The 50,907-nt window shown below is 68.5% G+C and carries 31 protein-coding genes; 16 read left to right on the top strand and 15 right to left on the bottom strand.

The window, feature by feature from the left end; genetic code table 11:
• Positions 1-197 precede the first annotated feature (197 nt).
• From AB0M65_RS17630 to AB0M65_RS17620, 3 genes are read right to left on the bottom strand one after another with little or no spacing between them, the layout of a single operon-like run.
• The gene (locus AB0M65_RS17630; RefSeq protein ID WP_364028399.1) at positions 198-1,079 is read right to left on the bottom strand and encodes a hypothetical protein; all 882 of its coding nucleotides are present in this window, start codon (positions 1,077-1,079) and stop codon (positions 198-200) included.
• Between the two features lie 21 nt (positions 1,080-1,100).
• Positions 1,101-1,700 (bottom strand): GTP cyclohydrolase II, encoded by a 600-nt coding sequence (locus AB0M65_RS17625; protein ID WP_364028397.1) that lies wholly within the window; start codon positions 1,698-1,700, stop codon positions 1,101-1,103.
• Positions 1,693-3,183 (bottom strand): PfkB family carbohydrate kinase, encoded by a 1,491-nt coding sequence (locus tag AB0M65_RS17620; protein WP_364028395.1) that lies wholly within the window; start codon positions 3,181-3,183, stop codon positions 1,693-1,695. The genes AB0M65_RS17625 and AB0M65_RS17620 overlap by 8 nt, the downstream gene beginning before the upstream one ends.
• Positions 3,184-3,475: 292 nt before the next feature.
• On the opposite strand from AB0M65_RS17620, the gene AB0M65_RS17615 reads away from it, so the two are divergent.
• The 3 genes from AB0M65_RS17615 to AB0M65_RS17605 all read left to right on the top strand — a co-directional run bounded on the left by AB0M65_RS17615 (position 3,476) and on the right by AB0M65_RS17605 (position 6,610).
• The gene (locus AB0M65_RS17615; RefSeq protein ID WP_364028393.1) at positions 3,476-4,639 is read left to right on the top strand and encodes an OmpA family protein; all 1,164 of its coding nucleotides are present in this window, start codon (positions 3,476-3,478) and stop codon (positions 4,637-4,639) included.
• Positions 4,640-4,655: 16 nt separating this feature from the next.
• Positions 4,656-5,525 (top strand): hypothetical protein, encoded by an 870-nt coding sequence (locus tag AB0M65_RS17610; protein WP_364028391.1) that lies wholly within the window; start codon positions 4,656-4,658, stop codon positions 5,523-5,525.
• A gap of 134 nt (positions 5,526-5,659) precedes the next feature.
• Complete coding sequence (locus AB0M65_RS17605; protein ID WP_364028389.1) at positions 5,660-6,610, top strand: hypothetical protein; 951 nt, start codon at positions 5,660-5,662, stop codon at positions 6,608-6,610.
• Here the strand turns inward: AB0M65_RS17605 and AB0M65_RS17600 are convergent.
• The 4 genes from AB0M65_RS17600 to AB0M65_RS17585 form a co-directional block, all read right to left on the bottom strand.
• Positions 6,600-7,232 (bottom strand): TetR/AcrR family transcriptional regulator, encoded by a 633-nt coding sequence (locus AB0M65_RS17600; protein WP_364028387.1) that lies wholly within the window; start codon positions 7,230-7,232, stop codon positions 6,600-6,602. The two genes, AB0M65_RS17605 and AB0M65_RS17600, sit on opposite strands and share 11 nt — an antisense overlap.
• 224 nt (positions 7,233-7,456) lie before the next feature.
• Positions 7,457-8,500 (bottom strand): polyprenyl synthetase family protein, encoded by a 1,044-nt coding sequence (locus tag AB0M65_RS17595; RefSeq protein ID WP_364028385.1) that lies wholly within the window; start codon positions 8,498-8,500, stop codon positions 7,457-7,459.
• Between the two features lie 166 nt (positions 8,501-8,666).
• A complete protein-coding gene (locus tag AB0M65_RS17590) occupies positions 8,667-9,110 on the bottom strand; it encodes a single-stranded DNA-binding protein (RefSeq protein ID WP_364028383.1) in 444 nt (147 codons plus the stop codon).
• 156 nt (positions 9,111-9,266) lie between these two features.
• On the bottom strand, positions 9,267-10,694 hold the full coding sequence (locus AB0M65_RS17585; protein ID WP_364028381.1) for a PLP-dependent aminotransferase family protein: 1,428 nt from the start codon (positions 10,692-10,694) through the stop codon (positions 9,267-9,269).
• A gap of 80 nt (positions 10,695-10,774) precedes the next feature.
• On the opposite strand from AB0M65_RS17585, the gene AB0M65_RS17580 reads away from it, so the two are divergent.
• Positions 10,775-12,028, top strand: a complete 1,254-nt coding sequence (locus AB0M65_RS17580) for an MFS transporter (RefSeq protein ID WP_364028379.1) — start codon at positions 10,775-10,777, stop codon at positions 12,026-12,028.
• On the opposite strand, the gene AB0M65_RS17575 is transcribed toward AB0M65_RS17580, so the two are convergent.
• Together AB0M65_RS17575 and AB0M65_RS17570 are read right to left on the bottom strand one after the other, a co-directional pair.
• A complete protein-coding gene (locus tag AB0M65_RS17575; protein ID WP_364028377.1) occupies positions 11,953-12,366 on the bottom strand; it encodes a hypothetical protein in 414 nt (137 codons plus the stop codon). The two genes, AB0M65_RS17580 and AB0M65_RS17575, sit on opposite strands and share 76 nt — an antisense overlap.
• A 42-nt stretch (positions 12,367-12,408) precedes the next feature.
• Positions 12,409-12,801: an NUDIX hydrolase gene (locus AB0M65_RS17570; protein WP_364028375.1), complete on the bottom strand. Its 393-nt coding sequence runs from the start codon at positions 12,799-12,801 to the stop codon at positions 12,409-12,411.
• Positions 12,802-12,879: 78 nt separating this feature from the next.
• Between AB0M65_RS17570 and AB0M65_RS17565 the strand changes: the two genes are divergently transcribed.
• Positions 12,880-14,037 carry an epoxide hydrolase family protein gene (locus tag AB0M65_RS17565; RefSeq protein ID WP_364028373.1) on the top strand — a complete coding sequence of 386 codons (1,158 nt, stop codon included), beginning with the start codon at positions 12,880-12,882 and terminating at the stop codon, positions 14,035-14,037.
• Here the strand turns inward: AB0M65_RS17565 and AB0M65_RS17560 are convergent.
• On the bottom strand, positions 14,030-15,076 hold the full coding sequence (locus AB0M65_RS17560; protein WP_364028371.1) for a winged helix DNA-binding domain-containing protein: 1,047 nt from the start codon (positions 15,074-15,076) through the stop codon (positions 14,030-14,032). The genes AB0M65_RS17565 and AB0M65_RS17560 overlap by 8 nt on opposite strands.
• A gap of 34 nt (positions 15,077-15,110) precedes the next feature.
• Here AB0M65_RS17560 and AB0M65_RS17555 point away from each other — a divergent pair, with 34 nt between their 5' ends.
• Complete coding sequence (locus tag AB0M65_RS17555; RefSeq protein ID WP_364028369.1) at positions 15,111-15,545, top strand: DUF6153 family protein; 435 nt, start codon at positions 15,111-15,113, stop codon at positions 15,543-15,545.
• A gap of 50 nt (positions 15,546-15,595) precedes the next feature.
• Positions 15,596-16,183 carry a DUF305 domain-containing protein gene (locus AB0M65_RS17550; RefSeq protein ID WP_364028367.1) on the top strand — a complete coding sequence of 196 codons (588 nt, stop codon included), beginning with the start codon at positions 15,596-15,598 and terminating at the stop codon, positions 16,181-16,183.
• A 132-nt stretch (positions 16,184-16,315) separates the two neighbouring features.
• On the opposite strand, the gene AB0M65_RS17545 is transcribed toward AB0M65_RS17550, so the two are convergent.
• Positions 16,316-16,927 (bottom strand): TetR family transcriptional regulator, encoded by a 612-nt coding sequence (locus AB0M65_RS17545; RefSeq protein ID WP_364028365.1) that lies wholly within the window; start codon positions 16,925-16,927, stop codon positions 16,316-16,318.
• A 105-nt stretch (positions 16,928-17,032) separates the two neighbouring features.
• Between AB0M65_RS17545 and AB0M65_RS17540 the strand changes: the two genes are divergently transcribed.
• Together AB0M65_RS17540 and AB0M65_RS17535 are read left to right on the top strand one after the other, a co-directional pair.
• The gene (locus tag AB0M65_RS17540; RefSeq protein WP_364028363.1) at positions 17,033-18,166 is read left to right on the top strand and encodes an NAD(P)/FAD-dependent oxidoreductase; all 1,134 of its coding nucleotides are present in this window, start codon (positions 17,033-17,035) and stop codon (positions 18,164-18,166) included.
• Positions 18,163-18,783 carry a DUF3159 domain-containing protein gene (locus AB0M65_RS17535; RefSeq protein ID WP_364028361.1) on the top strand — a complete coding sequence of 207 codons (621 nt, stop codon included), beginning with the start codon at positions 18,163-18,165 and terminating at the stop codon, positions 18,781-18,783. The genes AB0M65_RS17540 and AB0M65_RS17535 overlap by 4 nt, the downstream gene beginning before the upstream one ends.
• Positions 18,784-19,174: 391 nt before the next feature.
• Here AB0M65_RS17535 and AB0M65_RS17530 read toward each other — a convergent pair whose 3' ends face one another.
• On the bottom strand, positions 19,175-19,552 hold the full coding sequence (locus AB0M65_RS17530; protein ID WP_364028359.1) for a VOC family protein: 378 nt from the start codon (positions 19,550-19,552) through the stop codon (positions 19,175-19,177).
• A 171-nt stretch (positions 19,553-19,723) separates the two neighbouring features.
• On the opposite strand from AB0M65_RS17530, the gene AB0M65_RS17525 reads away from it, so the two are divergent.
• Positions 19,724-20,065 (top strand): MarR family winged helix-turn-helix transcriptional regulator, encoded by a 342-nt coding sequence (locus AB0M65_RS17525; RefSeq protein ID WP_364028357.1) that lies wholly within the window; start codon positions 19,724-19,726, stop codon positions 20,063-20,065.
• A 247-nt stretch (positions 20,066-20,312) separates the two neighbouring features.
• On the top strand, positions 20,313-20,633 hold the full coding sequence (locus AB0M65_RS17520; protein ID WP_364028355.1) for a hypothetical protein: 321 nt from the start codon (positions 20,313-20,315) through the stop codon (positions 20,631-20,633).
• A gap of 97 nt (positions 20,634-20,730) precedes the next feature.
• On the opposite strand, the gene AB0M65_RS17515 is transcribed toward AB0M65_RS17520, so the two are convergent.
• The 3 genes from AB0M65_RS17515 to AB0M65_RS17505 are packed head-to-tail and all read right to left on the bottom strand — an operon-like array spanning position 20,731 to position 25,941.
• Positions 20,731-24,492 carry an SDR family NAD(P)-dependent oxidoreductase gene (locus tag AB0M65_RS17515; protein ID WP_364028353.1) on the bottom strand — a complete coding sequence of 1,254 codons (3,762 nt, stop codon included), beginning with the start codon at positions 24,490-24,492 and terminating at the stop codon, positions 20,731-20,733.
• Positions 24,489-25,274, bottom strand: coding sequence for an alpha/beta fold hydrolase (locus tag AB0M65_RS17510; protein WP_364028351.1), 786 nt, complete (start codon positions 25,272-25,274; stop codon positions 24,489-24,491). The genes AB0M65_RS17515 and AB0M65_RS17510 overlap by 4 nt, the downstream gene beginning before the upstream one ends.
• 22 nt (positions 25,275-25,296) lie before the next feature.
• On the bottom strand, positions 25,297-25,941 hold the full coding sequence (locus tag AB0M65_RS17505) for an FMN-binding negative transcriptional regulator (protein ID WP_364028349.1): 645 nt from the start codon (positions 25,939-25,941) through the stop codon (positions 25,297-25,299).
• A 300-nt stretch (positions 25,942-26,241) separates the two neighbouring features.
• Here AB0M65_RS17505 and AB0M65_RS17500 point away from each other — a divergent pair, with 300 nt between their 5' ends.
• The 5 genes from AB0M65_RS17500 to AB0M65_RS17480 all read left to right on the top strand — a co-directional run bounded on the left by AB0M65_RS17500 (position 26,242) and on the right by AB0M65_RS17480 (position 50,739).
• Positions 26,242-31,962 carry an amino acid adenylation domain-containing protein gene (locus AB0M65_RS17500; RefSeq protein WP_364028347.1) on the top strand — a complete coding sequence of 1,907 codons (5,721 nt, stop codon included), beginning with the start codon at positions 26,242-26,244 and terminating at the stop codon, positions 31,960-31,962.
• A gap of 8 nt (positions 31,963-31,970) precedes the next feature.
• Positions 31,971-48,161 (top strand): amino acid adenylation domain-containing protein, encoded by a 16,191-nt coding sequence (locus AB0M65_RS17495; protein WP_364028345.1) that lies wholly within the window; start codon positions 31,971-31,973, stop codon positions 48,159-48,161.
• Positions 48,162-48,187: 26 nt separating this feature from the next.
• A complete protein-coding gene (locus AB0M65_RS17490) occupies positions 48,188-49,495 on the top strand; it encodes a SidA/IucD/PvdA family monooxygenase (RefSeq protein WP_364028342.1) in 1,308 nt (435 codons plus the stop codon).
• Between the two features lie 29 nt (positions 49,496-49,524).
• A complete protein-coding gene (locus AB0M65_RS17485) occupies positions 49,525-49,740 on the top strand; it encodes an MbtH family protein (RefSeq protein WP_364028340.1) in 216 nt (71 codons plus the stop codon).
• Between the two features lie 237 nt (positions 49,741-49,977).
• On the top strand, positions 49,978-50,739 hold the full coding sequence (locus tag AB0M65_RS17480) for an LmbU family transcriptional regulator (protein ID WP_364028338.1): 762 nt from the start codon (positions 49,978-49,980) through the stop codon (positions 50,737-50,739).
• Positions 50,740-50,907 lie beyond the last annotated feature (168 nt).

The raw sequence follows: 50,907 nt of genomic DNA, 5'->3' as shown, positions 1-50,907 counted from the left end.
CCCTTTGAGACGATCAACGTCTCAAAGGGGGCCTTCAAGACACCGCGACTACCCTCGGGTCACGTGGGGCGTGAGTGCCCTTCGCGACACCCCCGCGAGCGAGTCGGTCCAGGGAGTCGTGAGTAGCAATGAGGGATAACCAGTCAAGCCCCCTGGTTGGAATGGCCCAGCCTCCTATCACGGAATCGACCATCTAGCTAGTACTTTTCGAGGGCCTCGTCGATCCGCTCCGCTTCCGCGCGCAGGTCGTCCAGGGTGGTCTGGGCGGCGGTGGTCTCACCGTTCGCCGTCTCTTCCTCGAGTTCGGCGTCGGCGAGCCGCTGCCGGAGGTCGTTCGCCTTCTCCGTGGCCTTTTCGGACCGGCGTCCGGCGCGGGACAGGTCGATTTCCGCCTGCTTGACGTCTTTCGCGAGTTCGGCAGCCTCGTGCCGAAGCCGGTTGAACTCCGCGAGCCGCTTTTGTTCGCGTTCGGCTTCTTCACGGGTTTTGGCGCTTCGTGCCTTGTCGGCCTTCGTGGCGGCATCGGCGGCGGCCTTCTGCTTTGCCCTCCGCCGATCGTCCAAACGCGACACGGTGGCCGGTTTTTGCCGCTCCGGAGCGGGTTCCCGTTTCGGCCTCGGCGTGAACCCGCTCGTCAGCCACTGGTCGCTCGCGTTGTCCGCGCCGGCACTGAGCCGTCCGGCCAAGGCGAGCGCCGCCACCTCGGGGTCGGCCACGACGGCTTCCAGGGTCGCTTCGACTTCGCGGGCGACCGACTCGCTCATCGAACGTTCGCCCTGGAGGACCTGGTTCACCAGTTCCTGCCGCCGACGGGTGAGTTTCCGCAGTTCCGCCCCGGCCAGCGCCGAATGCGCCTTCCGCAGGTCCTCACCGAGCCGCGCCAGTTCCGCCAGTTCGGGGGAACCCGCCCGGCGGTTGAGGATCGTGGCCGCGAGCGTGGGTTTCCGGAGTGAGCGGACGCGTTCGGCCAACGCCGCGTCACCCGCCGCCTTGGCCTCTTTCGCCCGCTGATTGCGCACCGTGACGAACTCGGCCGGATCGCCGGCGTAGAGCTCGTCCGCGACCTCGTCGAAGTCCATCGTCCTCCGGGAACCGGTGGCTCAGCTGTCGGTCAGGCTCGGGATCAGGTGGCCGTGCTGGCGCTTGGCCTCGAGATACGCGCGAGCCGACTCACTCACCGGCACGAGCGACGGCTCGCGTTCGACGATGATCCCACGAGATTCCAGTGCCTTCATCTTTTCCGGGTTGTTGGTCAGCAACCGCACACGGGCAAGGCCGAGACTCTCCAGCAGATCGGCGGCGGCGGCGTAGTCGCGGGAGTCGTCGGGCAGATGCAGGGCGCGGTAACTGGCGAAGGTGTCCGCCTGGTGCAGCTGGCTGTAGACGTACCCGCGTGCCTTCGCGAGCAGTCCGGCGCCGCGCCCCTCCTGGTCGAGGTAGATGATCACGCCGGTGCCGGCGGCGGAGATCAGCTGCTTCGCCTGCTGGACCTGGTCGTGACAGTCGCAGTCGACCGAGCCGAGGATCTCGGAGTAGACACAGCGCGAATGGATCCGGACGAGACAGTCGTCCTCCGGTTCGCCGTAGATCGCGGCCACCGGGGGATTTCCGGTGATCAACGCGTCGTCGAGGACCCGGACCCGGAAGCCGGTCCCGCCGGTGCGGCTGAGTGAGTGCTCGACGAAGAGCTGTTCAGTCATGGGCTTCGTGCTCCGGAGACACCTTGAGGACCCGGTCCACCTGCTGCGCCATCGGCATCGAATCCGCGACCCCGCCGAACGACTGCGCCGCGGTCATGGCCGCGGTCGCCCATTCGAGGTCGGACTGGTCGATCTTGCGGTCCTTCAGCAGCAGGCGGTGGATCAGGGCGGCACTGAAGGCCTCCCGCGCGCCGGGCGTATCCCGCAAGGCGGTCGGGAAGCGGGCGATATCCGCCCGCAGATGCTCCGAGCGCACCATGCAGCCGAATTCCTCGGTGATGCAGACGCCGTGCACGCCGAGCATGAGCAGGCTCGACGCCAGCGCCTCCGTGGTGATCTCGTCGCTGGCCCCCGAGAGCAGTTCCCGGAGCTCCCACTGGGTACCGACCAGGTAGTCGATGTCGGCGAAATGCTCGTACAGGAACTGAGGGCTGGCGATCGGCGGTGATGGCCGGACCACGATCAGCGGCTTCTTCTCGAGGCTGCTCACCACGCGCAGTACCTCACGGGTGGCCGCCATGGGCTGCTCGAACGTGATCACGACGGCGTCCGACGCTTCGAGCACGCTTCGCAGCGAGTGGGTGTGAAAGTCGGCCGGGTCGAGCCGGATCTCGCCTTCGTTCATCCACGGCAGCAGGACCGCGCCACCGTTGCGGGTCATGAACACCCCGACCACCGGGGTCTTGGCGTTCGGCACCACCTTCACCAGGTTCAGCCGCATGCCTTCGGCCGCCATGTAGTCCAGCAGCATCTGCCCTGGCTGGTCGTCGCCGACCGCGCTGATCATGTGCACGTCCATCCCCAGGCGGGCGTTCGCCACCGCGTGGTTGAGGCCTTTTCCGCCGGGATGCGTCTCGTAGGAGATGAGCGGCGTCGACGATCCAGGAGACGGGATGTGGTCCACGACGTAGATGTGGTCGACGACGGCGGACCCGACCACGCTCACGGTCGCCGCGCGTGGCGTGACGCCCTTCGTCACGCCGGGCTCGGGGAGGGCCACGTCGAGAACGGAACTGCTGACACAGAGTTCGGCCAGTTTGGAGAGGGCGCCACTCTCCAAGGTGGACCGGAGCGCCCGCACGGTCAGATGCCGTTCGGGGAGGTCCGCACCGAGTAACCGGTGGATCGGTTCCCAGAGTTCCACGAGCCGCTCGCGGCGTTCGCCGACGTCGGCCGCGTACAGGGTCTCGATCTCGGGGGCGTCGGGGAATCGTTCGGCGAGCAGGCCGAGGGAGAGCGCCATGTCGACGATCACGAGTTCCTCGGTCGGCAGCTGGCCCGCGATCCGCCGCACCGCGTCCAGCGCGGCCTCGGGTTCGGATTTGTCCGTGGTGTTCACGATCTGCCGGACCACTGGGAGGTCGAGGATCGGCCTCACTCCGACTTCCGTGGAACGCAACCTTTCGGCGCTCAGCCCGGTCCGCGTCCGCAGCCTCACCAGAGCACTGCGGACACCGTCCACGCCGGGTACCGGACCACTCATCGGAATAGTTTACTCCGTTCGCATCGGCAGTTGCCATCGCGTTGGGTCTTTCGTGCGGCTATTGCCGCACGTTACTCCTGGTAATTCTTCGCGGGGAGCATACCGCCGCCCCCTCGGGGTTCGGTCTCGGCTCCCTACGGGCGTCATTCACTCAAACGCACCAGTGTGAGTCGAGAAGTGGCTGGGTAGATCTCAAGTTCATATCCGTCAACTGCCTGTCAATAATGGCAATTGACGCTAGGCGTCGGCAACTGCCACACTGGGGTTTGCCTTCAAAGCCGGGGAGGTCACCGTGAAGCGTTCGCGAGCCGCACTACCGATCTTCGTACTGGCCACCGCGCTGGTCAGCGCCTGTGGAGCCCGCGCCGGAGCGGACGGCGGCGACGGGGAGCGGATCGTCATCCTCGCCTCCGCCAGTGCGAACGAACCGCGTCCTTCGCTTCCTTCGGGGATCGAGAGCCGGCTCGCGGAGGCGGCGCGCAGTACGAACGCCACCGATGGCAAGAACGGCAAGGGCAGCCTCGCGATCGTGGCGACGGCCGACGGTGACACCACTCAGACCCTCCCGCTGACCCCGCGCCGGGCCAACGGCGCCGTCGAGCACGGGTTGCAACGCGAAAACCTCGTCGACGCCAATGTCCGGCGGGTCTCGGAAGCCGTCGGCGGGCTGGCCGCCACGCGGCCGGGCGTCGACCTGCTGGCCGGTATCGACAACGCGGTCCGCGGCGTCGGACCCGGGACACTCGTCGTGCTCAGCAGCGGGCTTTCGACCGACGGCGGGTTCGACTTGAGGCGGACGGGCTGGCAGCTCGAACCGGCCGCGCCGGCGGCGGAACTGAAGGCACGAGGACTGCTGCCCAAACTGGGCGGCTGGCGGTTCGTGATGGCCGGGATCGGCGCCACCGCGGGGCCGCAGGCACCGCTTTCCCTGCCTGTCAGGGAACGGCTCGTCGCGTACTGGCGGGAGATCTGCCACGCGGCGGGTGCCGCCGAATGCCTCTTCGACGAGGCAAGGCTCGACTCCCGGCCGCCGAACGGGACCGTCCCCACACCCGACGTCCCGGTGCCCGGGATCGTCTCGGTCCGCGGGCCGGACGGGACGACGAAGACGACGTTGTCCAATGACGTCCTCGGCTTCGCCGGGGATTCCGCCGCGCTTTCCCCCGCCGCACAAGGGGTTCTGGCGGAACTGGCGTCGAGGATCGCCGCGAAGCCTTCAGCGGGGGTCGTCGTCCGCGGGTTCACGGCGGATCCGCCGGGTTCGACCGGACAGCGCAGGGCGGAGCTGTCGGCCGCACGGGCGAACGCGGTGGCGGGCGCACTGCGAGCGGCCGGGGCGGGCGTTCGGATCGATGCGAGTGGAGGGGGGACCGCGCCGGGTATGACGGCGATGTCCGGTGGTGTCTTCGACGAAGGCGTCGCCGTGAAGATGCGCCGGGTCGACATCACGTACTGAGCGAGGGAGGACAGTCATGGACGGGTTGGACCGGATCACCCCACGCCTGCCACTGCGGCGGGCGGCGGCGGAGGACCATCAAGACGACTATCAGCGGGCGGCCGCCGGAACCATGGGCAGGCTCGGCGCGCGGATCGCGGAGCTGAAGCTCGCCGCGGACCGCGTCCTGCGCACCCCGGTGATCGGGCCTCGCGGGCAGTTCATGACCGTGTACGAGGCCAAGCACCGCGCGGAGATGCTGACCGAGCAGATCGATTTCGACGAACTGCGCGGCAGCCTGCGGCACTATCGCGTGTCGAGGTCGGCGAAGGTGCTCACCCTGCTCGGACTGGTGGTGGTCGACTTCCCGGTGATGCTCTGGCTGGCGAGTTCGATGTTCAACGTCGACTGGGCGAATCCGCTCGGCCTGCAACTGGTGATCAGCGTCGTGATCTCGGTACTGGCCACCGGCGGCGCCGCGGCGGCCCTCTACCACCTCGGACACGACCAGCGGGAGAACAAGGACGACCGGCGGCGGCTCACCTGGCGCACGCTTTCGCGTGGTTCTAAGCTGAGCATGCTGGCCGCGGTGGTGCTGGTCGGCCTGATCGCGGCGGTGATGTTCGTCCGGGTCTACACCGAGGGCGAGCTGAGCGGTCTGACCAGTCTCGCTTTCCTGCTGGCCGTCCTGGTCGCGTTCGTGATGCTCGTTTCGGCAGCGCTGGTGTTCTGGACGGCCTTCCGCGACGGCTCGCTCGAACAGGACGACCTGCGTTGCTACAGCTCCCTGATCCTGCGTTACGAATCGTTGCGCCGGGAGTACGAGGTCCGCATCGGAGAGCTGACTTCGCAACTGCAACGACTCGAAGGCGAGTATCCGGGATTCCGTGCCACAGTGGACACCTAGGTGTAGCGGCCGGCGGGGCCGCCGTAGCGCATAGGCCGCTCGGCGGCACCCCGGATCGGCACTTTGGAGGTGGCGCACCTTCCTCCCGGGAACGACGATGAGCGGCAGAGGAATCGCCTAACCCCGGAGGGCCGATGTCCGTCACCGAACGCGTTCCCCTTACCCCGCAAGCGACTTTCCTCGGTTCCGGACCGTATCCGGAGCATCGGTGGCGGGTCGTCTTCTGGTCCGTCCTCGCCGGTTTCGCGCTGACGGTGATCTGGTCCGCGCCCTTTGTGGACAGTGTGATCGGCGACAGCGTCGCCAACACCCTCCTGGGACACAACGCCAAGGAGACCCCGATCGGCGGTGTCCTGGCCGGAACGTTCTTCGCGTTCGTCTCGGGACTCGCCGGGACATTCACCGCGTGCAACATCGCCGCGTTCGGCGCCGTCGCCCCGCTGGTCGGTGGCGAAACCGCCGGACGGCCGAAGTTCGCCGGCACCTTGAAGCCGCTGGGCTGGATCGCGGCGGGCATGCTGACCGTTTCCGTGGTGTACGGCGTGATCGTCGCACTCGTCGGCACCCGGATGCCGCAGTTCTCGACGGCGACCTCACCGGGCGGGCTCACGCCGCGGAGCATCCAGTCGATGATCGTCTTCGGTGTGATCGGGATCGTGTTCATCGTGCTGGGCTTGGCTTCCGTCGGCATCATCCGCAATCCGATCGCCGGTCTCACCCGCCGGTTCCCGCCGACGCCGCTCGTCCTGATGGGCGCGCTCATCGGCGGATTCCTGATCGGCCGCCCGTTCCCGTTGTTCCGGATGATGTTCCGCAGCGCGGCCGAAAGCCACAACGTCTTCTACGGCGCGGCCGCGTTCGCGTTGCAGTCCGTCGGCAACATCTTGGTGATGGCGCTGCTGTTCCTCATCCTCACGAACGGGACGGGCGGGCGGCTGCAACGGTGGATGCTCGCCAAACCCACCAGGATCGCCGTCGTGACCGGCGCCGCGCTGCTGATCGCGGGTACGTTCACGCTGCTGTACTGGGATCTGCGGGTGCTGGGCCGGACGGGGATGATCTGGTACCCGACCATCAAGTGGTGAAGATCCGCGTCAAAACTCGTTCGGCCGAATCCTGAAGATGTCTCGCCGCGCCGTCCCGGCCGGCGAGATACTTCAGCAGCCCTTGCTGGAACAGGCCGTCGAAGAGCGCGTAGACCGTCGAGGGGTCCAGGTCCAGCGGCTTGCCGAGCAATTCCGCGTACCGGGCCACGATCCGCCAGATCATCAGCTCCAGCGTCTCGTCGATGGCGAGGACGTCCGCCCGGAACACCTTCTCGAACAGGCTCTGATTACGCAAGTCGTACCAGAGCCGGTGCAGCCGCGCGTCTTCGCGCAACGTCGTCGCCATCGCCGCGCCGAACGCCCGTTTCAGGCCGTCGGCCGTCTCCGCGCTCTCGACTATCCGGTCGTACCGGGTGACGCATTCGGTCTTGTACTGCTTGACGCAGTACGTGATCAGCTCGGCCTTGTTCCGGAAGTAGTAGTGCAGGACCCCGTGGGAGAACTCGGAGTTCTGCGCGATGTCCCGCAGGCTCGTGCGGGCGTAGCCCAGTTCGGACAACGTGACCAGTGCCGACATCGCCAGTTGCGCGCGCCGTTGATCGAATCTGTCCACCTGGCGGGGAACGACCCTCTCCCCGCCGCGGTCCGTCACCTCGGTCACCGGCCTCGTTTCTCATCGCCAGGTGCCCGCCGCGGGCACGCCGTCGGATTCTAGCCCCGGAAAGGGTTTTCGAGTGCCGGACAGAATCTATTCGTGGTCTTGGGCGTCCCCTCCGGCCGCGGAGGAGTGACTGCCGTGCGGGACTGTGTGGTGCGGGACTGTGTGGGGCGACCCCATCTGTCGCCTTGCGTTGCCCTTCGACCCTGGCAGCGAACGCCGCGGGGTTATTCGCCGCGGTTCACCACGTACGCCGAAAGGCCGACCAAAAGCGCCCTTGCCGGACACTCGGGCAGGCTGAGCGCGAGATCCCGGGCCTTGGCCGCGTAGCCGTGTGCTTCGGCGAGGGCCCGGTCGACACCGGGGGAGACACGCAGGAGTTCGAGTGCCTCGTGCCGGAGAGCTGGATCGGAAACCGGTCCGTGGCCGACGATCTCACGCAGCCGCACGGCGCCGGGACCTTCGTCGTCGAGCGCGTGGAGCATCGGCAGGGTCACGATTCCCTCGCGGAGATCGGTGCCCGCGGATTTTCCCAGATCCGTGGTGGTGGCGGAGATGTCGAGGACGTCGTCGGAGATCTGGAACGCCACACCGAGAAGTTCCCCGTACTGGCCCAACGTTTCGATGATCCGCTCATCCGCGCCCGACACCCGCGCGCCGAGCCTGCCTGCCATGGCGATCAGCGACGCGGATTTGTCGGCCATCACCTGGAGGTGGTGTTCGTAGGGTGCGTGCCTCCCGCAGTCCTCGAACGGCCCGGTCGTTTCCAGGAACTGACCGCGGACGAGCCTGCCGAACGTTTTCGCCTGCAGGCTCAACGCGTAATCGCCGAGTCCGGCGCCGACCACGGCCGCGCGGGCGAGGACGTAGTCGCCGATCAGGACGGCTCTTTTGTTGCCCCAGAGGGAGTTTCCACTCGCCACCCCGTGCCGCATCGGAGCCTCGTCCATGACGTCGTCGTGGTAGAGCGTCGCGACGTGGACGAGTTCGACGAGGACCGCGGCTGAATTCGCCTTGTCCGGCACCGTTCCGTCCGGGTCGGTGCCGAACGCCGCGCCGGTCAAGGCCATCAGGGGCCGGAGCCGTTTTCCGCCCGCACGTACGAGATGGGTGGCCGCTTCGGTGAGGTCCGGATAGCCGGGACTGCGCAACACCTCCTGGAGTTCGTCTTCGACCCGGGCGAGCCCGGCGCGGAGTCCGGCGGCGAACGCCGCGTGCCGCTTGTCGGCCGGGTCCAACCCGAGTTCCGTGACAATCGTGGTCGTGTTCACGACCTCCAGCATCCGAGCAGGCGGCCGTGGTCCGCATGGCGCCGGAGGGGGAGATCGGTCCCTCGCGGGAGGGAACTTCCGGTCGAAACAGGTCGGGGCTGAAGGGACTTTCGCCGCATCGCATGCGGGGAAAGCACCCTTCAGCTCCCGCCGATCGGAACCGGGTTCAGAAGGGCGGCTCCGGACTCCCGGCGGGCACCGGCGTTCGCTCCCACGCGCCGTCCGACGGGGTGCCGCTCGAACTGCGGCCCGCCTTGTTCACCTTCGCCGTCGCGTAGCGCAGTGACGGGCCGATCTCGTCGACGTCGAGTTCGACCACCGTGCGTTTTTCGCCTTCCTTCGTTTCGTACGATCGCTGCTTCAGCCTGCCCTGCACGATCACCCTGGTACCCCGGGTGAGTGATTCGGCCAGGTTCTCCGCGGCCTGTCTCCACAGTGTGCAGCGCAGGAACAGCGGGTCGCCGTCGCGCCATTCCCCGCTCGCCCTGTCCAGGACGCGTGGCGTCGACGCGACCGTGAAGTTCGCGACCGCCGCCCCGGACGGCGTGAACTTCAGTTCCGGGTCGGTCGTCAGGTTGCCGATCACCGTGAGCACTGTTTCCCCGGCCATGGGACTTCCTCCTCGCTTCCGCGCGCGGGCCCCGGCCGGGGCCCGCTGTCGCCTGGGAAACAGGAGACCACCGGGGTACGACAATTTCGGGCGCACGGCGGCATCCGGGTGTCATGAAAGGGTCTTTCAAGACGAAAAGTGTCTTGAAAGACCCTTTCATGACACCCGGGCGGCCGAAAAGCACGCGCCGAGCCGCGCGAGCCCCTCGTCGATCCGGTCGGCGCCGACCATCCCGTAACCGATCACCAGCCCGCCACGCGTTCCGCCGTACTTGGAAAGGCTTTCGACGGCCACGCCCGCACGTGCCGCCTCGGCGACGACACCGTCCACAGTGACCGTCGCTTGTGGAGCGACCGTCGCGCACAGGTGCAGCCCGGCACTCGAAGGGATGATTTCCAGTACGTCCCGCAGTTCGTCGTGCACGAAGGCCAGGATCCGGTCCCGCCGCACCGCGTACTCACGGGTGGCCTTGCGGACGTGCCGGGCGAGCAGGCCTTCGTCGATGAAGCTCGCCAACGCCGATTGGGTGACGAGGTCGCCGTGCCAGTCCATCAGCTGCTTCGCCTGCCTCAACGCCGGGCGCAGCGAAGCGGGTGCGACAAGGAAACCAAGCCGCAGCAAAGGAAGCAGGGTCTTCGAGAAGGAACCGACGTAGAGCACCCTGCCGTTGCGGTCGAGGCTCTGAAGTGGTTCGAGCGGCCGGTCGGAGAACCGGTACTCGCTGTCGTAGTCGTCCTCGACGATCACCGCGTCGTTCCGCTCCGCCCACGCCAGCAACGCCGTCCTTCTGGCGAGTGACATCGGCGTGCCGAGCGGGAACTGGTGCGATGGCGTCGTATAGACCAGACGAGTGCCTTTCGCGAGTGCGGTGACGTCCAGGCCTTCAGCGTCGACGGGCACCTTCGCGACCCGTGCGCCCAGCGACGCGAAAAGCCGTCCGGCCGGGGGATAACCGGGATCCTCGACGGCGACGCGGGTACCCGGTTCGATCAGGACGCGGCCGATCAGGTCGAGTGCCTGTTGCGCCCCTTGGGTGACCAGGACGTCCTCACCGTTCGCCCGCACCGACCGGGCCGCGCCGATATGCCGGGCGATCGCCACCCGGAGTCCTTCGAGCCCGGCCGGATCGGCGTAACCCGACGGCGGCAGCAACGACGGCCGCAGTGCCTGGCTGACCAGACGGCGCCACGTCCGCAGCGGGAACAGGCCCGGGTCCGGGACGCCGACGCGGAAGTCAAAGGCGGGTTCCTGCCGGTCGGCACCGAGCGGGGCGGGAAGCGAACGCCAGCGTTCGGCAGGCCGCAGTCCGGCACCCGCGGGAGCGGCACGGCCCGTCCGCGCCATGGGATCGGCGCTGACGAACGTGCCGCGTCCGACCTGACCGCTGAGGAAGCCTTCCGCGGTCAGCCGTTCGTAGGCGACCGCGACGGTGTTGCGCGAGACGCCGAGCTCACCGGCCAGTTCCCTGGTCGGCGGCAGACGCTCGTCGGAACGCAGGCGTCCGTCGAGGATGCCGTCGCGGAGTTGGCGGTAGATCCGCGCGGCCAGGTCGGTATGCCCGTCGAGGCTGATGTGGAACGGCACGACCCGAGCGTACATTGGCCCAATCAAACTGCCGGAAATTGGAACTGGGATGTGGCCAATCCGGCGCCTAACTTGAGTCCATGGAGTCCACGAAGAGACTGGCCTTGGCGCAGCTGATCAGCTCCGTCGGCGACGGCGCCTACTACGTCAGCTCGGCCCTCTACTTCACGCTGATCGTCGGGCTTTCGCCCGCGCAGGTCGGTCTCGGCCTCACCGTGGGCTGGGCGGTCGGTTCGGTGGCCGGGATCGCGCTGGGACATCTGGCCGACCGCCGCGGGCCGAAGGGAACGGCCGTCCTGCTGGGACTCGGGACGGCAGCGTCGGTCACGGCCTTCCTCTTCATCGGCTCCGCCGTCGCGTTCATGATCGCGGCCTGCGTCTACGCCTGCTTCCAATGCGGTCTCGGCGCGGCGAGGCAGGCACTGCTCGCCGGTCTGGTCGACCCGGCCGAGCGCACGACGTTCCGCGCCCGGTTGCAGGCGATGTCCAACGCGGGGATCGCGATCGGCGCGGCGCTCGGCGGGATCGCGCTGGCACTCGGGACGCGAGAGGCCTTCTTGACCGTCTTCGTCATTGACGCGCTCACGTTCGTCGTCGCGGCTCTCGTGCTGCGTAAGGTTCCTTCGGTGGCTCCGGTGCCTGTCCGGACCGGCGAGCCCTCCGTGGCCGTCCTCCGCGACCGGCCATACGCGCTGCTGGCGTTGCTCAACATGATCATGTTGCTCTACATGCCGCTGTTCAGCCTGGTGCTGCCGCTGTGGATCTCGACAAGGACGGCCGCCCCGAGCTGGCTGGTCTCGGCGATGCTGGTGCTCAACACGGCGAGTGTCGTGGTCTTCCAGGTGCGGGTGGCGCGCGGCGTCACCGGTTTGCGCAGCGCCTCCCGCTACGCCCGGTACGCCGGGCTGCTGCTCTTCGTCTCCTGCTTGATCTTCTCGTTCTCCGCCATGAGCAGTTCCGCTTGGGCGGCCGCGCTGGTCCTGCTCGCGGGGGCCGCGTTGCAGGTGCTGGGGGAGATGGCGCAGGCGGCGGGCTCCTGGGAGATCGGCTTCGGCCTCGCGCCCGACGGGAAACAGGGGCAGTACCAAGGGCTTTTCGGAGCCGGGACGGCGATCGCCCGGATGCTCGGCCCGGTGCTCCTGACCAGCCTGATCCTGGTGGGCGGCCCGGTGGGCTGGGTGGTGCTGGGTGGGTTGTTCCTGCTGGCAGGCACGCTCATCGCGCCCGCCGTCCGCTGGGCGGAACGGACAAGGGCGACTCAGGCCGCGGGTTTGATCCTGAGCACGGCGGCGCCGTCGCCGACGCCCAGCAGGGTGACCGACAGATTGTTGTAGGTGAGGCCGCTCCCGGCCCACAGTTTGGCTTGGAAATCCTTGCCGGTGCCCGACGCTTCGCATTTGCCGGAACAAGTTCCGCCCTGCCTGGTGCCGATGCCCGTGGCGACCAGCGCGACCGTGTCGGCGTCGACGGACCGCACGGTCACGGACTCGACCCTCGTCTGAGCGGGGAGCGTGATCTTGCCGCCCGCTTTCGCGCTGACCTCGCAGATGCCGTCGGAACAGGCGGCGAGATCGGCGCCGTCCGCGGCCTTCGGGGGCTCGGCTGGCGACTCTGAACCGCATCCCGCGACGAAGGCGAGGGCGGCGAGGGGGATGAGCAGGCGTCGGAGCATGCGGCAGAGGGTAGGGAGGTCCACTCGGGACTGGTCCCGGCCTCAGTCTTCGAGTGCGTCCCGAAAGTGCTCGGCGAGGTCGAGTCCGGCGCTTTCTTCCTTGGTGTACCAGGCAAAAGCGTCGTGCTCGTCCGGGTCGAGCACGACGTCGCCCGGCTCCTCTTCGGCGAGCGCGAACACCGTGGCGTGGATCCGCATCGGCCTGCCCTCGACGTCGTCCCAGCTGTGGGCGCCCCGTTCGCCGGTGACCCGCACGGCCAGGCCGGTCTCCTCGGCGAACTCGCGGACCACGGTCTCCGCGGTGGCCTCACCTGGCTCGACGGTGCCACCCGGCAGTTCCCAATGGCCACCGAGGAAGGAGCCGGGCCGCCGCCGGATGAACAGGATCTTCCCGCCGCGGATGAGCCTGCCGTACGCCAAGTACTTGTCCGTCACCAGCGCATCTTCCCGTATCCGGGGAACAGTTCCGATTGAGGACCGAACCTGTCCGCGATGGCTCATAACGTAAGCGTCATGGAAAACACCGAGATCCGCCCCTTCCGTCTCGACATCCCGCAGGAGCAGCTCGACGAACTGCACGCGAAGCTCGACAGCACGCGCTGGCCCGCTCCGCTCCCGGGGGACTGCTGGGACACCGGGGTGCCGGTGGCCTGGCTGCGCGGACTCGCCGAATACTGGCGTGACGGCTACGACTGGCGTGCCGTCGAGCGCGAGATCAACCGATTTCCGCAGTTCACCACGGAAATCGACGGGCAGAACATCCACTTCCTGCACGTCCGCTCACCCGAAGAGGGCGCGACGCCGTTGATCCTCACGCACGGCTGGCCGGGATCGGTGGTGGAATTCCTCGGCGTCATCGGACCGCTCACCGATCCGGGGGCATACGGCGGAGACCCTTCCGACGCGTTCCACGTCGTCATCCCCTCGCTGCCCGGCTTCGGTTTCTCGGGCCCGATCACGGAAGCAGGCTGGACCACCCACCGGACCGGCCGGGCATGGGCGGAACTCATGCGGCGGCTCGGCTACGAACGCTACGGCGTGCAGGGCGGCGACATCGGCGCCGCGGTGTCGCCGGAGGTGGGCAGGGCCGCGCCGGACAAGGTGATCGGCGTGCATGTCAACGGCGGCCTGACGCCGATGCCCCCGATGGAGTTATCGGAGGAGGAACTGGCTTCGCTGACCGATCTCGAACGCGACCGCATCCGGCGGATCGCGGCGTTCATGCGGGAAGAGTTCGGCTACATCTCGATCCAGTCGACGCGGCCGCAGACACTCGGCTACGGGCTGGTGGACTCCCCGGTCGCGCAGCTGGCCTGGATCATGGACAAATTCCGCGAGTGGACACATCCGCGTCCGACGTTGCCGGACGAAATCATCGACCGCGACACGTTGCTCACCAACGTCATGTTCACCTGGCTCACGGGTACGGCGGCGACGTCCGCGTACGTCGGATACGCCGAGGGCGAGGCGTGGGGTGTCGTGGAGAAGAACTCGGGGGTGCCGACGGCGGCGCTGATCTTCGCCCACGACGTCGGCATCCGGCGGTACTCGGAACCGGCGCATACGATCGTCCGCTGGACCGACGTCGACCGTGGCGGGCATTTCGCCGCGCTGGAGGAACCCGAGATCCTGGTCGCGGACGTGCGGGAGTTCTTCCGGTCCCTCAAGTGACAAGTGTGGCCGCTTCCCCACCGAAGCGGCCGTAATCGTCCACTTCGGACTCAAGACCGGCGATGGCGGACCGCGAAAGCGTGGCGAAGGGTTCGATGACGACCTTCGTCTGCTTCGCTGTCCGCTTGGTGTGCCAGATTCCGGCGATCCGGCCGTCCACCAGCACGGTGGGTGCGATCATCCCGCCGCCTGAGTTGACGCGTTTCGCATGCGAGGGGTCGAGGAGCAGATCGCGGTCCCGGTAGCCCAGCAAGTAGGTGTCGAAAGCGCCGAGCAGCCGCGGGGGACAGGCCGGAGCGGTCAGGTCGGTTTCCGCGAGGGCGAAGCCGGTGCCCGCCGCCGCGAGATCCAGTACGTCGAAAGCCTTGCGGCAGGTGCCGAGCGGAAGTCCGGACCAGGCGGCGAAGTCGTCGGCCGTCGCGACGCCGTACGCCGTCAGGTACCGGCGGGCCAGTTCCGTCACCGGCTCGTCCGGGTGGTTCTCCTCGGTGATCCACTCGTCGAGAAGAACGTACGTCGGTTCCGCGCCCTCGTCCGGGCCGCGGCAGATCAGCCCACTGTTGGCCGCGTACGCCAGCAGGTGTGCCGGGGCCTGCGACCTCGGGTCGAGCGTTACCCCGTTATCCGCCAAGCCTTCCAGGATCTCCTGCCGGGTGAGCGTCTTACCGGGCAAGAGATCCTGGAGCTGTCTCGACGCGCGTTCGCAGAGTTCGTCGGTGAGGCCGAGCTGACGGCGGCGGCCCTGGCCCGCCTGGACGTTGCGTGGCCCGAACAGCCGGTTCAGCCAGCGGAGATCGGCGGCCGGGACCAGGTGGAGTGTCTTGCGCATCAGCCAGGTGCGCGCCACCGCCCGTGACGTGTCGACGTCCGCCGCGGTGAGGCTTCGGCAGCGAGCCCGGAACGCGAGCCTGGCCGCGGGGCTCGACTGCGCCTGGATCGCGGCGACCGACCGGGCGACGGCGAGTACGTCCGTGGCCGGGGTGCTGAGCAGTTGCGCGCGGGTGCGGACGGCGCGGATGTCGTGTTCGGACAGCGTCACCCGCCCACGATCTCACGTCGGCTACGGTGGAGGCGTGACCCAGTCCGCGTACCCGGCCGCCCTCCGGTGGCTGCTGCTGTGCGTGGTGGCGCTGGGTCTGGTCGGGATGCACCACGTCACCGCCGAAGCAAGCCACGGCGCTGTGCACAAAACGGCCGGGCACGAAACAGCCAAGCACGAAACGGCCACGCACGACATGGCCGCGGTCGCGATGGCGGATCCGTGCTGTACGGACACTCCCGCGCACGACGACGGCAGTGAGCACAATGAGCACAATGGACTGCACCTGTGTCTCGCGGTGCTGGCGGCGGCCGTGCTCCTCTTCGTCGCGTGGCTGCTCGTCCGACGTGGACGGACCATGGCGACGTGGAAGTCGCCGCCGGGCAACGGTTCGGCTTGGGGGCGTGATCCGCCGCGCTGGAGACCGGTTCCGGAGCGGTTGTCCTTCCTTTGCGTGTCGCGGGTGTGACAGGCGGGCACTTCCCCCGCCATACCCGAAATCGATCCGAGGAAGAAACCATGACCAGCAGGAAACTGGTCGGGGCGGCTCTCGCCGCCCTGGCCTCCTTCGCCGTGCTCGCCGGCTGTGCGAGCTCCGACAAGCCGTCCAGCGGGCACGACATGTCCACGATGAACATGCCGTCTCCCCAGCAGGCGGGCCACAACCAGGCCGACGTCACGTTCGCGCAGGGGATGATCCCGCATCACCAGCAGGCCCTCGAAATGGCGAAACTCGTCGAAGGCCGGACGAAGAACGCGAAGGTCATCGACCTCGCGGGCCGGATCCAGCAGGCGCAAGACCCGGAAATCCAGCAGCTGAACGGATTGCTGAAGGGATGGGGTGTCGCGACGTCGGGTGAACATTCCGAACACGGCTCGATGTCCGGGATGATGACCGAGGACGATCTCGCGAACCTCGGCCGGGCCAAGGACGCCGCCTTCGACCGGCAGTGGCTGGAGATGATGGTCAAACATCACGAAGGTGCGCTCACCATGGCCAAGACCGCGCTACAGCAAGGAACCAACGCCGAGGTGAAGGCGCTGGCGCAGAAGGTGGTCGACGGCCAGCAGGCCGAGATCACCGAGATGCGGGCGATCCTCGGCTGATTCCCCGGTCGCGCGGACCAAACTCAGCCGGTCCGCGCGACCACCAGTGCCGAGAGGGGCCCGCCATGGCGGCTCCCTGGACCGGCATCGACGTAGGACACCGGCCCCGCGCCCGAGTACGGCACCTTCGCCTTACGTCTCCTGCACTGCCGGCCCGGTCAGGCAGTGCTGCACGAGCGGACCGAACCGGGTGACCAGTTCGTCGATGGACGACGACGCGATCGGTTCGATCCGGACGATGTACCGCGCTACCGCGAGCCCCAGGATTTGGACGTTGACCATGCCTGCCCGCAGCGCGGCGTCCGGCGTGTCGAGCATCGCCGCGAGCCGGTCGGTGATCTCCCGGTCGATGAACTCGCGCAGCAGCGCCCCGGACCCTTCGTCGGTGGGTGCCGACCGGGTCAGCATCACGAGCGGGGTGCGGTCGGATTTGTCGAGGTTCTCCAGGAGGGTGCGGACGACGCGCTCGCCGATGCCGTCGAGGCCGTCGGTGAAGAGCGACTCGATCGCGGGCGGGACGTTGCCGGACATCTCGATCGCGGCGCCGAAGAGACCCTGCTTGGTGCCGAAGAAGTAGAACACCATCGCCGGGTCGACCCCGGCCGAGGTCGCGATCGCACGCACGGTCGTGCCGCTGTAGCCGTGCAGGCCGAACAGTTCGCGGGCGGTCTGGAGGATCCGCTGCTTGCTCTCCGCGCCGGACCGCCAGCGCCCGGACCTTCGGGGGGTGCCGTGTTCTGTCATGACCGCCGAAGCCTAACAACCGCCTTTCTTCATCGTTCGGTGGAGTTTGCTCCCCACCCGCCGTACAGTGTTCTTCATCGGGTGATGAAGAAAGGTGGCGGTGGGATGAGAGTCATCGTGGTCGGTGCCGGTCTCGGCGGGTTGACGCTCGCGCACGGGTTGCGCCGGGCGGGGATCGATGTCGTCGTGTACGAGCGAGACGGCGCGCTGGGACGTCCACAGGGTGTCAGCCTGCATATGGACGACCGGGGCCTTTCGGCGTTGCGGGCGTGCCTGCCTCCGGCACACGCCGCGATGGCGGAGGCCACGATGGGTGGGCAGCGCGAGCAGACCCTGACGTTGTCCGAAGTGGACGGATCGCTCACCGTCGTGAGTGCTCAGCCGTCCGACGGCATGGCGGGCCGGGCGCGGCAAGGCAGACAGGTCCATCGGCCGTTGCTGCGTGCGGTTTTGCTGACAGGGCTGGAGAACGTGGTCCATTTCGGGGCGGAGGTCACGCGGTTCGAGCAGCGAGCCGACGGCACGGTCCGGGTGTGGTTCGCCGACGGCGCCATGGACACGGCGGACGTGGTGGTCGGCGCGGACGGGATCGGTTCGGTGATCCGGCGCCAGTACCTGCCGCAGGCCCGGGTGGCCGACACCGGAGGGCGCGTGCTCATGGGTGCGACCCCGCTGCGGGCGGTGGCCGGTACCGGGCTGCCGGAACTGATCGGCGACAGCCCCGCGAGTGCGGCGGTACGCGGCACGATGATGGCGCTGGGTTTGTTGCGGTTCACCGAACCTCCCGCGGCCGCGCGACAGCGGTGGCTGCCTTCCTTGCGGCACAGCGCGGTCGCCGAGGTCGAGGACTACGTGATGTGGGCCCTGCCGGTCACACGGGAGCGGCTCGGTTCTGCCGCGGTGTGGCGCCGGGCCAAGGAGCTGGCCGCGGACCTGCCCTCGGCGCTGAGGATGGTCGTGGCCGAGGCGTGGCCGGACGTCACGGTCGCGCTGCGGATCGGGATGATCCCGCCGGTCCCCGCCTGGCAGGCCCGCCCGGTGACGGTCATCGGTGACGCCATCCACCTGGCGCCGGGTTTCGGCGGCAATCTGGCGATGCGGGACGCGCATCGCCTGAGTGAGGCCTTGGTCGCGGCGGATCGCGGCGGGCTCGGCCTGCTCGACGCGATCGGCGCCTACGAGGACGAGCTGCGCCGGAACAGCTTCACCACGCCTGTCGCGGTGAAGGCGGGCTCATGAGCTTCAACCTGCTGACCCGGAAGTCCCTGTCGTTGTTCGCCGCCGTGGGCGGCTGGCGCACGGTCGTCGAAGGCGTCGCCTCCCGGGTGCTGTTCCTGGTCGCCTACCTGGTGACCGGCCAGGTGCTGACGTCCGCGCTGGTGGCGGTCGGTGGTGTGGTGGTGTTCGCGGTGGTGCGGGTGTTCACCGACCGGAAGTACTGGCAGGCGGCGATCGGGCTGGCCATCGTCGGGGTGTCGGCGTTGCTGGCCGGGAGTAGCGGGCACGCGGTCGACTTCTACCTTCCCGCCGTGCTCATGCAGGCGGGCGGGGGAGTGGTGTTCCTGGTGTCCATGCTGGTGCGGTGGCCGGTGATCGGGCTGGTGGTCGAGGCTGCCCGCGGCGAACGGTTCGGCTGGCGGCGGGATCCGGTACGGCGACGCCGTTATCAACTGTGCACCGCGATCTTCGTGGCGAAATCCGCTGTCGCCACGGCGGTGCTGGTACCGCTGTATCTGGCCGAGCAGGTGACCGCCCTCGGCATCGCCGCCACGCTCATCGGCGGCGCGCCCGCGGCCGGCGCCTGCATCTACCTGTGCTGGCGGATGCTTCGCGATGCTCCCCAAGTCGACCCTTAGCCAGCGCGCTCTTCACCCGCGACCACGGTCAACCGTATCCGCGCCGCACCCGGTCGTCGCCGAGCACCGCCCGGCGCCTTGTGGCGAGATGGTGCCCTGGGCGGCGCGGCACTCGCACTCGCGTGCTCGACGCCGGGACTCGCGTGCTTGGAGCCGTAACTCGCGTGCTTGGAGGCGTAACTCGCGTGCTTGAAGGGGTAACTCGCGTGCTTGGAGGGGTAACTCGCGTGCTCAGAGCCCGCACACCGAGTTCGGCCTCCAAGCACGCGAGTTACGTCCCTGAGCACGCGAGTTACGTGCTCAAGCACGCGAGTTACGTGCTCAAGCACGCGAGTTACGGGTTTGAGCACGTGAGTTACGCCGTTGTGGTGACCCTCGCGTGGGGAGGAGGTCAGGACGGCGGCACGGCGGTGAAGAACTCGTAGCTGTGGCCGTTCGGGTCGCCGACGTAGACGCCGCGCCCGCCACCCAGATGGTTGATCGACCGGTCCCAGCCGCCTTCGGGGCCGGATCCGTATGACACGTGGGGCCACTGCGCCAGTCGCGCGGTCAGGTCGTCGAAGGTGGTGTCGTCCACAAGGAACCCGAAGTGAGCGGGAACGACGGCGTGACGCTGGTCGAAGTCGAGCGTCAAGTCGTCGTTGACCTGCACCGGGGTGAACGGCCCGGTGCGCTCACCGACCCGCAGGTCGAGTAGTTCGGCGAAGAACAACGCCGCCGCGTCCTGGTCGGCGGCGCGGACGATCGTGTGGTTGAGGACCACGGCCATGGGGATACCTCCTGAGAAAGCGTGCGATACGCACGTAATATAGATGCGATCCGCACGTTTGGCTAGGCTCGTGGCATGGATGACGGTGGGCCCGCGCTGTTCCGGCTCGTTCGGTTCTGGTCACGACGATGGACCCGTGGGGTCGCCGTGGAGGCAGGGCATGAGGCATCGATGACTCAGCACGTCCTCGTCGTCGACGCCGTCGACGCGCTCCGGCGTGACGGAGCCGAGGTGACGGTCGGTCAAGTGGCCCAGCAGCTTGGTCTCGACCGCTCCGGGGCCAGCCGGATGGTCACCGCGGCGACCGAGGAGGGCTACCTCGAGCGGCGACAGGCCGGCTCGGACGCACGGCGCAGTGTGGTGGCTTTGACGACGGCCGGACTGGACCTGCTCCACCACTCACACCAGTGGCAGCGAGCGAAATTCGTCGAACTCACCGCCGGCTGGAACTCCGCTGACCGGACCAGGTTCGCCGGATACCTCGAACGTCTCGCAAGCGAAATCGGAGCATGACGTCTGGCCGCTTCTCGGCATGACAGTGAGTTTTGGGCATCCCGCCACGCGGGGCGTTGTCACCGCCTAGGATCGCCCCTGGCGTAACCCGGACGTCCCGGCTTCCGGCGGAAAGTTGTGGAAGGCAGGCATGTCACCCCTTACGTTCACGAGCATCGAGGCCATCCCGCGAGTGTTGCTGCTCGTGGTAGGCCTGCTTGGCTTGATCTTTTCGATCAGAGGACGCTCCAAGGGAGTCTCCGGCCTGATGGTGGGCGCGTACGTCGTCATGCTCGTCACGACGGCGGCGGGCATCGTCTGGCAGTTCGTGGCGTTGAACGTGCCGGAGTGGAGTGCGTCCGGAGACCTCGGCATCGACGAAGTCCGATGGATCTTCATGGGAGTCGCCATCCCGCTCGACGCCGCCGCGGTGCTCTCCTGGCTCTTGGTCGCGATCGCGGTCGTCAAGGGTGGCCGTCCGCCTCGGCAATCCGGCCTCGCACCACAGCCGGGCAATTACCCGATGGTCGCACAGCCCGGTTACCCGCAGCCCGACCCGCCCGCTCAGCAGCAGCCGCCGAGTTATTGAGGGTCCACACGGCTTTCGGCTTCGGGAGTTACCGGGACCGGGTGGATTTTGGAGCTGACCGGATGGCGGGAGCGGCTCACCGCCACCCGGTCAGGGCTCAGCTGTCCGAGATCGCCGCGGCCAGCCCGGCGACGGTCGGGTTCTGGTACAGCTCGTGTGTTGTCAGCCGTACTTCCAGTTCGTCGCCGACCATGGCCAGCAGCCGCGTCGCGCGCAGGGAGTTGCCGCCCAGTTCGAAGAACGAGTCGTCCCGGCCGATGGACGGCCGGTTGAGCACGTCGGACCAGATGACCGCGATCCGCCGTTCCAGCTCCGTGGCCGGTGGCTCGGATTCCTTGCGGCTCGGCCGTTTCGGCGCGGCGTCCAGCAGGAGCTGGGCCGTGTCGACGGCGCCGTTGACGTCCGTGGGAATCCGCGGCACGGCCAGGAACCGGACCGGCACGGGAATCGAACCGAGCAGTGGTTCCAGTGCTTTGTGGACACTCGCGGCGTCCGTGTCCTCCGTCGTGTAGGCCACGAGGATCTCGTGTGCACGCAGGTCGCCGGAGTCCACTTCGGACAGGATCAGCGGGTTCGCCAGGTCGAGGCCGATGATGACGTAGTGGTGCGGAACCGCGGTCGCGGTCAGGAAGGAACGCAGCCCCTCCGCCGGGCCGATCGAGCGGAACCCGCGGTGTTTCGCGGGGCCGGCGGGCTGGCTCCGGTTCATGCCGACACCGGTCCACATGCTCCACGCGAGACAGCGCACGTCACGGCCTCGATCGTGCCGCCAGTGGTCCGCGAAGCCGACCAGGAACGTGTTCGCCGCCGAGTACGCGCCGAACGAGTGCCCGCCGAATTCGCCGTTCACCGAGCCGAACAGCACCAGCGACGCCTCCGGCCGGTCTTCCAGCACCCTGGCGATCGCCAGCGTGCCCGAGACTTTGGCGCTGTACAGCTCTTCGAACACCGCCGCGGTCTCGCGGGTCAGGGTGTGCTCTTCGAGGTTCTGCCATTGCCCGGTCGGGTCCGCGCCCGCCAGGTGCAGGACGCCGTCCAGCCGTCGGCCCCACTGGGCCTCGGCGGCTTCGGTCGCTTCGCGCAGGGCCTGCTCGTCGGTGATGTCGAGCCGCGCGTAGGTGACGCCGCCGAACAGCGAGAGGTCCTCCAGCCGCTCGGCTTTCTCACCCGAGGCCGCGGAACGGCCGACCAGCAGCAGCCGGACGCCATAGGTGGCGGTCAGGTATCCGGCGAGGTCGTAGGCGATCCCGCCCAGCCCGCCGGTGACCAGGTACAGCCCGCCGGGGACGACCGGGGCCCCGCCGCCGTCCGCCTCGGACTCGGGTACCGGCCGCAGCCGTGCCCGCAGCCGTTCGCCGTTCCGGGCCGCGACGACGCCGGTGGTGACCCGATCGGCCAGCTCCGTGCGGAGCGCGGCCGACCAGCCGGATTTGCCACCGGGCAGATCGACCTGCCGGATCACCGGCAGCGGAGCCTCGGTCACCGCCGTGCGGATCAGGCCGGGCAGGGCACAGGTGCCGAGGTCGACCTGGTCGCCGGTCCGCGCGTGCACCGCACCCGACGTGAGCACCAGCAGCCGTGGTTTACCGAAGTCCACCAACGTCTTCAGCAACGCCGTCAGCTGCTCGGTCACCGTCGCGAGCCGGGCCGCGGGCTCGTCGGGGGAGCCGTCGAGCGGCCAGGCGAAGACGACGGTCGAGATCGCGCCGTGGTGGGCGACCGCCTGTTCCACCACCTTCCGGAAGTCGCCGCAGGAGGCGCGGAACCGGTCCGGCGCTTCCTCCGCGAACTCGTCGCCTTTGCGTACCGCGACCACCGGGCCTTCGAGCCCCAGTTGCAGCAGCTGCCGGTCTTCGGCGAAGACCAGCTGGACGCCGGGTTCAGCCGACGTGCTCACGGACGGCAGGGGAGACCACTGGCGGCTGAAGAACCAGGTGTCGTCTTCGGCGACCTCGTCCGAGATCCGGTCGGCGAACCGGCCTGCCTTGAGCTCGCCGACCAGCTGCCCGCGCTGGATCTTGCCGCTGCCGGTCTTGGGGAATTCGGCGTCGGTCACCGGGACCAGCAGATCCGGTCCGATCCCGATCTCACGCACCAGCGCGGCCCGGACTTCTTGCGCGGTCTTGGCGAGCGCGTCGGCGTCCCAGCTCGACGGCACGTAGAAGATGACCAGCCGATCGGAACCCTCACCGGGCTCACGGATGCCGGCGGCCGCGCTGAAGGTGACCCGTACGCCCTCGGCCTGTTCGACGACGGCCTCGATCTCGTGTGCGATGAAGTTGATGCCGCGCACCACGATCTGGTCCTTCTTGCGGCCGCAGATCACGACCGATCCCTGGTGGACGAACGCGAGATCGCCGGTGCGGAACCAGCCGTCGCCGGTGTAGGAGTCGCGGTTGGCGTCCGGGTTGTTGTGGTAGCCGCTCATCATCGCGCCACCGCGGACCTCCAGCTCACCCATCCGGTCCTGCGGCAGCGTCGTACCGGAGTCGTCGACGATGCGTACCCCGAATCCCGGGATCGGCGGCCCCACCTCGGAAAACGGTACGGCGTCCTGTTCGCTCGCCTCGACGTACCGGATCTCGCCGGTCATCGACGACGGCGCGACGACGACCATCCCGGCCGCGTGGTCGTCGCGTTTCTGGCAGGCGTAGGTGACCGCCGAGCAGGTCTCCGACATACCCCAGGCAGGCCACATCGAGTCGGCGGGCAGGCCGTACGGCTCCAGGAGGTCCAGGAAGCGGTGGCTGGTCGCGGCGACGACCGGCTCGCCGGCGTTCGTGATCGCGCGGACGCGGGACAGATCCCACTCGCGCCCGGCGATCTCGTCCGCGCGTTCGTTGATCATCGCGAAGGCGAAGTTCGGCGCCCACGTGTTGGTGGCCTTGTACTCGTCCAGCCAGTCCAGCCACCGCAACGGGTCGCCGAGGAAGGCGTCGATCCGCGCGTTCACGTGCAGCACCTTGAGGAACACGTCGCGCACGTTGTACATCACGATCGCGACGTGGTCGAGCGGCATCCAGATCAAGGTGACGTCGTCCGGCCCGTAACCGCGTTCCTGCGCGCTCGACCAGGTCCGCGCCGCGACGCTGGCGTTCGTGTGCCGCACGCATTTCGGCACCCCGGTGCTGCCCGAGGTGAGCAGGTTGAACACGGGGGAGCCGGCCGACGTCGGGAACCAGTCCGGGTCGCGCTCGTGCTCGCCCAGCTCTTCGACGGCCAGGATGCGGACGTCCGGCTCGTCCCATAGGTCGCGGACACCGGCGAGGACGGGCGCTGTCGCGCGGTCGGTGAGCAGCACCGGGCGCTTCAGCAGGTTCCACGCGTTGTACAGCCTGCGGTTCACCGCGTTGGGTGCCGCGTACGTCGTCGAGACCGCGACCGGTGTCGGCACGAACCCGCCGAGCACACACGCCCAGAAAGCCGTGATGTAGCAGCGGTTGTCGTCGAACTGGAACAACGCGGCGTCCCCGGGACGCAGTCCGGCCGCACGCAGCCCGGCGAGGACCCGCTCGGCGTCGGCCACGAGTTCCGGGAAGCTCTGCAGGGCCGCTTCGCCTTCACGCGGGACGAAGATCGTGCCCTTCTCCGGCACCTGCTCCGCCGCCTGCCGCAGCGCGTCCTGCAACGTCATCGGCGCGCCCTCGGGGATCCGCGGCTCCGGGCCGTAGACCTCGGACGAGGGTTTGCCGCTCACCGGCGGTGCGACTTCGGCGAGCGGCGCGGCCACCACCGGGGCGGCGGGAGCGGTCCCGCGTGCGCCTTGCCGGACGACGGCGACGGCCTGCCAGACCCCCGGCACGGCCTGGGTGGCGGATTCGAGCCCGGCGACGAGTTCCGGATCGATGGACGTGGTCATGAGACCCTCCCGGTCATGCTCGGCGCCAGCAGCGACTGGCCGAGGAACCCGACGACTTCAGCGGCTGCGTCGAGGAAGTAGAAGTGGCCGCCGGGGTAGTACTCGGCGTGGAACGGCCCGGTGGTGTGCTCGCGCCAGCCCTCGACGGTGGTTCCGGGCGCACGCGGGTCTTCGCGGCCGGACAGCACGGTGATCGGGATGTCGAGTGGTTCGCCGTCGGCGACCGGATGCTGTTCCCACATCTCGAAGTCCGCGCGCAACGTCGGCAGCAATGCGTCCATCACGTCCTCGTCCTCGGCGATCTCCGGGTCCAGCCCGCCCAGTTCCGCGACCTGCTCGCGGAACTCGTCGTCGGTGAGGTCGTGCAGCCGCGGTACCTGGTCGAACAACCGCGGGGCGGGCTGTGCGGAGAAGAACAGGTGGTCCGGCCCGGCGGCGCCGCGGCCACGCAGTACGCGGGTCAGTTCGTAAGCCATCACCGCGCCGCAGGAATGCCCGAAGAAGGCATACGAACCGTCCAGCACCGGGCGCAGCGCCTGTGCGAGTACCCGGACCAGCGGCCCGGTCTCGGTGAACGGGTCCTCCATGATGCGGTTCTGCCGCCCCGGCAACTGCACGGCGACGAGTTCGATCTCCGGCGGCAGCAGATCCGCCCACTCGGCGTACGCACCCGCTCCGGCACCGGCGTGCGGGAAGCAAATGAGGCGATGGCGGGCATCCGGGCGCCGTGCGCGCCAGATGTAGGGGGTTTCGACAACCAGTTCCACGCTGTCGACGGTCATGTGGTCACACCTCACTTGGTTTTCAGGGCAGCTGGGTCATGAGCTTCGCGGTGGCCCGGTGCCGTGCCGAGTCGCGTTCGGCGAAGTTCTGCACGACCCGGTCCCGGACTTCGGGTTTCTGTTCCTGGCTGAGCTTGAACATGCCGTCGGCCTTGGTGATGGCGATCCGGAAGGCGCCGACGGCCGGCGCGATCTGCCGGAAGTAGTTGAGGGACTGCTCCATGTCCCAGCCTGTCCCGAAATCGGCTTCGAACGCCCGGACCGTCGCTTTGACGACTTCGAGCGTCGGCTCCATTCCGGTGACCTTGTGCAGTACCCCGTGCGCGTGTACCGAGGTGAAGTTCCACGTCGGCGCCGCGGGGGTGACCTCATAGACGGCTGGGGAGATGTAGGCATGCGGTCCGGTGAAGATCACCACGACCGGTTGGCCGTCTTCGAGTGATTTCCATTGTGGATTCGCACGGTTCATATGGCCGAGCAGGAGTCCGCCGGTAAGGTCATCCGCCCATTCGCCCTCCATTTCCGGATCGGGGATCACCGGGAGGTGGGTCGCGAACGGCTCACCGTCGCCGGGACCGTTGGACAGCATGAGTGCCAGCGGATTTCCGCGGAGCACGTCGACCATCCACGTCCCGTTCGGTTCTCGATAGTGATGGGGAACGAACATTCGACGCACTTCCTTTCACCATGCGACGCGAAATGCCGGACGTTTCTCTTCATACACTCCGGAAGGGGCCGCACTGAAGGGATGTCCTGTCGACAGGACGGGTGACTGCCACGGGAAACAGCGAGGTCAGGTACATCCTTGACCCGGCGCCGCCACTGGGCCGATGGTGATGGAGGCCGAGCTCTTCCAGCTGGGGGCCGACGCCGCTGAATCAGCGGGCGTGGCGATGTCAAGAAGAATTCCGCATTCCCCGCAGAAGGCATTCGGGGTGGATGTTCAGGCAGAGATGGGGTGTAGGAATTGGCCGGTCCGGTCGTGGGTGGATTGACGCCGTCGGACGTCTCGCTGGTTTCGGTGAGCCAGGACGAAATCGACGCTTGGGAAAGGCACTATCCGGGGCTGGCCGATGTCTGGCCGTTGACGCCGTTGCAGTCGGGACTGCTGTTCCACAGCATGGTCGACGAGTCGGTCTTCGACACCTACAAGCTCCAGTTCGTCGTGCATCTGTCGGGGCAGGTCGACGCGAAACGGCTACACGGGGCCGCACGCGCACTGCTGCGGCGGCACGCGAATCTCCGGACCGCGGTGGTCGCGGACGACGCCGGTGACCATGTCCGTGTCGTCGTCGAGGACGTCGAACCGCCATGGCGGGAGATCGATCTCGGCGCACTGGCCGAGGGCGCCCGCGGGGTGGCGTTCGAACGGTTCCTCGTCGAGGACCGCGGTGAGCGGTTCGATCTGTCGAAGCCGCCGTTGCTGCGGATGACCCTGGTCCTGCTGGGTCCGGACCGCGCCGAATTGGTGGTGACCGCGCACCAGGTGCTCTTCGACGGCCGTTCGGTGCGGCCGCTGATGCGGGAACTGCTCCGCCTCTACACCTCCAACGGTGACACCAAAGGATTACCGCGGGTTTCGGGCTACGAGGACTTCCTCGTCTGGCTGTCCGAACAGGACCGCGAGACGAGCGCGCGTGTCTGGGCCGAGGAACTCGACGGTGTCGAGGAACCGACGCTGCTCGTTTCCGCGACGGCGTCCGAAGTGGACACCGCCGGGATCGGCCGGGTCGAGGCTCCGTTGCCGGTCGGCGAGGCTCGCGAACTTTCTTGGCGCGCGGTGGAACTCGGCGTCGGCGTGAACACGCTCGTCCAGGGCGCCTGGGCGATCCTGCTCGGCAGCCTGACCGGCCGGGAGGACGTGCTCTTCGGCGCGACCGTGCCGGGCCGCCCGGCCGCGCTCACCGGCCCGGACGCGATGATCGGCACCTTCGTCAACACCGTGCCCGTGCGGGTGCGGTTCACCCCGGCCGACACCGTTTTCGAGTTCCTGCACCGATTGCGGGACCGCCAGGCCGAACTGGCCGACCACCAGTACCACGGGCTGACCGACATCCACCACGCCACCGGGCTCAGCGCGTTGTTCGACACCCTGGTGCTGTTCGACTCCGCGCCGGTGGAGCGCATCGGCATCAACGAGACCACGGCCGCGGCGGGAATCGCCGTCACCGGGATCCGCCCGTTCATCGGCAACCACTATCCGCTGACCGTACTGGCCGAGGCCGACGCCCAGGTGCGGCTTTCCCTGCAGTTCCAGCGGAACATGTTCGAACAGGGCGCGATCCGGGGTATCGCGACCCGGCTCGTCCGCCTGGTGCGGCAGATGGTGGCCGAGCCGCGGGCCAAGATCGGCGCACTCGATCTCCTCAGTGCCGACGAGCGGAACAGGCTCGTCCGTACGTTCAACGACACCGAGGTCGAAACCCCGGACGGAACGGTGTGCGACCTGCTGGAACGGCAGGTCGCGGCGACGCCGCAAGCGACGGCGTTGCTTTGCGGCGACGTCCGGCTCTCGTACCGGGAGCTGAACGCGCGGGCGAACCGGCTCGCGCACTGGCTGATCGACCGGGGTGTTGGCCCTGAGCAGCGGGTCGCCTTACTGCTGCCGCGGTCGGAACGGCTCTGGATCGCGATGCTGGGAGTGCTCAAGGCGGGCGGTACCTACGTTCCGATCGACCCGGACTACCCCTCGACCCGGCTCGATTTCATCCTTGAGGACAGCGACCCGGTACTCGTGCTGGGGCCGGAAGACCTGGACCAGGACTTCGACGGCTACCCGGACGACGCCCCGGCGGTGGCCGTGTCGGCGGTGAGCCCCGCGTACGTCATCTACACCTCCGGCTCCACAGGGAAGCCGAAGGGTGTGATGATCCCGCATTCCGCGCTGGTCAACCTGCTCGCCGGCATGCGGGACATCCTCCCGATGGCGCCGCACGACCGGTTCCTCGCGGTGACCACCATCGCGTTCGACATGGCCGTCCCCGAGGTGTACCTGCCGCTGGTCACCGGTGCCGCGATCGTGATCGCGGACAAGGAGATCGTCACCCAGCCCGCCGAACTGCGGGCGATGATCGACCGGCACGGCGTCACGATCATGCAGGGCACCCCGTCGCTGTGGCAGATGGTGATCGCGGACAATCCCACGACCCTGCACGGGCTGCGGATCGGCGTCGGCGGCGAAGCCTCGCCGCCGGAACTCGCCCGAACCATGACCGGACTCGCGGCCTCGGTCACCAACCTGTACGGCCCGACCGAGACCACGGTCTGGTCGACGTCCTGGCCCATCGGCGACTTCACCGGCGGGCCGCCGGTCGGAGCGCCGATCGCGAACACCCAGGTGTACGTCCTCGACCGGTACTTGCGGCTCGTGCCGCCCGGCGCGGTCGGCGAGCTGTACATCGCGGGTTCGGGACTGGCGCGGGGGTACCTGCACCGGGCGGGGCTGAGTTCCGAACGGTTCGTCGCGGATCCCTTCGGCCCGGCGGGTTCCCGGATGTACCGCACCGGCGATCTGGCCCGCTGGAGCCCGGCGGGCCAGCTGGATTGCGTCGGCCGCGTCGACCACCAGGTCAAGATCCGCGGCTTCCGCGTCGAACTCGGGGAGATCGAATCCGCGCTGATCGCCCGTCCCGGGGTCGCACGGGCGGCCGTCATCGCTCGCGACGTCCGTGGTGGCGGCAAACAACTCGTCGGCTACGTCGTCCCGGAACAGGCCGAGGACGGCAGGCCCGCCGAGGTCGACGTCGCCGCACTGCGTGCGTCCGTCGGCGACTCGTTGCCGGACTACATGGTGCCGGCGGCCTTGGTCGTGCTCCCCAACTTGCCCTTGTCTCCCAACGGGAAGCTGGACCGGGCCGCACTGCCCGAGCCGGACTTCACCGGCGGTGAGTACCGGGCCCCGAGGTCGGCGGAGGAGGAAATCCTCGCGGCCGTCTACGCCGACGTGCTTGGCCTGGAGCGGATCGGGATCGACGACGACTTCTTCTCGATGGGTGGCGACAGCATCCGGTCTGTCCAAGTGGTGACCAGGGCTCGCGATCGGGGGCTGGAGGTCACTCCCCGGCAGGTCTTCGAAGCCAGGACCGTGGCCGCGCTCGGCGCGGTGGCGACTGAGACCGGTGCCGAGACGGCGGAGACCGAGCCTTACGAACCCCTGTCGCTGGTCGGCCTCGGCCCGGACGAGCTCAAGACCTTGAAGCGGAAGTACTCCGGGCTGGCCGACGTGTGGCCACTGACCGCGCTGCAGTCGGGGATGTTGTTCCACACCCTGCTCGGTGAGTCCGGTAAGGACGACTACCAGATGCAGTTGTCGTTCCGGCTGAACGGGCACGTCGACCCGAAGCGGATGCGGGCCGCCGGCCAGGCCCTGTTGCGGCGCCACGCGAATCTCCGCACCGCTTTCGTCGACGACGGCAAGGGCGGCCACGTGCAGGTGGTGCTGAACGAGGTCACGCTTCCGTGGTGGAAAGCCGACCTGCGTTCGGTGCCCGAGGACTATCTTGCCGACGCGCTGAACCGGTTGCTGACCGAGGACCACGCCGTCAGCTTCGACCTGACCGCGCCGCCGTTGCTGCGCCTGGCGCTGGTGAGGACCGGCGACGAGCGCTACGAACTGGTACTGACCGCGCATCACCTGTTGTTCGACGGCTGGTCCGAGCTGATCCTCCTGGAGGAACTGCTCCGGATCTACGCCGCCGGAGGTGACTCGGCCGCCTTGCCGCCGGTCCGTGACTTCCGGATCTTCCTTTCGTGGCTGGCGAAGCAGGACACCGACGCCGCCGCACGGGCCTGGGCGGCCGAACTGGACGGCGTCGACGGCCCGACGCTACTGGCCGCCGGGAACAAGGAGGTCGCGGGAGCGGGCATCGGCCAGGTCGAGGTGTCGGTGCGGGCGGGCGACCTCGCGCGCGGTGCGGCCGAATCGCGCGTCACCGTGAACACCTTGCTGCAGGGCGCCTGGGCTGTCCTCTTGGGACAGTTGACCGGCCGTCAGGACGTGGTGTTCGGAGCGACCGTGTCCGGCCGGCCTCCGGGACTCGCCGGGGTCGAGTCGATGGTCGGCAGCTTCATCAACACCGTGCCCGTGCGGGTGCGGTGTGCTCCCGGCACGACGCTGTCCGAGTTGCTGACCGAGGTCCAGAACGGCCAGGCGGCCTTGATGGACCACCACTTCCACGGGCTCGCGGACATCCACGAGGCCGCGGGCGTGAGCGAACTGTTCGACACGCTGGTGGTGTTCCAGTCCTATCCGGTCGACCGGGACGGGATCGCGGAAGCGGCGGCGAACGCGGGTGTCTCGCTCGCCGGTGTCCGGTCCGCGCCGGGCGGCAACTACCCATTGAACCTGCTGGTCGAAACCGGCGAAGAACTGCGGCTGTCCTTCGACTACCAGGTCAACGCCTTCGAACGGGAGGCCGTCGAGCGCATCGCGGACCGGTTCCTCCGGGTACTGCGGCAGATCGTCGCCGAACCCGGTCTGAAGGTCGGCGCGGTGGACGTGTTCGACGACGCCGAACGCGAACTGGTGCGTGGCTTCGGTGTCACGGAGATCCGCGCGGCCGCGGCGGGTGAATCGACCGTGCCGGTGTTGTTCGAACGCCGGGTCGTCGCGACGCCCGACGCGATCGCCGTCGCCGGGGACACCCCGGTGAGCTACCGCGAACTCAACACGGTCGCGAACCTGTTGGCGCACCGGCTGATCCAGGCCGGAGCCGGTCCGGACAAGGTTGTCGCGCTCGCGCTACCGCGGTCGGTGGACCTCGTCGTCGCGGTGCTGGCGACGCTCAAGGCCGGCGCCGCGTACGTCCTGGCGGACCCGGTTCCGGGTGTTGTGAGCCCTTCTCTGATCGTCGGTCCCGCGGACCTGCCGGACAACGGCATCCCGCGGGTGCTCCTCGGCGAACCCGGTGGATACGACGCCGACCCGGCACCGCTCATCGGACCGCGCCACCTGGCGCACCTTCGCCACGCGGACGGGGAGAACACCGTCGCCGTCACCCACGACGTGCTGGTCAACGGCGTGACCCGGCTGGCTTCGGCCGCGGGTCTCGCGCCCGGCGACCGTGTCCGGGTGAGCACGGTGCTGGAAGTCCTCGCCGCCCTGTGCGCCGGAGCCGAGGCCGAGCTTTCCGACAACTCGGAGTTCGCCGCGGACACGTCGCTGGGCCACAGCCGCGCCTACGTGCTCGGCGCCGGGCTCACCCCGGCCCTGCCGGGAGTGGCAGGAGAGCTGTACGTCGCCGCGCCGGTCGCCCGCGGCCAGTACGGGGACGCCGGGCTGACCGCGAGCCGGTTCGTCGCGGATCCCCGCGGTGACGGGACGCGGATGTACCGCACCGGCGAGCTCGCTCGCTGGACGGCCGACGGTGTCCTGGAAATCGTGCGTGAGTCCGCCGAAGCCGGGCCGTCCGAGAAACGCGAGCCGAGGACCGAACGCGAGCGAGTCCTTTGTGGACTCTTCGGTGCCGTGCTCGGCGCCGAAGAGGTCGGCATCGACGACGACTTCTTCGAGATCGGCGGGAACTCGCTGAAGGCCACCCGGCTGATCGGCCGGATCCGCAAGGAACTCGGGGTCAGCGTGTCGATCCGGTCGATCTTCCAGTACCCCACGATCGCCCGGCTTTCCGCTGAGTGGAACACCATCGCCAAGGCCAGCAGGCCGCAACTGCGCAAGATGATCAAGGAGTAGAGCCGGAGATGATTCCCCTTTCGTTCGCGCAGCGCCGGTTGTGGTTCATTCATCGTTTCGAGGGGCCGTCGGCGACCTACAACATCCCGATCGTGCTGCGGTTGTCGGGTGTGCTGGGCACCGAAGCCCTGCGGGTGGCCGTCGGCGACCTGGTACGCCGTCACGAAAGCCTGCGGACGCTGTACCTCGAAGACGCCGATGGCGTGCCGTATCAGCAGGTCGCGCCCGAGGAGACGGCGAACCTGCCGCTGCCGGTCGTCGACGTCGCCCCGGACGAGGTCCAGGCCGGGATCGTGTCGGCGTCGGCATACGCCTTCGACCTGTCGGCCGAGATCCCGGTGCGGGCGACGCTGTTCCGGCAGGCCGTGGACGAACACGTCCTCGTGCTGCTGATCCACCACATCGCGGCCGACGGCGAGTCGATCGCCCCGCTGATCCGCGACCTGTCGGAGTCCTACGCCGCCAGGCTGGCCGGTGCCGAGGCGGAGGTGCCCGAACTTCCGGTGCAGTACACGGACTACACGCTGTGGCACCGGGAGGCGCTTGGCGAGGAGTCCGATCCGGACAGTGCGATCGCCGCACAGCTGGAGTACTGGACCGCGGAGCTGGCCGGAGTGCCGCAGCAGGCCCCGCTTCCGATCGACCACCCCCGCCCACCGGTCGCCAGCCATCGCGGCGCGATGGCGCACTACGCGATCGAGCCGGACCTCGTCACGGCGGCCGAGTCGCTGGCGCGGTCGCGTGGCCTGACCCTGCCGATGCTGCTGCAGTCGGCGCTGGCGGTGCTCCTGCGCCAGCTCGGCGGTGGTGACGACATCGCCATGGGTGCCACGATCGCGGGCCGGACCGACGAGGCCCTGATGGACCTCATCGGGTTCTTCGTCAACACCTGGGTGCTGCGTGTCGACCTGAGTGACAACCCGGCGGGTGGCGATCTGCTCGACCGTGTCGGCGACAAGGCGCTGGCCGCCTACGACAACCAGGACGCGCCGTTCGAGCGGCTGGTGGAGATCCTCAAACCCGAGCGCTCCACCGCGTATCACCCCGTTTTCCAGGTCATGTTCACCTGGCAGAGCGTGAACCACGTCGACGTCGCCCTGCCAGGTCTCAAGGCCTCGCTCGAGACGATCCCCAGTGGCACGGCGAAATTCGATCTGGAGTTCAACTTCATCCCGCAGGCCACCGGCGGCCTTCGCGGCGAGATCGAATACGCCACGGACTTGTTCACGCACGCCACGGTGGAGGCCATCGGTGCCCGGTTCGAGCGTGTCCTGCGCGCACTGGTCACCACGCCGGAACTGCCGGTCGGACACATCGACGTCCTGACCGCCGACGAGCGGAAGCTGCTGGTCACCGACCTCAACGACACCGCCGCGCCGACACCCGAGCTGACCATTCCCGGGCTCTTCGAACGTCAGGCGGCCGAGACCCCGGACGCGATCGCGGTCGTGGCCGAGGACGTCGAGCTGACCTACCGCGAGCTGGACGAGCGTGCTTCCCGGCTGGCTGAACGGCTTACCGCACGCGGGCTCCGGCCGGAGTCGCTCGCCGGGCTGGCCGTTCCGAGGTCCGCCGACCTGGTCGTCGCGATGCTCGCGATCCTCAAGACCGGCGCGGCCTACCTGCCGATCGACCCGAAATACCCGAGCACCCGGCTCGATTTCGTGCTGTCGGAGGCGAACCCCGCCTTCATCCTGACCGACAGCGCGACCGCGCCGGGCCTGCCGGACACCGTGGTTCCGTTGGTGTGCCTGGACGAACTGGGCGGCGAGACCGAGACCCCGGTGCCTGCCAAGCCGCAGAACCTCGCCTACGTCATGTATACGTCGGGCTCGACGGGGAAGCCGAAGGGCGTCGCGATCACGCACGCCGGCGTCGTCAACGGCGTCGTGCGGCTGGCCGGGGTCGTCGGCGCGAAACCGGGGGCGCGGATGCTGGCTGGGACGTCGATCAACTTCGACGTCTCGGTGTTCGAGATCTTCACGGCGCTGTGTCACGGTGCCACCGTCGAGGTCGTCCGCGACGTTCTCGTGCTCGGGGAACGGGACGGCTGGGCAGGTAACGTCGTCAGCACTGTGCCGTCGGTGTTCGCCGAACTGGTCGACGTCTTCGCCGAAAAATCCACTGTGGACACCGTGGTGTTCGCGGGTGAGGGCCTTTCGGGCTCGCTGGTGAAGCGGGTCCGCGAAGCGATGCCGGACGTCCGCGTCGTCAACGCCTACGGGCAAAGCGAATCCTTCTACGCCAGCACGTTCACCCTCGCTCCCGAAGACACCTGGGACGGCGCGGGTAACGCGCCGATCGGCACGCCACTCGGGAACATCCGCACCTACGTGCTCAGCCCGGACCTCGCCCCGGTCGCCCCGGGTGTGGTGGGTGAACTGTACGTCGCGGGTGCGATCGGCCGCGGTTATCACGGCCGGTCCGGCCTGACGGCGGAGCGGTTCGTGCCGGACCCGTTCGGCCCGGCAGGCGAACGGATGTACCGCACCGGCGACCTCGCGCGCTGGAACGCCGACGGCAAGCTGGAGTACGCGGGCCGCGGTGACGCGCAGGTCAAGGTGCGTGGGTTCCGGATCGAGCCCGGGGAGGTCGAGGCCGCGCTGACCGCGCACCCCGGCGTCGCGCAGGCCGCCGTGATCGCGCGGGACGGCCGCGGGAGCAACACCGGCAAGCAACTCGTCGGCTACCTCGTCCCCGCCTTCACCGGCGACGCGGACAACGCCGACTTCCGGGCCGGTGTCGAAATGGCGGACTTGCGCAAGTTCGTCTCGCAGCGGCTGCCGGAGTTCATGGTCCCGTCGGCGTTCGTGCTGCTGGACCGGCTTCCGCTGGCACCCAACGGGAAACTCGACCGCAAGGCGCTGCCCGAGCCGGAGTTCACCGGTGGCGAGTACCGCGCGCCGTCGACCGACGAGGAGAAGACCATCGCGGCGGTCTACGCCGAGGTGCTCGGCCTCGACCGCGTCAGCGCCGACGACGACTTCTTCGCCATCGGTGGTGACAGCATCCGCTCGATCCAGGTGGTGACCCGCGTGCGGGCCCGCGGTGTCGAGGTGTCCCCGCGTGAGATCTTCGAATACCGCACGGCCGCCCGGCTCGCCGAAGTCGCGCTGGACAACAAGCAGGCAGGCGCGGCGGCCGTGCTGGAGGAGTTCGACGGCGGCGGTGTCGGCAGGCTTCCGCTGCTGCCCATCGCGAAGTACCTGACGAAGCTGGGTGGTGGATTCGACCGGTTCGCCATGTCCGTCTGGCTGGATCTGCCCGCGGGGATCGACGAGGCCGGGCTGCACGCCACGCTCGCGGCGGTCCTCGACCGGCACGACATGCTGCGCTCTCAGCTGGTCAAGAACGGTGAGTGGGCGATAGAGGTCTTCCCTCGGGGCTCTGTCGACGTCGCGCCGCTGGTCCACCGCGTCGAGCACGACGGCGAGTGGGACGACGCCTGGCGCGAGCGTGCCACGGCCGAACTGAACGCGGCCGCCGGACGGCTCGACCCCGTCGAGGGGGTCATGGCGCGGTTCGTCTGGTTTGATCACGCCGAGGGCGGCAGGCTCGCCGTCGCATTGCACCACCTCGTGGTCGACGGCGTTTCGTGGCGTATCCTCATCCCGGATTTCGCCGCCGCTTGGGGCGCGATTCGCGAGGGGCGGACGCCGGAGCTGCCCGACGTCGCGACCTCGGCGCGGCGGTGGACGCATGCCCTCATCGACGAAGCCGCTGAGCGGGTCAAGGAACTGGACCTTTGGCGGTCCATCGTGGACGGACCGGATCCGGACCTGGGTTCGCGACCACTCGATCCGGCTGTGGATCTGTTGTCCACTGTGGAGCACGTGCGCGTCGAACTCCCGGCGCCGGTGACCGACACGCTGCTGACGTCCGTGCCCGCCACCTATCGCGGCGGCGTCAACGATGGGTTGCTCGCCGCGCTGGCGACGGCCGTCACGCGGTGGCGTGCCCGCCGAGGCGTGAGCGAGTCTTCGACGTTGATCCGCCTCGAAGGCCACGGCCGTGAGGAAGACATCGTGCCGGGCGCGGACCTTTCGCGTACGGTCGGCTGGTTCACCAGCATGTTCCCGGTGCGCCTCGACGTCGAGGACGGAGCGCCGGTCGGCTCGATCGTCAAGGCGGTCAAGGAACAACTGCTCGCCGTCCCGGACAAGGGCATGGGCTACGGCCTCCTGCGCTACCTGAACGCGGAGACGAGCACCGAGCTCGCCCGGTACGCGACCGGGCAGCTCGGCTTCAACTACCTCGGCCGCTTCTCCGAGGCGGACATGCCGGAGGAGCTGCGGGGGCTGGGCTGGACCCAGGCGCCGGGTACCGCCGAGCTGGAGGCCGCCCTCGACGCCGACATGCCCGCTCTGTCTACTTTGGACGTCCAGGCGATGGTGACGGGGGACAAGCTGGTCGCCTCCTTCGGCTTCCCTGCCGCCTTGTTCGCCCGCGAGGACGTCGAAGAACTCGCCGGTCTCTGGGTGGCGGCGCTGGAGGATCTCGCGCGGCACGTCGCCGAGCCGGGGGCCGGAGGGCTGACGCCGTCCGATCTGCCGCTGGTTTCGGCGACCCAGGCCGACATCGAGAAGTGGGAGCGCGAGTATCCCGGGCTGGCCGACGTCTGGCCGCTGACCGCGCTGCAATCCGGCCTGCTGTTCCACACCATGCTGGTGGACTCGTCGTTCGACGCCTACCAGATGCAGCTGGCCATGCACCTCTCCGGTGACGTCGACGCCGGCCGGATGCGCGCGGCGGGCCAGTCGATGCTGGACCGGTACCCGAACCTGCGGACCGCGTTCGTCGACAACGCCGCCGGAGAACAGGTCCAGCTCGTCGTCGAGGGGGTTTCCCTGCCGTGGCGCGAGATCGATCTGCGTGACCTCGGCGAGACCGAGTGCGAAGAGGCGTTCGAGCGGTTCCTCGCCGAAGACCACGGTGAGCACTTCGAGGTCACGCGGCCGCCGTTGCTGCGCCTGTCGCTGGTGCGGATGGCCGACGACCGTGCGGAACTCGTGCTCACCGCGAACCACGTCCTGTTCGACGGCTGGTCGCTGCCGCTGCTCATGCAGGACCTGCTGCGGCTCTACGCCTACCGCGGTGACACGGCCGCGTTGCCGAGGGTCCGCGGCTACAAGGACTTCCTGACCTGGCTCGCCAAACAGGACCGCGACGAGTCGGTTCGCCTGTGGGGCACCGAGTTCGAGGGGATCGAGGAGCCGACGATCCTGGTTCCCGAAGCACTGTCCGAAACGGACAGTACCGGCGTGGACCAGGTCGAGGTCACCATGCCCGCCGCCGAGATGCGTGAGCTGACCCGGCGTGCGGCCGAACTCGGCGTCACCGTCAACACCATCGTCGGTGGTGCCTGGGGTGTCCTGCTCGGACAGCTGACCTCACGCCAGGACGTCGTCTTCGGCACCACGGTTTCGGGCCGCCCGCCCGCACTGTCCGGGGTTGACTCGATGGTCGGCATGTTCATCAACACGCTGCCCGTCCGGGTGCGGTACTCGCAAAGCGACACGCTCGCCGAAGTGCTCACCGCGTTGCAGAACCGCCAAGGCGCGTTGCTGGACCAGCATCACTTCAGCCTGAGCGAGATCCAGCGTGTCGTGGGGCTGAACAACCTGTTCGACACACTCGTCGTCTTCGAGTCGTACCCGGTCGACCAGGCCGGGCTCAACGACGCGCACGAGAGCGCCGGACTGGAGATCACCGGGATCCGGCCGTTCTCGGCCACGCACTATCCGGTGACCGTGATGGCCGACGCCGACCCGCATCTGCGGCTGAACCTCGTCTACCAGCGTAATGTCCTGGCACCCGAGGCCGTCGAGGTACTCGCGGCCCGGTTCGGCCGGGTGCTCCAGCAGTTGGTGACCGACCCGCACGTGAAGATGGGTGCGGTCGAGGTCATCGAGTCCGGCGAGCGGGAGCGGCTGCTGCGATCGTTCACTGAGGCTGCGGAGTCCACCCCCGAGATCACTCTCCCGGCGTTGTTCGAGCACCAGGCGGCGGAGACCCCGGACGCGGTCGCGGTGGTCTTCGAAGACCGGGAACTGACCTACCGTGAGCTCAACGCCCGCGCGAACCGTGTCGCCCGGGAGCTGGTGCGGCGGGGAGCCGGGCCGGAGACCGTGGTCGGGTTGTCCCTGCCGCGTTCGGCGGAGCTGGTGGTGGCGCTGCTCGGCGTCCTGAAGTCGGGCGCGGCGTACCTGCCGATCGACCCGAAGTACCCGAGCCACCGGCTGGACTTCATCCTGTCCGAGTCCCGGCCGCGGCTGATCCTCACCGACACCGAGACGGTGAACGTCCTGCCGGACACCGAGATCCCCACGCTGTTCTTCGGGGACGCGCTCACCGCCGCGGACGGCAACCTCACCGACGCCGACCGGCTCGCCCCACTGCATCCGCAGGACCTCGCGTACCTGATCTACACCTCCGGCTCCACGGGTACGCCGAAGGGCGTCGCGATCACCCACGCCACCGTGGTGAACGGCGTCCTGCGGCTCGCGCCGATCGTCGGCGCCGAAGCGGGATCGCGGACGCTGGCCGGGACGTCGATCAACTTCGACGTCTCGGTGTTCGAACTGTTCACCACACTCTGCACCGGCGGCAGCGTCGAGATCGTCCGTGACGTCCTCGTGCTCGGCGAACGCGGCGGCTGGACCGGCGGCCTGATCAGCACGGTCCCGTCCGCCTTCGCCGAACTGCTCGACCAGGTGGCGGGCAAGGTCACCGCGAAGACGGTGGTTTTCGCCGGCGAGGCGCTGCCCGCGACGCTGGTGCGTCAGGTGCGTGAGGCGATCCCGGACGTCCGGGTGGTCAACGCCTACGGGCAGAGCGAGTCGTTCTACGCCACCACGTTCACCGCGACCGACGAGTGGACCGGCACCGGCGGCGCGCCGATCGGGACGCCGCTGGGCACCATGCGTGCCTATGTCCTCGGCCCGGGCCTCAACCCGGTTCCGCAGGGCGTGGTGGGTGAGTTGTACGTGGCGGGTGGTGTCGGCCGCGGCTACTTCGGCCGCACCGGACTCACCGCGGAACGGTTCGTCGCCGACCCGTTCGGCCCGGCGGGCGACCGCATGTACCGCACGGGCGACCTCGCCAGGTGGACCGCCGACGGCGTGCTGGAGTACGCCGGCCGCGGCGACGCCCAGGTCAAGGTGCGCGGGTTCCGGATCGAACCGGGTGAGGTCGAGGCCGCGCTCGCCGCGCACCCCGGCGTCACGCAGGCCGTGGTCATCGCCCGCGAGAGCAACGGGACCAAACGGCTCGTCGGCTATGTCGTCGGAGACGTGAACGCCGACGCCCTGCGCTCGTTCGTCGCGGCGCGGCTGCCGGAGTTCATGGTTCCGTCGGCATTCGTCGTACTGGACCGGATCCCGTTGATGCTCAACGGCAAACTGGACCGGGCCGCGCTGCCCGAGCCGGAGTTCGGCACCGGTGCCTACCGTGCGCCCCGGACGGCGACCGAGGAGACCTTGGCCGGGCTCTACGCCGAAGTCCTCGGGCTCGACCAGGTCGGGATCGACGACGACTTCTTCGCGCTCGGCGGGCATTCCCTCGTCGCGACCCGGCTGATCAGCCGGATCCGCACCGAACTGGGCGCCGAGATCCCGATCCGGATGGTGTTCGAGAGCCCGACCGTCGCGGCGCTGGGCAGGCATCTGTCCGCCGACGTCCGCTTGCGGCCGCCGTTGCTGCGCCTCGAAGACCGGCCGGACCGGCTGCCGCTGTCCTACGCCCAGCGTCGGATGTGGTTCATCCACAAATTCGACGGTCCGTCGTCCACCTACAACATCCCGCTGGCCTTGCGGCTCAAGGGAGAACTGGACGCCGAGGCACTGGCCGAGTCCGTGCGCGACGTCGTGGCCCGGCACGAAAGCCTGCGGACGGTCTTCGCCGAAGACGCCGAAGGTGTTCCGTACCAGAGGGTGCTGCCGGTCGGTGAGGCACGCGTGGAGGTCCCGCTCGTCGAGGTCGCACCGTCCAAACTGGACGACGCCGTTGCCGAGGCGGTGGCCTATCCGTTCGTGCTCGCCACCGACGTTCCCTTGCGGCCGCGGTTGATCCGCTTCGGTGAGGACGAGCACGTCCTCGTGCTGGTGCTCCACCACATCGCCGGTGACGGCGAGTCGCTGGCGCCGCTGGCCCGCGACCTCGCCACGGCGTACACCGCGCGGAATCAGGGCGAGGCGCCGGGCTGGGCAGAGCTTCCGGTCCAGTACGCCGACTACACCCTCTGGCAGCGAGAACTCCTCGGCGATGAGTCCGAAGAGGACAGTGTGCTGAACGCGCAGTCCGAGTACTGGCGCACGGAACTCGCCGGGGTACCACAGCCGTTGCGGCTGCCGACGGACCGGCCACGCCCGCCGAAGGCCAGTTACCGCGGCGACATGGTGAGCTTCACCATCGAGCCGGACCTGCTGGCGGAGGTGGAAAAGCTCGCCCGCGACCGCGACGTCACGGTGTCGATGGTGCTCCAGTCCGTGCTGGCGGTGCTGCTGCACCAGCTGGGTGGCGGGGACGACATCACCATCGGTGCCCCGATCGCCGGCCGGACCGACGAGGCACTGACCGACCAGATCGGCTTCTTCGTCAACACCTGGGTGCTGCGGGCCGGACTCGAAGGCAACCCCGGGTTCGCGCGGCTGCTCGACAATGTTCGCGACAAGTCCCTTGCCGCGTACGAGAACCAGGACGCGCCGTTCGAACGGCTGGTCGAGATCCTCAACCCCGGCCGGTCCACCGCGTACCACCCGTTGTTCCAGGTGATGTTCGCCTGGCAGAACTACGCGGGTTCGGAATTCGACCTGCCGGGGCTGAAGGTCGGCATCGAACGCGCGCTGACCGGGACCTCGAAGTTCGACCTGTTCTTCAACCTCGCGGAGGTCACCGGCGCGGACGGCCGTGAAGTGGAAGGCGACATCGAGTACGCCTTCGACCTGTTCGACCACGAGACGATCGAGGCCATGGCGGCCCGGTACCTCAAGGTGCTGCGGCGGATCGTGGCCGAGCCCGACGTCCGCGTCGGCGCTATCGACGTCCTCGAAGCGGGTGAGCGCGACAGGTGGCTCGGCACGCTCAACGACACCGCCGCGTCCACACCCGAGCTGACCATCCCCGGTCTGTTCGAGCGGCAGGCGGAGGCGACGCCGGACGCGGTCGCGGTCGTCTTCGAGGACCGCGAGCTGACTTACGCCGAGCTCAACGCGCGGGCCAACCGGCTCGCCCGCGAGCTGATCCGGCAGGGTGCTTCCCCGGAGTCCGTCGTCGGATTGTCGTTGCCCCGCAACGAAGACCTGGTCGTCGCGTTGCTCGGCGTGCTCAAGTCGGGGGCGGCGTACCTGCCGATCGACCCGCGTTACCCGAGTGCGCGGCTGGGTCATGTGCTCAGTGACGCCCGTCCGGAACTGATGCTCACCGACGCCGAAACGGTGAAAGTGTTGCCGGAGAACGACATTCCGTGCCTGCTGCTCGACGAACTCGATGTGACCACCGGGGACGCGACGAACCTCGGCGGCGGTTCGCGGCCGGAAAACCTGGCGTACCTGATCTACACGTCCGGTTCGACCGGTACACCCAAGGGTGTCGCGATCACGCATCACAACGTCGTCAACGGCGTGCTGCGACTGGCGAAGGCGGTCGGCCTCACGCCGGGCTCGCGGACGCTGGCGGGGACGTCGATCAACTTCGACGTCTCGGTGTTCGAGATCTTCACCTCCCTGTGCTCGGGAAACAGCGTCGAGATCGTTCGCGACGTGCTCGTGGCCGGCGAACGCGGTGGCTGGACCGGCGGCCTGATCAGCACGGTCCCGTCGGTGTTCTCCGAACTGCTGGACCAGGTGTCCGGCGGGATCAAGGCCGACACCGTGGTGTTCGCCGGCGAGGGCTTGTCGGCGTCGCTGGTCGCCAAGGTGCGCGAGGCGATCCCGGGTGCCCGGGTGGTCAACGCTTACGGGCAGAGCGAGACCTTCTACGCCACCACGTTCGGCCTGCCCGCCTCGGCGGAGTGGACCGCGACCGGCCCCGCCCCGATCGGTGCGCCCATCGGGAACATGCGCACCTACGTTCTCGGCCCCGGCCTGCTCCCGGTCCCGCCGGGTGTCGCGGGTGAGCTGTACGTCGGCGGTGTCGTCGGCCGCGGGTACTTCGGGCGCACGGACATGACGGCGGAGCGGTTCGTCGCCGACCCGTTCGGCCCCCCCGGCGACCGGATGTACCGCACCGGCGATCTCGCGCGGTGGACCGCCGGCGGCGTGCTGGAGTACGCCGGCCGCGGTGACGCGCAGATCAAGGTGCGCGGGTTCCGCATCGAGCCTGCCGAGATCGAGGCCGCGATGACCGCGCACGACGGCGTCACCCAGGCGGTCGCGGTCGTCCGCGAGGGCAGGGGATCCGGTGGCAAGCAACTGGTCGGCTACGTCGTCCCGACCGGGGCGGACGCCGACGGGGCCGGGAATGTCGACGACATCGGCGACCTCGACTTCGACATGAACGCGGGCGTCGACACCCGTGACCTGCGGCGCTTCGTCGCGGCGAGGCTGCCGGAGTTCATGGTGCCGTCGGTGTTCGTCATCCTCGACCGGTTGCCGTTGACCCCCAACGGGAAACTCGACCGCAAGGCGCTGCCGGAGCCGGAGTTCACCGGCGGTGAATACCGGGCGCCGGTCACACCGGAGGAGAAGATCCTCGCCGCGGTCTACGCCGAGGTCCTCGGACTCGACCGGGTCGGGGTGGACGACGACTTCTTCGCCGTCGGCGGGGACAGCATCCGCTCGATCCAGGTGGTGACCCGCGCCAGGGCACAGGGTGTCGAGGTCACCCCGCGGGAGATCTTCGAGTACCGCAATGTCGCCGAACTCGCCGAGATCGCGGTGGCGAACCGGCTCAACGGCGCGGGTCCGGTGCTGGAGGAGTTCGAGGGCGGCGGGGCAGGCGTGCTGCCGCTGCTGCCGGTCGCGAAGTACTTGCTGGAACTGGGTGGCTCATTCAACCGGTTCTCCATGTCGGTGACCGTGGAACTGCCACCCGGGATCGCCGCCGAAGGTCTGGCCGTGACGCTGAACGCCGTCTTGGACCGGCACGACCTGCTGCGGTCACGGCTGATCCTCGACGGAGCCTTGGAGGTCACGCCACCCGGATCGGTCGACGCCGTGAGCCTGGTCCACCACGTCGAATGCGACGGTGACTGGACTTCGGAGGGTTGGCAGGCGCTGGCTTCGGCCGAGCTGAACGCGGCGACGGGCCTGCTGAGCCCGGCGGACGGCGTGATGGCGCGGTTCGTCTGGTTCGACGGCGGACCCGGTATCGCGGGAAGGCTTGCCGTCGTGCTGCACCATCTGGTCGTGGACGGCGTTTCGTGGCGGATCATCCTGCCGGATTTCGCGGCGGCGTGGGAAAGCGTCCGTGACGGCAAGACGCCGGAACTCCCGGCGGTGGCGACGTCGGTCCGCCGATGGACGCACGCCCTCGTCGACGAGGCGTCCTCGCCGGAGCGGCTGGCGGAACTGGCGTTGTGGGAGTCCGTTGTGGACGGTCCCGACCCGGTGCTCGGTTCTCGGCCGCTCGACCCCGCGGTCGATCTCCTGTCCACTGTGGAGCGGCTGAGTGTCAAGCTGCCGCACTCGGTCACCGACGCGCTGCTCACCACGGTCCCGGCGGTGTTCCACGGTGGCGTCAACGACGGCCTGCTCGCGGGCCTCGCGATGGCGCTGGCGAAGTGGCGTGCCCGGCGGGGCGTGGACGAGCCCTCGGCGCTGATCCGGCTCGAAGGCCACGGCCGCGAAGAGGAGATCATCCCCGGCGCGGACCTGTCCAGCACGCTGGGCTGGTTCACCAGCATGTTCCCCGTCCGCCTCGACGTCGGAGAAGCCGACCTCGACGAGGCGTTCGACGGCGGGCCCGCCGCGGGCCGGATCGTCAAGGCGGTCAAGGAACAACTGCTGCGGGCTCCGGACAAGGGCATGGGCTTCGGCCTGCTGCGGTACCTCAACCCGGAGACCTCGCAACGGCTCGCACCGCATCCGACCGGGCAGATCGGGTTCAACTACCTCGGCCGGTTCTCCACCACCGACATGCCCGAGGCGTTGCGCGGACTCGGCTGGACCCAGGCACCGGAGCTGGCGGAGCTGGCGGCCGACCTCGACGTCGACATGCCTGCCATGTCGACGGTCGAGATCAACGCCGTCGTCATCGACACCGAACTCGGTGCCCAGCTGGAGGCGTTGTTCGGCTTCCCGGCCGGCGTCCTGACCCGCGACGAGGTCCAAGAGCTCGCGGACCTGTGGTGCGAGGCGCTGACCGCGCTGGCCCGGCATGCCGCCGCATCCGGCGCCGGCGGCCGGACGCCGTCTGACCTGCCGCTGGTCACGGTCACCCAGGCCGACATCGACGGCTGGGAGATCCGCTACCCGGCGGTGGCCGATGTCTGGCCGCTGACCGCGTTGCAGTCCGGGCTGCTGTTCCAGTCCATGGTGGACGAGACCGGCAACGACGCCTACCAGATGCAGCTGGCCTTCCACGTGAGCGGGCTCGTCGACCCGGAGCGGATGCGCGCGGCCGGGCAGGCGCTGCTCGAACGGCACGCCAACTTGCGCGTGGTGTTCGTGCCGAACGCCGACGGCGAGCGCGTGCAGGTGGTACTCGACGGCGTCGAGATCCCGTGGCGGGAGATCGACCTGCGCGACCTGCCCGAGGCCGAACGGGAAGCGGCGTACGAGCGCTTCCTCACCGAGGACCAGGCGAACAGATTCGACCCGGAGGCGCCGCCACTGCTGCGGATGACGTTGCTGCGTATGGACACCGAACGCTTCGAGCTCGTCTTCACCGCACACCACGTGCTGTTCGACGGCTGGTCGCTGCCGGTACTGATGCAGGACATCATCCGGCTCTACGGGGCGGCCGGGGACGGTTCGGCACTGCCGAGGATCCGCGGCTACCGCGAGTTCATGGTGTGGCTGTCCAAACAGGACCGTGGCGAGGCACTGCGTGCGTGGGAAGCGGAACTCGACGGCGTCGACGAACCGACGTTGATCGGGACGACCTTCTCCGCCGACGCGGACGCGTCCGGGATCGGCCAGGTCGAGGCGACCCTGCCGGTGCCGGAGTCCCGCGAGCTGAACCGGCGCGCGTCCGAACTCGGCATCACGGTGAACACCCTTGTCCAGGGCGCGTGGGCGCTGCTGCTCGGGCAGCTGACCGGCCGGTCCGACGTCGTGTTCGGCGCGACCGTCTCCGGACGGCCGCCGGAGCTGACCGGCGTCGACTCGATGGTGGGGCTGTTCATCAACACCCTGCCGGTGCGGGTCGAATGCGGTCCGGCGGACACCCTCGCCGAGGTACTGACACGGCTCCAGAAGCGGCAGGCCAAACTACTCGACCACCACCACTTCGGGCTGTCCGACATCCAGCGGCCCACCGGGCTGAAGACGTTGTTCGACACCCTGGTGGTGTTCGAGTCCTATCCGGTCGACCGCGAAGGGATGGCGAACGCGTTCTCCTCGGCGGGCATCGCCTTCACCGGTATCCGCCCGTTCTCGGGTACGCACTATCCGGTGACGGTGATGGCCGACGCCGACCCGTACCTGCGGCTTTCCCTGCAGTACCAGCAGAACGTGATCGGCAGGGCGGCCGCCGAGCGGATGGGCGCCGCGCTGGAGCGGATCCTGAGGCAGCTGGCGACCGACCCGGACGTGCCGGTCGGTTCGCTGCGGGTGCTGGACCTCCCGGTGCCGGATTCCGGTGGCGTGGCGGCCACCGGTCGCGGCCTGACCGTCCCCGAGCTGGTCGAACAGCAGGTCGCGGCGACTCCGGACGCACTCGCGGTGGTGGCGGGTGGCGAGGAGCTTTCGTACCGGCGACTGGACACGCGGGCGAACCGCCTGGCGCACCGGCTCGTCGCACTCGGGGCCGGACCGGAGGCCGTGGTGGGCCTCGCGCTGCCACGATCGGCGGATCTGGTCGTCGCGATGCTCGCGATCCTCAAAACCGGCGCGGCGTACCTGCCGATCGACCCGAAGTACCCGAGCGGCCGGCTGGACCACGTGCTTTCCGAGGCACGGCCGGTGCTGGTGCTGACCGACAGCGACACCGCCGGCGTCCTGCCGTCCAGTGACAGTCCGCTCGTGCACCTCGACCGGCTCGACCTCGACGACCCGAGCGGGGACGTCGGACCGGCTGTCGCGCCGCGGCCGGAGAACCTGGCGTACGTCATGTACACCTCCGGGTCGACGGGCACGCCGAAGGGTGTCGCGATCAGCCACGGCACGGTGGTCAACGGCGTCCTGCGGCTCGCCGAGGAGGTGGGCGCGCGGCGTGGCTCGCGGATGCCGGCGGGGACGTCGATCAACTTCGACGTCTCGGTGTACGAGATCTTCACCGCGCTGACCTGCGGTGCCGTCGTCGAGATCGTCCGCGACGTCCTGGAACTGGGCGAACGCGGCGACTGGTCGGCCAGCGTCGTTTCCACGGTGCCGTCGGTCTTCGCCGAACTCGTCGACGACCTCGCCGGGAAGGCCACTGTGGACACTCTGGTGTTCGCGGGCGAAGGGTTGTCTTCGGGCCTGGTGAGCCAGGTGCGGAAGGCGTTCCCGACCGCGATGGTCGTCAACGCCTACGGGCAGACGGAGTCCTTCTACGCCACCACGTACACCGTTTCGGGAGACGTCTCCGGTGGTGCGCCGATCGGCACGCCGCTGGGCGGCATGCGGACCTACGTCCTCGGCTCGGGTCTGCTCCCGGTTCCGCAAGGCGTCGTGGGTGAGTTGTACGTCGGCGGCGCTGTCGGCCGCGGCTACTACGGCCGCGGCGGGCTCACCGCGGAGCGGTTCGTGGCGGATCCCTTCACCGCGGGCGAGCGGATGTACCGCACCGGCGACCTCGCGCGATGGAACGCCGACGGCGTGCTGGAGTATGTCGGGCGCGGGGACGCGCAGGTCAAGATCCGCGGGTTCCGCATCGAACCGGGCGAGGTCGAGGCCGCGCTGACCGCGCACCCTGGCGTCGCGCAGGCGGTCGTCGTCGCACTCGGCGCGGCCACCAAACGGCTGGTGGGCTACGTGGTGGGCGACGTCGAAGTGCGTGAACTGCGTGCGTTCGCCGCGGCCCGGCTGCCGGAGTTCATGGTGCCGTCCGCGTTGCTCGTGCTGGACCGGTTACCGTTGACCCCCAACGGGAAACTGGACCGGAAGGCACTGCCGGAGCCGGACTTCGCCGGCGAGTCCTACCGGCCGCCGCGCACGGCGCAGGAGGAGACCCTCGTCCGGCTGTTCGCCGAGATCCTGGAGGTCGACCGGATCGGGGTGGACGACAACTTCTTCGCCCTCGGCGGGCATTCCCTGCTCGCCACCCGCCTGATCAGCCGGATCAAGGCGGAACTCGGGAACGAGATCCCGATCCGCGCGGTGTTCCAGGCGGCGACCGTCGCGCAACTGGCCGCGCATCTTTCCTCGGGTGGGGACACGGCCCGATTCGCGGATCCGTACGCCGTCGTGCTCTCGATCAAGGACGGCGGGGAAAAGGAACCGCTGTGGGGTATCCACCCGGGCCTCGGCCTTTCCTGGCCGTATCTCGGATTTGCCCCGTACGTGCCGGCCGACCGCCCGTTCTACGCGCTCCAATCGCGGGGTTACGACGAATCGGCGGTGAACCCGGAAACGCTGGAAATGATGGTCGAGGACTATCTCAACCAGATCCTCACGGTTCAGCCCGACGGCCCGTTCCACTTGATCGGGTACTCCTTCGGCGGCACCGCCGCACACGCCATCGCCGCGGAACTGCAGGCGAGAGGGCACGAAGTCGCTCTGCTCGCCCTGCTCGACGCGGTCCCGAGCAGCTACTTCGCCCAGGGTGAAGTGCTCGGTGTCGACGAAGTACGGAATCTGCTCGGCGACTACATCGGCGGCCTCGTCGGTGCCGACGAATACGAACACCTGCTCCAGACATCCGCCACGGTACTGGTCGACCAGATGACTTTGTTGCGTGAGTTCTCTTCACCGGTTTATCGTGGAGATGCCTTGTTCTTCAACGCGACCAAGAACGAGGACGACTCTTACGCCGGGCTCTGGGGGCCGCATATCACCGGTGACGTAGAGGAATACGACGTCCACGTCGAACACCACGACCTGTGCTCGTCCGATTCCGCTGCGCGGATCAGCAAGGCCATCAACGCAAAGCTCGACCGTGAGCACAGCACTTGTTGAATGTCATTCGACGGGAGATCAGTTTCATGGAAGCTCGTGAGCGAGAACTATACGACGTCGTGGGGATAGGGTTCGGTCCGTCCAACCTGTCGCTCGCCATCGCGCTGGAGGAGCACTACGGCGCGGACAAGGACAATTCCCTCAGCGCCGCCTTCTTCGAGAAGCAAGCGTCGCTCGGCTGGCACCGCAACATGCTGCTGCCCGAAGCGAAGATGCAGATCTCCTTCCTGAAGGATCTGGCGACGTTCCGGAACCCGGTGTCCCGCTTCAGTTTCATCTCGTACCTGCATTCGGCGGGCAGGCTGGCGCATTTCGTCAACAACCAGGACTTCTTCCCGACCCGGCAGGAGTTCCACGACTACCTGGAATGGGCGGAGACCCGGGTTTCCGACCGCGTCCGGTACAACACGCGGGTTCGCTCGATCCGGCTGCCCGAGACGGCGGACGGTGGACTTGTCGACAGCGTCCGCATCGAGGTCGACAACGGCGAGGGCGGCACGAAACTGGTCGACGCGCGCAACGTCGTCATCTCGACCGGGCTGGTGCCCAAGATGCCCGTCGGTATCGAGCGCACCGAAAACGTCTGGCACAGTTCGGAGTTCCTGGAGCGGTTCCGCGGCTGGAACCACGGCGAGAAGAAACGCGTCGCCGTCGTCGGCGCCGGCCAGAGCGCGGCGGAGATCGTCCGGTTCATCTACGACACCGTGCCGGACGCGGAGATCTCCGTGATCCTCTCGGCGTACGGCTACTCGATCGCGGACGACACCCCATTCGCGAACCGGATCTTCGACGCGGCCGCCGTCGACGACTACTACCACGGCACCGACCGGTCGCGGGCCGCGTTCTGGAAGCACCACCGCAACACCAACTACGGCGTGGCCGACGACGAGGTCATCCGCGACCTCTTCCGCCGCGTGTACCACGACGAGGTCCGCAAGACGCCGCGGCTGAACTTTCTCAACCTGTCGCGGGTGGACCGCGTCAAGCAGGTCGGAAACGACACCAGGGTCACCGTGAACTCCCTGCTGACCGAGGAGTCCTACGACATCGACGTCGACGTCATGATCTGCTCCACGGGCTACGAATCCATGGAGCCGACCGAGATCCTCGGCGACCTGGAGCCGTACTGCGTCCGTGACGACGAAGGCAGGTTCCGCGTAGAGCGGGACTACCGGCTCGTTACCACGCCTGAACTCCAGTGCGGTATCTACCTTCAGGGCGGCACGGAGCACACGCACGGCCTCGCTTCGTCGCTGCTGTCGAACATCGCCGTCCGCAGCGGCGAAATCGCCGACTCGATCGCCGACCGGCGCCAAGCCAAGCTCGCCGGCTGACCCAACACCGACAGGGGAGTTGAACCACCATGAGCACCAACCCGTTCGATGACGACAACGGCCGCTTCTTCGTACTGGTGAACGACGAGGACCAGCACTCGCTGTGGCCGACCTTTTCCGAGGTTCCCGACGGCTGGCGAGTCGTCTTCGGCGAGGAAAGCCGTCAGGAGTGCTTGGCCTACGTCGAGCAGAACTGGACCGACATGCGGCCCAAGAGTCTCCAGGAGGCCATGGCGGCCGACTGATCGCCAAGATCACCCGGTCGCGGGATGCGGCGCCTCACACGGTTCTGCCGTGCGGAGGCGCCGCTTTTCTTTCGCTACAGCCAGGGTGCTCCTTCCCACGTCAGTGCGGCGTTAGCGTGACGCCATCGGCCCGGCGTTAACTAGATGTCACGAGTTCCGGGGGTCGATGGGGTTTCCTTTCCACGTAAGGGATCCCGGCCCCCAGGCAAGTCGAAACCGCTATGGGGGTTGGATTGCATGAGTATCACTCAAGAGGTGGAAATACCGGCAGGCGTTCGTAACCTGAACCCGCCGCCGCTCCCCGTACCGCGACTGGGCAGGCTGCCCGGCGAGCAGGTGCTGATGAGCGGCGTGGGGCTGCGGATCTCCAACGACCTCTCCTTCGAGGAGTGGGAGAAGGCGGGCCGCCAGCTCTCCGGGATCGTCGACTCGTCGTCCTGGTGGCTCGGTGACTGGCTCGTGTACGGCAAGAAGAACTTCTCGGACCGCTACGTCCGGGCGATCCGCGCCGCCGGCCTGCAGTACCAGACGCTGCGTAACTACGCGTGGGTCTCGCGCCGGTTCGACCTGACCCGGCGCCGGTCGCGGCTGAGCTTCCAGCACCACGCCGAGGTCGCCTCGCTGCCGACCGAGGAGCAAGACTGGTGGCTTGACCGTGCCGAACAGGCGACGTGGACGACCAAACAGCTCCGGACGCAGATCCGGGCCGTACGCGTCGACGCCGCGGGCGGGGAGGTCACCGCCAAGGAACAGGCCGCGATGATCCCCCGCATCGAGGTACCGAACCGGCGGCTGGTGTGGTGGCGCAAGGCCGCCGACCAGTCCGGCTTCGACTTCGACCGCTGGGTACTCGACACCCTCGACCGGGCCGCCGAGCAGGCGTTGCAGGAAGAGGAAGCGGCCGCTCTGGAAGAGGCTTCGGTCGCTGTCGCTGCTCCAGTCGCTCTTGAGGCTTCGGCCGCTGTTGATGCGGCTGCACCGGTCGCTCTCGAGGCTTGAGTTCGCAGGTAAGCCACAGGGAAGTCGTTCTCGGCCGGTGATGCCGCCCGGTCCCGAACGACAGCAGAGTCGAGGGCCCGCGGCTCCGGTTCTCGTGAGTGATTTGGGTCGTTAGAACGACCCAAATCACTCACGAGAACTCGAGCCCCGCGGCGCCGGTCCGGAGTA

The sequence above is a fragment of the Amycolatopsis sp. NPDC051071 genome (assembly GCF_040682875.1).
Lineage (GTDB): Bacteria > Actinomycetota > Actinomycetes > Mycobacteriales > Pseudonocardiaceae > Amycolatopsis.
The sequence above is the reverse complement of the archived record's forward strand: the minus strand, read 5'-3'. Positions and strand labels throughout refer to the sequence as shown.

Bases quoted from the DNA above. Each gene is read 5' to 3' on its own strand.
- AB0M65_RS17540 (WP_364028363.1), top strand. From the start codon at position 17,033: ATGAGAGTCATCGTGGTCGGTGCCGGTCTCGGCGGGTTGACGCTCGCG.
- AB0M65_RS17490 (WP_364028342.1), top strand. From the start codon at position 48,188: ATGGAAGCTCGTGAGCGAGAACTATACGACGTCGTGGGGATAGGGTTC.
- AB0M65_RS17580 (WP_364028379.1), top strand. From the start codon at position 10,775: ATGGAGTCCACGAAGAGACTGGCCTTGGCGCAGCTGATCAGCTCCGTC.
- AB0M65_RS17625 (WP_364028397.1), bottom strand. From the start codon at position 1,700: ATGACTGAACAGCTCTTCGTCGAGCACTCACTCAGCCGCACCGGCGGG.
- AB0M65_RS17480 (WP_364028338.1), top strand. From the start codon at position 49,978: ATGAGTATCACTCAAGAGGTGGAAATACCGGCAGGCGTTCGTAACCTG.
- AB0M65_RS17515 (WP_364028353.1), bottom strand. From the start codon at position 24,492: ATGACCACGTCCATCGATCCGGAACTCGTCGCCGGGCTCGAATCCGCC.
- AB0M65_RS17550 (WP_364028367.1), top strand. From the start codon at position 15,596: ATGACCAGCAGGAAACTGGTCGGGGCGGCTCTCGCCGCCCTGGCCTCC.
- AB0M65_RS17590 (WP_364028383.1), bottom strand. From the start codon at position 9,110: ATGGCCGGGGAAACAGTGCTCACGGTGATCGGCAACCTGACGACCGAC.
- AB0M65_RS17605 (WP_364028389.1), top strand. From the start codon at position 5,660: ATGTCCGTCACCGAACGCGTTCCCCTTACCCCGCAAGCGACTTTCCTC.
- AB0M65_RS17610 (WP_364028391.1), top strand. From the start codon at position 4,656: ATGGACGGGTTGGACCGGATCACCCCACGCCTGCCACTGCGGCGGGCG.
- AB0M65_RS17505 (WP_364028349.1), bottom strand. From the start codon at position 25,941: ATGTTCGTTCCCCATCACTATCGAGAACCGAACGGGACGTGGATGGTC.
- AB0M65_RS17530 (WP_364028359.1), bottom strand. From the start codon at position 19,552: ATGGCCGTGGTCCTCAACCACACGATCGTCCGCGCCGCCGACCAGGAC.
- AB0M65_RS17545 (WP_364028365.1), bottom strand. From the start codon at position 16,927: ATGACAGAACACGGCACCCCCCGAAGGTCCGGGCGCTGGCGGTCCGGC.
- AB0M65_RS17630 (WP_364028399.1), bottom strand. From the start codon at position 1,079: ATGGACTTCGACGAGGTCGCGGACGAGCTCTACGCCGGCGATCCGGCC.
- AB0M65_RS17485 (WP_364028340.1), top strand. From the start codon at position 49,525: ATGAGCACCAACCCGTTCGATGACGACAACGGCCGCTTCTTCGTACTG.
- AB0M65_RS17565 (WP_364028373.1), top strand. From the start codon at position 12,880: ATGGAAAACACCGAGATCCGCCCCTTCCGTCTCGACATCCCGCAGGAG.
- AB0M65_RS17495 (WP_364028345.1), top strand. From the start codon at position 31,971: ATGATTCCCCTTTCGTTCGCGCAGCGCCGGTTGTGGTTCATTCATCGT.
- AB0M65_RS17510 (WP_364028351.1), bottom strand. From the start codon at position 25,274: ATGACCGTCGACAGCGTGGAACTGGTTGTCGAAACCCCCTACATCTGG.
- AB0M65_RS17520 (WP_364028355.1), top strand. From the start codon at position 20,313: ATGGTGGGCGCGTACGTCGTCATGCTCGTCACGACGGCGGCGGGCATC.
- AB0M65_RS17535 (WP_364028361.1), top strand. From the start codon at position 18,163: ATGAGCTTCAACCTGCTGACCCGGAAGTCCCTGTCGTTGTTCGCCGCC.
- AB0M65_RS17575 (WP_364028377.1), bottom strand. From the start codon at position 12,366: ATGCTCCGACGCCTGCTCATCCCCCTCGCCGCCCTCGCCTTCGTCGCG.
- AB0M65_RS17620 (WP_364028395.1), bottom strand. From the start codon at position 3,183: ATGAGTGGTCCGGTACCCGGCGTGGACGGTGTCCGCAGTGCTCTGGTG.
- AB0M65_RS17525 (WP_364028357.1), top strand. From the start codon at position 19,724: ATGACTCAGCACGTCCTCGTCGTCGACGCCGTCGACGCGCTCCGGCGT.